This window comes from Bacillus sp. Bvel1 (assembly GCF_014872755.1).
Lineage (GTDB): Bacteria > Bacillota > Bacilli > Bacillales > Bacillaceae > Bacillus > Bacillus velezensis.
The window spans coordinates 339,262-394,308 of record NZ_JAAOBZ010000007.1 but is presented as its reverse complement, the minus strand read 5'-3'; the positions used below and the strand labels follow the sequence as shown (position 1 = coordinate 394,308).

The window sequence follows — 55,047 nt, the reverse complement described above, 5'->3', positions numbered from 1 at the left end:
CGGAATGGTAAAAGGAGCGCATCGGACGATGATGAGAAAATTGGCAAAGGCTAAGCCGCAGGACATTGAAGCGGATTTTCAGCAACGCGTGCTGCCTGGGATTCAATACTGTCAGCGCGTCGGTAACATCATGGGGGCCACCGTATTTTTATCTCTTGCCAGCACGATTGATAACGGCTCTTTTGAAACGCCGAAACGCGTCGGCTGTTTTTCATACGGTTCGGGCTGCTGCTCTGAATTTTACAGCGGTGTCGTTATGCCGCAAAGCCGTGCGCGGCAGAATCAATTTCAGATCAGCCGGCATTTGGATGAACGCGTCCGTTTATCGATGACTGATTATGACCGGCTGCTCCAAGACAGCGGCATCGTAAAATTCGGCACAAGAAATGCCGCGCCCGCAGCAGACATCCCGAATGCGCATCAAGGAAAAACGCGATTAGTGCTGACTGAAATAAAAGAGTTTCACAGAAAGTATGAATGGACGACCTAGTATAAGAGCCGGAAAGGCTTGAGTATTTTTAAAGAAACGGAGAATACACATGAATCCAATGATTGATGTACAGGAAACAGAACCGGGCATTGTGCAGGTCACAATGCAGGATACGGCCGGGAAAAACGGGCTGTCAGAAGAGTTTGTCAGAGAGCTGCACCGGGTATTCCAAGACATCAATGCCCATCCGTCCTATAAAACTGTCCTTCTGACGGGTTACGGAAATTATTTCTGCACGGGAGGAACGCAGGAGGGGCTTTTGACCATTCAGAGCGGAAAGCTTCAATTTACAGATTTAAAGCTTCACAGTCTTTTATTGGATTGCAGGATCCCTGTGATTTCCGTCATGCAGGGGCATGCGATCGGAGCCGGCTTTACGATCGGTCTGAGCTCGGATTTCGTCATTTTAAGCAGAGAGAGTTTTTATTCTTGTAATTATATGAAGTACGGATTTACACCGGGAATGGGCGCGACGTATATTGTGCCTGAAAAACTGGGAATTGTCCTCGGGGAAGAAATGCTGTTTACGGCCGCGAATTTCAGCGGCGCCGCTCTGGAAAAACGGGGTGTTCCGTTTGAAGTGCTGCCGAAAAAAGACGCCCTTCAAAGAGGCCGCGAATTGGCCCGGCTGCTGGCGGATAAACCGAGAGCCTCACTGGTTGCGCTGAAAACCAATGTGACCGCACGGATGAAAAGAGAGCTGACAAAAGCGGTTGAGGAAGAGGTAAACATGCATGAAGCCACATTCCATCTTCCTGAAGTAAAAGAGAGAATCAGCCGCTTATACGGCAGTTAAACAGAATGAAAAAAGCATGGGATGCCCCATGCTTTATGACTGGTCCGTCTTTTGCAGAACGGAGCCTGCGAATTGTTCTTTAATTTCGGCGCTCCGGGCTGCGGTTTCTGCGATGCAGTGCATGATGGCTTCTTCAAAGCGGCGCTCGTCTAATGCGCGAAGGCCTGCTTCAGTCGTGCCGCCCGGGCTTGTGATTTCCTTACGCAGGCGTTCAGGCCGTTTGCTGCTTGTTCTGAGCATTTCCGTCGCCCCGGCCATGGTTTGTAAAATCAGCTCTTTTGCCGTTTCTTCCGGCAGGCCGGCTTGAAGGGCGGCCTTTTCCATCGCTTCCACATACCGGTACACATAGGCGGGACCGCTTCCGGCAATGGCTGTGACGGCATCAAGGTGTTTTTCTTCAAAGAGCGTCGCTTCTCCGATTGTTTCCAGAAGCTCTTTTGCCGTCCGGATTTCAGCTTCACTCGCCTCGGAGCTTGCGGAAAAACCGGTCGCCGATTGCTGAATGGCCGCGGATGTATTCGGCATCGCCCGGATGATGGTGAGCTTTCTGCCGAAATATTGCTGAATCGTGTGAATCGTCAGCCCCGCGATGACAGAAATCACAAGCTGATCTTTCACGTATTCGCGAATGTTCTCAATGCTTTCTGCCGCATCTTTCGGTTTAAAGGCGAGAACAATAATGTCGGTATTGCTGAAAAACTCTTCTTTATCCCGGCACGGTTTCACTCCGTACGTTTTTTGGAGCTCTTCAAGCCGGCTGTCATTTGACCGGTTTGTCATATATATATGTCCGGGGGCTGTCATTCCGCTTTGCAGCAGTCCGTTCACCATTGCTTCCGCCATTGATCCGGCCCCGATAAAACCGATTTTCTTCATATAAATCCTCCTTCTTCTAAAACACAAAAAAACCTTCCCGTCAAAAAGGACGAAAAGGTTTCGCGGTACCACCTTACATTAGCACGAATCAGCCGTGCTCAGCTCAAATCCCGTAACGAGGGATACGTTTAGGTTTTCCTAACCGCTCTGAGGGCAGGTTCTGTAAACAAGAGGGCCGCAATGTCTTTCAGCCGGGGACATTGCTCTCTGCTGCCGTTGTTTATATACTAGTTCCTCGTCATCGCGTTCCGTGTTTTCTAGTTTGTTGTTCATTATGCTATGCGAAAGAGCGGGATGTCAATCTTTTTTTCCGATATGCGGCAATAATGACACAGTGAAAAGAAAACGCTAAAATATGATTATTCAGGAATGAAAAGAACGAAGGAGCGTAATCATGGCAGCGAGAAAGATCATTCCGATACGTGTGCCGACTCCGTTTGCAGTCGGCGACGTTATCGTTTATTTAATAAAAGATGAAGCCTTAACCCTTATTGACTGCGGCCCGAATACAAAGGAAGCGGCTGAATCGCTCTCATTTCAGCTTAAGGAACACGGCGTTTCTGCGGCGGATATAGAACAGGTGGTGCTCACTCATCATCACGCAGATCATTCAGGTCTGCTGCACCTTTTTTCCGAGGATACGGAAGTGATCGGGCATCCGCTGAATGACAGGTACATTACTCAGGATCAGTCGTATATCGCCCGGCAGGAGGACTTTTTTCTGTCGCTTATGACTGAAATGGGCGTTCCCCTGACGCCTGAAGACATACAGAAAACAGTTAAGCTGTCGTACTTATTTTCTGCAAACCGTCCGTTAACGAAAACAGTGGAAGAAGGCGGGAAAATCGACGGGCTTAACGGCTGGACGGTGCTCGAAATCCCGGGTCATGCCGCTTCTCACATTGCGCTCTACCATGAAAAAAGCGGTGAAATGTTCAGCGGCGATCTGCTTTTGTCCAACAGCTCCACCAATCCGATTCTGGAAGCTCCGGAAAAGGGGGGCGTGCGCGCGGCCCCGATGCTCGACTACTTGAACTCAATGAAGCGGCTGTATGACGTAAACCCGTCCCTTTTATATCCGGGACACGGCGATCTGCTGACGGACGTAAAGCCTGCTTTTGACAGGCGGCTTGAAAAACAGAGAAACCGGTCGGAATATGTGCTGCGCCTGTTGTCAGAGGAAACGCTGACGGCTTTCCAGGTATGCCGGCGGCTGTTTCCGGCTGTGTATGAAAATGAATTGTTTTTAACGATGTCAGAAACGATCGGCCATCTTGACGTACTGGCTGCAAAAGGGGAGGCTGAATCCTTTCAGTCGGGAAATACTCTGATGTTTAAAGCTGTGAAGGGGTGAAGGAAATGGGCAGATTAACGGATAAGCGGATTTGGATCACCGGAGCATCCGGCGGACTCGGAGAACGGCTTGCATATTCCTGCGCGGCAGAAGGGGCTCATGTTTTTTTATCCGCCAGGCGGGAGGACCGCTTGCAGGAAGTGAAAAAAACGATTACCGCGCGCGGCGGACAGTGTGATGTCATTCCGTTTGACGTCCGGCATGCAGAAGAGGCTGAAAACGTAAGGCGTTTGATCGGTCATGTTGACGTATTAATCAACAACGCCGGCTTCGGTATTTTTGAAACGGCCGCTGATTCATCTTTGGAGGATATGAAGGCGATGTTTGAAGTGAACGTCTTCGGATTAATCGCCTGTACGAAGGCCTGTCTTCCGGTGATGCTTCATGCGAAAAACGGCCATATTATCAATATCGCCTCACAGGCCGGCAAATTGGCGACGCCGAAATCAAGCCTTTATTCCGCTACGAAACACGCCGTTTTAGGGTATTCCAATGCGCTGCGGCTTGAGCTGGCCGGTACGGGTGTAGCCGTGACAACGGTTAATCCCGGTCCGATCAAAACAGACTTCTTTACAATTGCAGATAAAGAGGGCGGTTATGTGAAAAGCGTCGGCAGATGGATGCTTGATGCCGACCGTGTGGCAGAGCGTATTACATCCGTGATTCTGACGGATAAACGGGAAATGAATCTTCCGCGATGGATGAGCCTCGGGACGAAGCTGTATCAGCTTTTCCCTTCGTTTACAGAAAAACTGGCCGGCCGCGCATTAAAGAAAAAGTAACAAGGGGGAGAAAGGAATGTCCGACCGGGATATACACAAGGCATTGATGACAGAGCCTTTAGTCAGGCAAATGGCGGAGGCGCGTGAAGTACTTTGGATCAACCCGCATAAAACCGATGATCCAGTAAAGAATGGCGCTGAATGGAAAAAGGAGATTGCCGAAGCGGAAGAAAGGCTGCGCCGGTTTGCGCCTTATATCGCGTCGGCTTTTCCGGAGACGGAAGCGGCGGGAGGCCTCATTGAGTCTCCGCTTGTCTTCATCAATGAAATGAAAAAGCGTCTGGAACAAAGCGCCGCTCAGGCTTTCCCCGGGCGTCTGCTTTTGAAATGCGACAATGAACTTCCGATTTCCGGTTCTATTAAAGCGCGCGGCGGGATTTATGAAGTGCTGAAGCATGCTGAAGATCTCGCTTTAAAAGCGGGAATGCTCTCAACAGACGATGATTACAGCATATTGACTGAGGAACGGTTTACCGCTTTTTTCTCAAAATACTCTATAGCCGTCGGTTCTACGGGCAATTTAGGTCTGAGTATCGGCATAATCGGCGCGAAGCTCGGCTTTTGTGTGACCGTTCATATGTCCAGTGACGCAAAGCAGTGGAAAAAGGAGCTGCTCCGGGAAAAGGGGGTTCGCGTCATCGAATATGAAGCAGACTACAGTCTGGCTGTCAAAGAGGGGCGCATGCAGGCGAAGCAGGACCCTTATTGTTATTTTATTGATGATGAGCATTCCCGGGATCTGTTTCTGGGGTATGCCGTTGCGGGAAGCCGTGTGAAAAAGCAGCTCGATCAAATGAACATAAAGCCGGGTGCAGATGAACCGCTTTTCGTTTATTTGCCGTGCGGGGTCGGAGGAGGCCCGGGCGGCGTCGCGCTTGCGCTAAAGCTGATCTATGGCGGGCATGTCCATATTTTTTTCGGTGAGCCGACGCATTCACCGTGTATGCTGTTAGGACTGTTTTCCGGCTTGCATGACGGAATCGGCGTGCAGGATATCGGCCTTGATAATCAAACAGCCGCCGACGGACTTGCGGTAGGAAGGCCGTCCGGACTGGCCGGCCCTCTGATGGAGCCTGTACTCAGCGGCTGTTATACCGCTGATGACGGCACGCTTTTTTCGCTGCTTTATCAATTAAGAGCGGCCGAGAATAAGAGCCTTGAACCCTCTGCACTCGCCGGTATGGCCGGAGCCGTCAAGTTCGTTCAGACCGAAGCCGGTAACCGTTATATAAAAGAGCGGGGGCTTGAGATGAAAAATGCCGTGCACCTTGTGTGGAGCACCGGCGGAAGCATGGTTCCCAAGGAGGAAATGGAAGAGTACAGCCGGATCGGTTCCTCATTTGTGAAAAAAATGGGCAGACAGTGAGGCGGTTTTCCGTTACAATCTTTGTAAGCGTTTGTTTTTTAATCGGAAAGCCATACAGAGAGATTGGTGTGAATTGTGAAAAGTAAAGAATTGAACTTACATACATTGTATACGCAGCACAGCCGCGAGTCGTGGGCCGGATTCGGCGGCCATCTTTCCATTGCCGTTTCGGAGGAAGAAGCCAAGGCCGTAGAGGGGCTGAATGACTACCTGTCGGTGGAAGAAGTAGAAACGATTTATATTCCGCTTGTGCGACTGCTCCATCTTCATGTCACGTCTGCCGCAAGACGGAATCAGCATGTCAACGTGTTTCTGAAACATCCGCATTCAGCGAAAATCCCGTTTATCATCGGAATCGCGGGCAGCGTCGCCGTCGGCAAAAGCACGACGGCGAGAATTCTGCAAAAGCTTCTTTCCCGTCTGCCGGACAGGCCGAAGGTGAGCCTGGTGACAACCGACGGTTTCTTGTATCCGACGGCGGAATTAAAAAGGAAAAACCTTCTGTCCAGAAAGGGATTTCCGGAAAGCTACGACGTGAAAGCGCTGCTTGAGTTTCTGAACGATATAAAGTCAGGGAAAGAGAGAGTGGAGGCGCCCGTATACTCCCACCTTACCTATGACAGGGAAGAGGGCGCCGTCGAGGTTGTCGAAGGTGCGGATATCGTTATTATCGAAGGAATCAATGTCCTGCAGTCGCCGACCTTAGAGGACGACAGGGAAGATCCGCGGATTTTTGTATCGGATTTCTTTGATTTTTCGATCTATGTGGATGCCGAAGAAAGCCGGATTTTCACGTGGTATTTGGAACGTTTCCGTCTCTTAAGAGAAACCGCTTTTCAAGATCCGGCTTCTTATTTTCATAAATTTAAGGATTTGTCTGATGCAGAAGCGGATACCATGGCCGCCTCCATTTGGGAGAGCGTCAACCGTCCGAATCTGTATGAAAATATCCTGCCGACAAAATTCAGATCGGATTTGATTTTGAGGAAAGGTGACGGCCATAAAGTTGAAGAGGTGCTGGTAAGGCGGGTGTGATGTGAGGAGGAAGCGAATATTATGATGCATCATATTGAATTGTATGTATCTGACTTGAAAGCCTCCGCCCGGTTTTGGGGATGGTTTTTAGGTGAGCTCGGTTATAGGGAGTTTCAAAATTGGGACGCCGGCATCAGCTGGAAAAACGCAGGATTTTATGTTGTGCTTGTACAGACAGAGGAGCGTTTTTTAACACCGGAGTACCACAGATGCCGGGTCGGGCTGAACCATCTGGCTTTTCATGCTGCGTCAAGAGAGCAGGTTGACGGGATGACGGAAAAGCTGCTTGCCAGAGGATGCCCCGTGCTTTACAGGGACCGCCATCCATATGCAGGCGGAAGCACGCATTACGCCGTATACACGGAGGACCCGGATCGGATAAAGGTGGAGCTGGCTGCGCCTGCTTCTGAATGAACTATAACTTCTCGTTTTTTTCTTCGCGCAGCGCGTCGAGTTTCTTTTCGATTCTGTCCAATTGTATGCGGCGCTGCTTCAAGCTTCTGAATACGTATATCACGGCAAACAGGAAAAATGCGGCTGCAATAAATGAGATCAATTGAAAAATGACATCACCGATGTTCATCTTTTTTACCTCCGTGTGCGGCGGGCTTCTTCAGCCCGCCGTTTTTTCATTTTAACCGATGTGAAGACATGGGGGATGAATCATTTCTCTCCTAGCTTTGTTTTTTTCTGAGAATGAATAGTTTCTGTATGTGGCTTATGACCACTTTTGCGGCCGCATATCCCGGAATGGCCAGCAGCATCCCGGCAATTCCTGAGAATTTGCCGGCGGCAAGCAGAAGAAAAATAATGGTCAGCGGGTGAATGTCCAGCTTCCGTCCCATAATTTGCGGGGAAATCAGCTGGCTTTCAAGCTGCTGGACAATGACGACGACCGTAATCACCAGCACCGCCTCGGTCGGTGAATCGAACAATCCGACAATGACTCCGGGAAATGTGCCGATCCAAGGCCCGATAAACGGAATCAGATTTGTCACCATGGCGAACGCGCCCAGAACGAGCGGATAATCGAGCCCGATGATAAAATAGCCGATTGTGACGAGAACGCCGACACAGAAACTGACGAGCAGCTGTCCTTGTATGTATGAACTGAGAGCTTCATCCATGTCCCGAAGGATTTGTTTTCCTTCTTTTTGATGTTTTTCCGGAAGAAGCCGCAGCAGTCGCCGGGGGGCTTTATTTCCTTCTTTTAACATGTAATACAGCGCAAACGGAATAATGGCTGCGGTGATGGCGGCATTGGCAGCCGTACCGGCCAGACTGCTGAGAGAATCAGCGATTGAACCGGAATAATTTGCGGCTTTGTCCGCTAATTTTTTAAAGGAATCCCCATGCTGAAGCCTGGAAAACCATTTGCTGTCCTGAAGGTGTCCGATCCAATTTTCAGCTTTTGCGGAAAGCTCCGGAATATGATCTGTGAAGGCTGTAAACTGTTTTTGAACGGCAGGGCCCGCCGTATACAGGAAGAGGACAAAAAGGCCGGCTGTTCCCGCATAAATCGCTAAAATCGCGATTCCTTGGGGCAGCTTTAATTTCGCATGCAGCACTCTGACGAGCGGGCGGCACAAATAGTAAAGGACGCCCGATAATACAATGGGCGGAAACAAGGTTTTAACCGTAATCACAACAGGCTGGAACAAAAAGTCTATTAATGTTCCGAGATAAATGATGAGAAATAACAGAAGAACGGCATAGCCGATCTTGAAATAAGGCCCGACAGGCATATCCTGCACCACGCAATCTTTAAGGGTTTACTCTCGGACGTTTCCCTTTTCGCCCGGTGCATAAACGTCCGTGTCAGGAAAACTGCCCCTGATTGGTGACGTAATCGTAGATAATATCTTCTACATGGGCATGGAGATCCTCATCGGGTTCTTCATTCCTTCTTTCTTCTAAAGCTTTTTTTAAACTCTGTTTTTCATAGGGGCTCAGCGGATCTGTCGACACATTCCGTCCATACTGGCGGAGGGCTTGTCCCAGCATTTTTTCTATAAATTGATCCATCATATATTCTCCTATTCTTGTCATTCATCTTTATTCTACTAAATAGCATGTGATCCTCCCACTCTTCTATCATATTTTCTGTCAGGACGATTTAGGCTTTTATTCCAGTTCAGCCGAGAGAATAAGATGAAACGGCAGCGTTAACGCATCTTCATCGTTTATGATTTTTAAACGTTTTTCGTCATGCCTCACTTGTTTCACCCATCCCCAAAAGCGGCGGGGGCCGCGTGCTGAAGCATAGGTGACCGAGATGGCTCTGTCTTCTTCAATCGACGCCGCAATGATGCGGTTCATGTCGTTCAGTTGCTCTGCGCTCAGTTCCGGAGGCCGGAATTCCCGTTCTTTTCGTTTTTTTGCAAGCAGCTGCTCCCGATGTTCGGGCAGCATCATCCGGCTTGATTCCCACATGACATTATACCCGGGTGTTAATTTGTTCGGATTCATGTATATCACCTCAATTATTTGTAATGCCCGCCGATTTTTTCAGCCCGGTGAAAGGCTTGGCCGGCCTCTGTCAGCGAAGCGGCATGGAGGAGCGACGCAGGGCCGTACCGCTCATGAATGTCATCCAATACTTTGCCGAGACTGATCTTTTTTTCCTGAGCATCAAACAGGCTCAGCTGAACATAATCACAGGGCTCCAGCTGGGAAAGGGAGACGCCGGCGCTGCGGACGGGCTCACCGTTCCAATGCTCTTTGAAGAGCTTGACCGCCGCTTTAAAAATATCCATTCCGAAATTAGTCGGAGAGACCAGCTTTCTCTGTCTGTGAAAACCTGAAGGGAATTCAAAATCAGCGCCTCTGATGCTGACCGAAACCGTATGGCCGATGTATTGTTTGAAACGGGCGCGGCGGGCCACTTCTTCGCTTAACTCCAACAGCACGACTTTGATATCCTCAAAGCGGCTGTAGTCTCTCGGGAGGGTCATGTTATGGCCGATCGCTTTTTGCCGGCTGTGCGTGTTGACGGTGACCGGAGAGGGATCGATGCCGCGGGCTGTCCGCTGAAGCAATTCGCCGTTAATGCCCCAGCGTTTTTTCAGCAGTTCGGCGGGGTGCCCGGCAAGCCCGCCGATTGTGCTGATGCCCATCCGTCTTAAATGATGCTCCATCCGTTTTCCGATGCCGAATAATTTTCCGACCGGCAGCGGCCACAGATCCTCCCTGATATTTGACATATCCAATCTGTGGATGCCGGATGCGTTTTTTTTGGCAAAATGGTCGCAAGCCATTTTCGCGAGCGCCTTATTCGGCCCGATGCCGACACGGGCATAAATTCCGAATTCACGCATGATCGCTTGCTGAATGCTTTCGGCAATTGTAAAAGGATCACCGAACAGCCGCCTGCTTCCGGTCACGTCGAGAAACTGCTCATCGATGGAGTAGGGTTCTACAAGATCGGTATACCGTTCAAACAGTTCGGTAATCATGACGGATACATCAATATACCGCTGCATCCGCGGACGGACAATAACGGCGTCGGGACATTTGGCCTGCGCTTCCCACAGCCGTTCGGCATTTTTTACGCCGTATCGTTTGGCGAGCGGACAAGCCGCAAGCACGACGCCGCTGCGTCTTTCGGGATCTCCCGAGACAATCACGGGCCGGCTTTTGAGATGAGGCGCTTCCGCTTTTTCCACAGACGCATAAAACGATTGCATATCAACAAGAAGAATATCAGCCATAAAAAAACCTCCGGGAACGTTTGTTCTGTTTTTCATTGTACCCGAACAATGATCACGTTTATACTGGTAAATCATTCCCCGGCTGGAAGACGTGCTGATTCGTTTGCTTGAAAAGAAATCATTTACAATTGCAAACAACCCACATATAATTTTTTATATTCCAATGAGAAGAGCTGACATTCATTTTGCCGGACGAAAAGGAGAGTCAATCGATAATGGATATTCGAACAATTACCTCTGAAGACTATGAAATGGTTACGTCTGTTTTGAATGAATGGTGGGGCGGCAGGCAGATGAAAGACAAACTGCCGCGCTTGTTTTTTGAACATTTTCAGGACACGAGCTTTATCACGTACGGGCCGGAGGGAATGACCGGTTTTTTAATCGGTTTTCAGTCACAATCAGACCCTGAGACAGCCTACATTCATTTTTCCGGTGTGCATCCGGATTTCAGAAAAATGCAAATTGGAAAACAGCTCTACGATCGATTTATGGAGACGGTGAAAAAAAGGGGCTGCACAAAAGTCAATTGCGTGACGGCGCCCGTGAATAAAGTATCAATCGCTTATCATACAAAATTAGGCTTTGAAGTTGAAAAAGGAACCAAAACCGTAAACGGAATCCCTGTTTTTGCGAATTATGACGGTCCGGGAGAAGACAGAATTCTGTTTGTGAAATATATGTAGAGGGGGATGAATATGGGTTTTTTAGCTGACACGCCCAAACCGCCCTATTATGCGGTCATTTTTTCATCAATAAAGGGAAAATATGATGAGGAATATGAGCATACGGCAGAGCGCATGATGAATTTGGCAGGCGGACAGCCGGGCTTTTTAGGCGCGGAAAGCGTTCGGGAGGAAAACGGCTGCGGCATCACGGTTTCCTACTGGGACAGCCTGGAGGCGATTAAAAGGTGGAAAGACCATACTGACCACCGGGCGGCAAAACAAAAAGGAAAAAGCGCCTGGTATGAAGCGTACGCGGTCCGCATTACGAAGACGGAGTCACAGCGGATGTTTGCGTCAAAAGGGGCGGAAGATTGATTACATTTTTACGGCATACACAAGAACAGACGGCGCGGGAAATTGCGGCGGTTCAACGCTGCTCTTATCAAAAAGAAGCCGAGCTGATCGGCTTTTTCGGCATTCCAGCCCTGCATGAAACACCCGGTGACATACAGCGGTCACGGGAGACGTTTGCCGGTTTCAGAGAAAAAGATCGGCTTGCAGGCGTCATTTCGTATGAAAAAAAAGGATATGACCTTGTCATATGCAGGCTGACGGTGCACCCGTCCGGCTTTCGGAAAGGAATCGGACGGGCGCTTATTCAATTTGTGATCGACCAAAACCGGGACGCCCAAAAAATAGAGGCGGCTACCGCCAGTCAAAACGTTCCGGCAGTCTCTCTCTATTTAAAAACCGGCTTCACAGAAGCCGGACAGACAGAGACGCCGGAAGGGCTGACCCTCTCGTTTTTTCATCTTTATCCGAAGAGGAAAGCGGAAGTTGTTCCGTACAAGCCGGAATGGAAAGAGATGTTTGAAAGAGAGAAGGCGGACTTGATCCGAATCTTCGGCCCCGCACTTCATTCTGTCAGCCATATCGGCAGCACCTCCATCCCGGGAATGGCCGCAAAACCCGTTATCGATATACTGGCGGAGGTCAAAGATATTTCAGATGCTGACCGATTCAGCCCGCAGCTGGAAGCACTCGGCTATGAGGCGCAAGGGGAAAACGGGATAGAGGGCCGGCGTTTCTTTCAAAAAGGCGGCAGCAAGCGCACACACCACGTCCACATATACGAAACAGGCCATCCGGATGTGAAGCGCCATCTGCTGTTCCGGGATTACCTCACTGAAAAGCCTGAAAAAGCGGCTCAATACATGGAACTGAAACGGCGGCTCGCAAAGGCATACCCGTACGATACGGCAAAGTATAGTGAAGGGAAAAATGACTGGATCAAGGCGGCTGAACAAGAGGCAAAGGACTGGGAGAGCGGGCTGCTGTAAAGAAAGCAGAAACAATGCATACAGCGGCTCGGTATGCTACAATGGCGAAAATGAAAAACGGAGGATCATCTATGCAAATACATGTGACGGATGCGGCGAAACACACACTTCAGCAGGCGATGGACGCCAACCCGGGGAAAAAAGCGCAGCTCCGCTATGACGCAGAAGGCTGCGGGTGCGCGGTGAGCGGCGTGCCGACCATCTGGCTGGCGGACGAATTAACGGGACAATGCGAAGCCATTGAAACCAACGGACTTCCGCTTTACATCCAGACCTCACAAAAAGTGTTTTTTGACGAGGAAATGACAATCGATTACAATGAAAAGGCAAAAACGCTCGTCTTAAAAAGCCCGGCAGAGATGCTGAGCCCGAGAATGAGCATATTAGTAAAGCAGGGAGAAACGGAAAGTGAATCAAAAGCTGAAAGCCATTAAACAGACGGCACAGCATAAAACGTGGGTATCCTTTCTGAACAACAACCACCCGTACAGTCTGCTGCACTGGTCCATCGGAGGCGCTGAATCCGTTCAGAAGGATGTCTGGCTGCTTCAGGATGAGATGACCTTCAAAGCGCAGGAGTTTACGACAATCGACCTCGCCATTGACTGGATCGGAGAAAATATGGACGGGATTACCGACGTTTTATGACGGGAAAGCGAAAGAACCAGCATACGTTCTTTCGCTTTTTTACGTTTGCGTCATGGTATCTAAAAAGGTTTGAACGGCTTTGCGGTAGCTCTCCGGATTTTTGGTGTACGACATGGCATGCCCGCCCGATTCGGCCAGATAGAGCATCTTCGGGCCGCGTTTTCTGCGGTGCAGTAATTCGGAAGAAGCGGGAGGTATATAATCATCTTCCTTACTGTGAATAAACAGCACGGGCTGCCGGATTCGGCTGATAACCGATAGAGGCGATACATCACGGATACGGTATCCTTCTCTCATCCGCAAAAAGAAATCAGCCAAAGGCAGAAGCGGCCACGGAGGCAGCCGGAACTCCCGCTTCAGTCTGTAGGCGAGCTGATCGCGAAAGCTTGCGAACGGACAGTCCGCAATATAAAAATCAGCGCCTTTTTCATCCTGATGCCCGCCCGCGTATAATAAGGCCGTCACCGCTCCCATCGATTCCCCGTGGATGCCGATTTGACCGCCGTCTCCCGTTTTGTGTCTCACCCAATTCACGGCTTCTTCCAAATCATCTTTTTCAAAATAGCCGTAGCTCGTCGTTCTGCCGCCGCTTTTTCCGTGCCCGCGGTGGTCATATACGAGCACATTCCAGCCTGAATCTAAAAATAAATCCATGTATTTCAATGAATTGAACGAATTTACGGTAACGCCGTGACAAATAATCATGGTGTTTGCCGTATGATGCGGGGCGACGTAAAAGCCTTTGATCTCATACCCGTGGCGTGACAGGATGACGGCCTCTTCTTTTTCCATGGCCTGAAAGGAATCAAATCTATCATGCCCGTCCGCCGTTTCTTTTTTCATGATATCTTCATCCGTCTTTTTCTTCATAAACATAATGAGATTCGTAAAAGCGAATCCGGCAGCCAAAAAGACTGCGCAAGCCGAACCGAACACCGCCAGCCATTTTTTCACACAGGCGCCCTCCTTTCATATGAAAAATCCTTCCTCCGGCTTTTCAGGACCGTGAACGTTGCCGGCCGCCGGCGCTCCGTGGTACACTTGCTTCACCATATTCAGATACGGGGGGCGTAATGATGAAAAAGCAGCTGTCTAAAGAAAAACACAGCTTAAAAGACGATCTGGGGGAAGATCTGAAGGCCAGGCTTTTGCAAATGAAAAGTGAGCTGAAGGAAGAAGACGAGAAAAAACAGGCGCAGCAAAAAGCGGAACAAATCAGAAAGCGAAAAGAAAAAGAAAAACATAAAAGCTTTGAAGAGCTGCTGAATGAAAGCAGTCTCGATTGGCACAAATATAAATAAACCGGCATCTGACAAGGTGCCGGTTTTATTGTTTAAGAACGATGGGCTTCGTATACGTCCCGTTTTGTATGGTATTGCAGGGCTTTGATTTCCTGGCTGCTTAAACGCCGGGCCTCTGCAGCCGAACAGTTTTCTCTCAGCTGCTCAAGTGAGCTGGCTCCGGTGATGACAGAAGCGACGGCCGGCTGTGACAGTAAGTATTGAAGGGAAAGCTCCGTCATGCTCAAGTCAGGTGCGGCAGCGCCGATCGCTTTTTTGGTTTCTTCCACTTCTGCAAAAGAATATGTTAAATAGCCGTTCTCTTTTACGCTTGCGGCTGCTTGATCAAGCGGTTTTTCCGTAAGAAGCCCTTTAGCGACAGGCCCTCTGGCGACTACGCTGATCCCGTTCTCCTCTAAAAGGGGAAGCCACTCCTCAGGACGCCGGTCCAGCAGGCTGTATTGCATCATAACGCTTGAGATATTTGATTTTTTCACATATTCTTTAATGACATTCGGACGAATCGAGGAAATGCCGTAATACCGGATGACGCCTTCCTGTTTTAAGTCCTCAAACGCTTCGATCGTTTCGTCAATATGATCTTCCATCGTGCCGCCATGCAGCTGATAAAGGTCGATATAGTCCGTTTTCAGCCGGCGCAGACTGTTTTTGACCGCTTCTTTTATGTATCCTTTGGAGGCGTCCCAATGCCAGCCGTCTTTATCATCATTCCAGCGGTTTCCGGCTTTCGTGGCTAAAATGATGTCGTCCCTGCGGTTTTTGACGGCCTCCCCGACAATTTCCTCATTTCTGCCGAAATCATAAAGATCAGCGGTATCTAAATAATTGATTCCAAGCTCGATCGCTTCATCCAAAATAGACAGCGCTTCAGCTTTATCCGTGCCCAGCGACATACAGCCGAGCCCGATTTCGCTTATTTCTAAATCAGAATGTCCCAGTGTGCGTTTTCTCATCGTTTCGCTCCTTTTTATAGTCTTTTATTGACCGTAATATAAAGGCGCGAAGTTTTCAACTGTTAAGGCCCGGTGATCCAATCTCCGACATAGCGGAATGTCCGTCCGTATTCTTTCAGTTTAGCCCGCACTTCCCACGCCTTTCCGACCAATACGATACTTTTATCCTTCCGGTACACCTTCAATCGAAAAGCACCTCCCTCTCATGCATGTATGATAAAATATATGAGGCATAATAGAGAGACAGAACGGGAGATGACATGATGAAACATTTAGAAGAAAAAACACTTGCGAAAAAAAAGCTGTATGACGGGAAAGTCATAGATCTTTACTTAGAGGATGTAGAGCTCCCGAACGGAAAAACAAGCAAGCGGGAAATCGTCAAACATCCGGGAGCGGTGGCCGTACTTGCGGTGACAGAAGAAGGAAAAATCATTTTGGTGAACCAGTTCAGAAAGCCGCTGGAACGGACAATCGTTGAAATTCCGGCCGGGAAGCTTGAAAAGGGGGAAGAGCCGGAACATACGGCGTTAAGAGAGCTCGAGGAAGAAACGGGATATACGGCGGAAACCTTGACGAAAATCACCGCTTTTTATACATCACCCGGGTTTGCTGATGAAATCGTGCATCTCTTTCTTGCGGAAGGGCTTTCGCCGCTGGAAGAAAAGCGCGAACTGGATGAGGATGAATTTGTCGAAGTCATGCAGGTCACGCTTGAAGAGGCCGTGAAGCTGATTGAATCCCGCAGGGTGTATGACGCAAAAACGGCGTACGCGATTCAGTATCTCCAGCTGAAAGAAGCGCTGAAGGAAAAATGATGAAAACCATCTATGCGGATCTGCATATTCATATCGGCCGCACCTATACGGGAAAACCGGTCAAAATCACCGGGGCCAAAACGTTGACGCTGCATCGGATTTTAGAAGAGGCCAGTGAGGGGAAGGGAATTGAACTATTGGGCATCATCGACTGCCATTCCCCGGAAGTCATAGAAGAAATCGAGCGCGGAATTGATGAAGGCAGATACCGTGAGTTGAAAGAAGGCGGCATCCGGTATCGGAATACGACGCTTCTGTTGGGCAGTGAGCTTGAAATCTATGATCACACATGCCGCGGGCCGATTCACGTTCTCGTCTTTATGCCGTCTCTTGCCGAAATGAAGATGTTTTCTGAGTGGCTCGCAAAAAGGCTTAAAAATATCCATCTCAGTTCCCAGCGTATTTATGAAACCGGTTTGAATCTTCAAAGGAAAACAAAGGAATTGGGCGGGCTGTTTATTCCCGCCCATATGTTCACCCCGCATAAAAGCCTGTACGGAAAAGGGGTCATATCTTCTTTGACAGAAGTTTTCGACCCGGCGCTCATTGATGCGGCAGAACTCGGATTAAGCTGCGACACCGACATGGCTTCGCGGGTAACGGAACTTGATCCGTATACATTTTTAACAAATTCTGATGCGCATTCCTTAGGAAAAATCGGCAGAGAATATAATGAAATGCTTCTTAAAGAAGCGAATTTCACGGAATTTTCGCTGGCTTTAAAAGGGAAGGACGGAAGAAAAATCACGGCGAATTACGGGCTGAACCCGAAGCTCGGGAAGTATTACCGGACGGCTTGCGACCGCTGCGGCAGCCCGGTTGAAAAAGGAGCTTCCGCCTGTCCGGAGTGCGGGGGGAAAACTATGACAAAAGGGGTCAGTGAACGGCTGGAGGAACTGAGCGGCCCGAAAAAAAGCCGCGTGCCGCGGCCGCCGTATATTCATCAAATCCCGCTGCAGTTCATTCCGGGGGTCGGGCCGAAAACGTTAGACAAACTGAAGCGGGCTTTCGGGACGGAGATGGCGATTCTTCATCAGGCGCAAGAAGAGGAATTGGCGCATGTCGTCCAGCCTAAAATAGCGGCTGTCATTCATAAAGCGCGCACCGGGCAGCTCGTCCTTGAGGCCGGGGGCGGAGGGACGTACGGCAGAATCAAGCCGTAAAAGCCGGATTTTAGCGGAGCTCCTCCTGCACCTTCTTTTTCGTGCGGACAAACGCAATCAATTCGATGATTTCATCCTGATTCAGCGGCTGTCCGTCAACGGTCAGTGTGCCGCGGCCTTGTGCGGCGTTTGTTAATTCGATGGTCTGGGTAAACGGCTCCGCCTTTTTTTCAGTGCGCCCCAGTAAATCGTCGCACGTCGTGTCAAACAGATCGGCAAGCGTGCCCAGCGCCTCGAATGACGGACGCCGGTATCCTGATTCATACCCGGCGTACGTGCTTTTGGCGATGCCGAGACGGTCAGCCGTATATTGAAGAGACCAATTTTTCTTTTTTCTCAGTTCAGTTAAACGATCTAAATTCATATTCAAAACCGCTCCTTTTCACTTGAGCAAATTATATCATATCGATATGCAAAAGTGTACGCGAATTGAATAATAATCACTTGATTAATTTCAATCGTCTGTCTATAATTTGATTAAAAGTATGCGAAAAGCGAATGCTTAACACATCTTGAGAAATGGATGAAGAGGTGCAGGGTATGAAAAAATTATTGCTGTTAACAACCGGAGGAACAATCGCCTCAGTCGAAGGAGAAAACGGGCTTGCACCCGGGGTGAAAGCAGACGAATTGTTAACCTACGTATCAAAACTTGATAACGATTACACGATGGAAACCCATTCGTTAATGAACATCGACAGCACAAATATGCAGCCTGAATACTGGGCCGAAATCGCAAATGCTGTCAAAGAAAAATATGACGCATATGACGGGTTCGTCATTACGCACGGGACAGACACAATGGCGTATACATCAGCGGCACTGTCTTATATGCTTCAGCATGCTGATAAACCGATCGTCATTACGGGTTCGCAAATTCCGATTACATTTCAAAAAACCGATGCCAAAAAAAATATCACGGACGCGATCCGCTTCGCATGTGAAGGGGTGGGCGGCGTATACGTCGTATTTGACGGCAGAGTCATTCAAGGCACACGCGCCATTAAATTAAGAACGAAAAGCTATGATGCATTTGAGAGCATTAACTATCCGTATATCGCGTTTATTACCGAAAACGGAATTGAATACAACAAACAAGTGCACATGCCAAAAGACGATGCCTTTACGGTCAATACCTCACTTTGCACGGACGTGTGCCTGCTCAAGCTCCACCCGGGGCTGAAACCGGAAATGTTTGACGCATTAAAGGGCATGTACAAAGGGATCGTCATTGAAAGCTACGGCAGCGGCGGCGTGCCGTTTGAAGGAAGAGACATTCTCGCCAAAGTCAATGAAATGATTGAAAGCGGCATTGTCGTCGTCATTACGACACAATGTCTTGAAGAAGGAGAGGACATGAGCGTCTATGAAGTCGGCCGAAGAGTCAATCAAGATCTCATTATCCGCTCCAGAAATATGAACACGGAAGCCATCGTGCCGAAATTAATGTGGGCGCTCGGCCAGTCTCACAACTTGGCTGAAGTCAAAAACATTATGGAGACACCGATCGCAGACGACGTTGTACTGTAAAAACATGACTACCACAAAGAGAAAGTAGGGTTTTAGCATGACAAACGCGCAAAAAGAATATCGTCAGGAAAAAGATTTCCTCGGAGAAAAACAAATTGAAGCTGATGTGTATTACGGAATCCAAACGCTGCGCGCGAAAGAAAACTTTCCGATTACCGGCTACCGCATCCACGAAGAGATGATTAATGCGCTCGCCATCGTCAAAAAAGCGGCGGCGCTTGCCAACATGGATGTAAAACGGCTGTATGAAGGAATCGGAAATGCGATTGTCCAGGCCGCAGACGAGATTCTTGAGGGGAAATGGCATGACCAATTCATCGTCGATCCGATCCAAGGGGGAGCCGGAACGTCCATGAACATGAATGCCAACGAAGTAATCGGCAACAGAGCCCTTGAAATCATGGGCCATAAAAAAGGTGAATACATTCACCTCAGCCCGAACACACACGTCAACATGTCCCAATCGACGAACGACGTGTTCCCGACGGCAATCCATATTTCCACCTTAAAACTTTTGGATAAGCTCCTTGATACGATGGCGCATATGCTGAGTGTCTTTAAGGATAAAGCGAAACAATTTGATTCTGTCATTAAAATGGGGCGCACACACCTTCAGGACGCTGTGCCGATCCGTCTCGGACAGGAATTTGAAGCATACAGCCGCGTGCTCGAGCGTGACATAAAGCGAATTAAACAATCCCGCCAGCATCTGTATGAAGTCAACATGGGGGCAACGGCCGTAGGGACGGGGCTTAATGCCGATCCGCGCTACATAGAACAGGTTGTAAAGCACCTGGCTGACATCAGCGGACTGCCGCTTGTCGGCGCCGGCCATTTGGTTGACGCCACACAAAACACTGATGCGTATACGGAAGTTTCAGCCGCGTTGAAAGTATGCATGATGAACATGTCTAAAATCGCCAACGATCTGCGCTTAATGGCTTCAGGTCCGCGCGCGGGACTTGCGGAAATTTCACTGCCCGCCCGTCAGCCGGGATCATCCATTATGCCTGGGAAAGTCAACCCTGTAATGGCAGAGCTGATCAACCAAATCGCCTTCCAGGTCATCGGGAATGACAATACGATCTGCCTCGCTTCAGAAGCGGGCCAGCTGGAGCTTAACGTAATGGAGCCGGTACTCGTATTTAACCTGCTTCAATCCATCAGCATCATGAATAACGGGTTCCGTTCATTTACCGATCATTGTCTGGCGGGAATTGAAGCCAACGAAAAACGTCTGAAGCAATACGTGGAAAAAAGCGTCGGCGTCATTACAGCGGTCAATCCGCACCTCGGCTATGAAGCGGCTGCGCGAATTGCCCGTGAAGCCATCATGACGGGGCAATCTGTAAGAGATCTCTGCCTTCAAAATGATGTACTGACAGAAGAAGAATTGGATATCATTTTGAATCCGTATGAAATGACAAAACCGGGGATTGCCGGAAAAGATCTATTAGAAAAATAAATTTTAAAGCAACAACAGCCGCCTTTTCACGTTTTTCAGTGAATAGGCGGTTGCCATACAAAGGGATGAGGCAGTATAGTATAATTTGTTATATCATTTGATGAAAGCGTTTTAGCTTTTTTCTTCTAGGGGGATTTTCTTGTGAAAGAGGTCAGATTGCCAAATTTATTGGAAATTATTATCTTATTATTCGGGTTTTTAGCACTTGTCTTATCGTTCACAGTGTTTTTAGACCTGCCGATCCAGCTAGCTCTATTAATATCCTGGTTTTTCGCTATTATTCTCGGAGTCAGGCTGGGATATTCATATAAAGACTTGCAGGATTCGATTGTCACCGGGATATCAAACGGTCTTGAAGCGGTGTTGATTCTCGTTTCGGTCGGTGCGCTCATCGGGACATGGATTGCCGGCGGCGTTGTGCCGACGTTAATTTATTATGGTTTAGAGTTTATTAATCCTCATATTTTCCTTCTGGCTACACTGGTTATTTGTTCCGTTATGTCCGTTGCGACCGGAACATCGTGGGGAACCGTGGGAACCGCGGGAATCGCCATGATTGCCATCGGAGAGGGAATGGGTATACCGCTTCCGATCGTAGCGGGAGCCGTTTTGTCCGGCGCTTACTTCGGAGACAAGCTTTCACCGCTGTCTGACAGTACGGTGCTTGCCTCCACGCTTTCTAAGGTGGATGTGCTGTCACACGTCAGAGCGATGATGTATCTGTCAATTCCGTCCTATATTATTACGGCCATTCTATTTACCGTAACGGGATTTATATACGGCGGAAAAAATATTGATCTCGACAAAGTGGAATTTTTAAAATCTTCATTGCAGAAAACGTTTGATATTCATATATGGATGCTCATTCCGGCTGTTGTCGTCGTTGTCCTTCTGATTTTGAAAAAGCCGTCTATGCCCGTTATTATCATCGGTGCTTTGCTTGGCGCAATCTGGGCTTCCGTCTTTCAGGGAATGAATTTTGCCAGTGCCATCGCGACTGCTTATAATGGTTTTTCTATTAAAACGGACGTCGAATTTTTAAACGGCCTGTTAAACCGCGGAGGCATTACCGGTATGCTGGATACGTTAGTCGTTATCCTGTTCGGTCTCGGTTTTGGAGGTATTCTTGAGAAGCTCGGCGTATTAAAAGTGATTGTCTCAACTTTTGAGAAAAAGCTGACCACACCGGGAAATGTGACGCTTTCGACATTGATCGTCGCCCTTTTAGGAAACATTTTCGGCTGTGCGATGTACGTGTCATTGATCCTGACGCCGAAAATCATGGAGAACAGTTATGATAAACTGAAACTTGACAGAAGAGTTTTATCCCGGAACGCAGAGGTGGGCGGAACGCTTACTTCAGGGATGGTGCCGTGGTCTGATAACGGCATCTATATGGCCGGCATTCTCGGCGTATCCACATTTTCATATCTGCCGTTCATGTGGCTCAGTTTTGTATCTATCGGACTGGCAATATTGTACGGATACACGGGGAAATTCATTTGGTACACGAAAGAAAAATCCTTGCAATCTCAAAAATTGGGTTAGGAGGTTCATTTCATGATTACAAAGCATATGATTCGGACGTTAATGATTGAAACGCCGACTGTTCCCGGAAATCTCGGAAAAGTGGCAACCGCCATCGGAGTGATGGGCGGAGATATCGGGGAAGTTGAAACCGTTAAAGTCGGCCCGAACTACACAATGCGCAACATCACGGTGCAGGCCGAAAATGAGGAGCAGCTGCAGGAAATCATTCAAGCCATTGAAGCTCTCGGTGAAGGCATCCGGCTTCATACAGTCTCAGATGAAGTGCTCTCTGCTCATGAAGGCGGCAAAATTCAAATGAAAAGCAAAATGCCGATCCGGACATTGGCTGAGCTTGGCCGTGTTTATACACCGGGCGTCGCCGATGTGTGCCGACTGATTGAAAACGAGCCTGAAAAAGCGTCCATCTATACGACAATCAGCAATTCTGTCGCCATTGTCACCGACGGCACGGCGATTCTCGGCCTCGGCAATATCGGTTCTGTCGCCGGAATGCCTGTAATGGAAGGGAAAGCCGCGCTTTTTGACCAGCTGGCGGGTATCAGCGGAATTCCGATTTTGCTTGATACCTCTGATCCGGAAGAAATTATTCGCACGGTAAAACATATTTCTCCGGGGTTCAGCGGAATACTGCTTGAAGATATCGGTTCGCCTCACTGCTTTGACATTGAAGACCGCCTGAAAGAAGAACTGGATATTCCGGTTATGCACGATGATCAGCACGGCACGGCGGTCGTCACGCTCGCCGCCGCCATTTCCGCTTGTAAAAGCGCCGGTCTTGATTTAAAAGAAGCGAAGGTCGGACAGATCGGTCTCGGCGCGGCAGGCGTCGCCATCTGCCGGATGTTTATGGCATACGGAGTCAAAGCGGTCTGCGGAACGGACAAGTCAGAAGACGCAATGAACCGCCTCGCTCAGTACGGAGGTCAGCAGCTTGGAAGCATCAAAGATTTAATGGACACGTGTGACATTGTGATCAGCACCACCGGAGTTCCGGGTCTCATTAAAAAAGAGGATGTCAGAAAAGGACATGTCATTCTGGCCTTATCTAATCCGAAGCCGGAGATTGAACCGGAAGACGCATTACAAGCCGGAGCCGCTTATGCAGCCGACGGCCGCTCGGTCAATAATGTTCTCGGCTTCCCGGGGATTTTCCGCGGCGCGCTGAACGCCAAAAGCAAGAAAATCGACCATGAAATGCTTGTGGCGGCCGCAGAAGCCATCGCCTCTTGCACAAAACACGGCGATCTCGTGCCTCAGCCTTTGGATGCGGACGTGCATCAGGCTGTATCAGCAGCCGTAGAACGGGCCGCGGCAGGAAAATAAACAACTCTTACAGTACCGGACATGTGCCGGTGCTGTTTTTTTAGATGAATAGGAAACGGAATTCTTAGGCAGGCTAACAGATAGCAAAAGACGGAATAAAGAGGTGTCAATGTGGATTATTTTCCGCTGATCCATACAAATATTTGGGATGCTGTGATCGGCGTGCCGGTCGTCTTATGCGTTACACAGCTGATCAAAGTGTTCTGCCGGGTTCCGGGCATATTCGTTCCCACGATTGCCCTTGCTGCCGGAAATGTTGTGTCTATCGTTTTCGGTCACCATGAACACGTGTATGCGGGGATTTTCATGGGATTTTTTTACGGATACGCCGCTATGGGGAGCTATTCATCTGCCAAAACGTCTCTGCGCGCTTACCGGTCGAAACATGAGCCGTATTCATGAACACATCGGGATTTTTTTGTTATGATAAAGAAAAGGCAAAAAGGAGCGATTGGCACATGGCGAAGAGCAAAACGAAAAAAATGCGGGAGCATCTCAGAAGAAACGGGATGCGTGACGCAGTCTTGTCAAGGGGGACGGCGCCGCCTTTCAGCACCCATGAAAGAGTGACGAAAACTAAAAAAGACAGGCTTGAAAGAATAAAGCATAAAAAAAGGAACCCCTATGATCACCGGAGTGATGACGGGGGTTCTTTTTTTATGCCCGAATCTCGCGCCTTTCTATGATTTCTCTGTCATGTTTTCTCTTTTCTTTCATACAATCTACTAAATCAAGTCAATAGATTAGCGGGAGGAAAGCGGTATGAGAAAACAATCGTACAAAGAACTGTTTTTTCGCCATGTAAAGGATCATCTGTCACTTTATATATTTGTGTTCGTCTTGTTTTTGATGGGGGTCATTTTCGGGGCGATCATCGTCAACAGCATGACCATCACGCAGAAAGAAGATTTGTATTACTATTTAAGCAAGTTTTTCGGACAGCTGTCTGACGGAAAACATGCCGGCGCTTCAGAAATGTTTTGGCAGGCCGTCTTTCATGATGTAAAATATTTGGGGCTGATGTGGATTCTCGGTATTTCCGTAATCGGTCTTCCGGTTATTTTCATTATGGTGTTTTTAAAAGGAATCGTCGTCGGCTTCACGGTCGGTTTTTTAGTGAATCAAATGGGAATGAACGGGTTTTTCCTGTCATTTATTTCGGTTCTGCCGCAAAACATCGTTCTCATTCCGGCATATCTTATCATGGGGACATGCTCCATCGCTTTTTCACTGAAACTGATCCGGCAGCTGTTTGTCAAACGCAGCCTTCATGACGCGCCGATCCAATGGTTCGGACGCTACGCCTTCGTGCTGATTCTCATCGTTTTCTTCTCGGTCATCGCCTCGCTGCTCGAGGCGTACATGTCTCCGCTGTTTATGGAAAAGCTGTCATCACGCATATTTTAGAATTATTATCACAAAATAATACTTTTATTTATCAGTTTATAATAATTATAGTTGGAACTCTGCGCGTATTTTGTTATAATGAGTCATGGAATGCGGCGTAGGAGGGAAAGACATGGAAAACCGTATTGATCGAATTAAAAAGCAGCTGCACTCGTCAAGCTACAAGCTTACGCCACAGCGGGAAGCAACGGTAAGAGTGCTGCTTGAAAACGAAGAAGACCATTTAAGCGCAGAAGATGTATACCTCCTCGTAAAAGAGAAATCTCCTGAAATTGGTCTCGCTACAGTATACCGTACATTAGAATTATTAACAGAATTAAAAGTCGTTGATAAAATTAACTTCGGGGACGGCGTATCCCGCTACGACCTTCGCAAAGAAGGCGCGGCTCACTTTCATCACCATTTGGTGTGCATGGAGTGCGGAGCCGTCGATGAAATTGAAGAAGATCTGCTTGAAGACGTTGAAGAAGTGATTGAACGTGATTGGAAATTTAAAATTAAAGATCATAGATTGACTTTTCACGGAATCTGCCACCGCTGCCGCGGGGATGAAACAGAGTAAAAGCCTATGAACCTTTTCTGCCAGGAAAGGGTTTTTTGCTGTTTTTATGTATAAAAGCCTTTGAAATTGGCATAAGGTGTACTAACAGCCGCCAAAAGAAAGGGTCGATCGAAAGATGGGCAGATTCCTGAAAACAGCCGCGGATACGATCAAAGTGTTTATTCTGTTCACAGGTTTTACCGCGCTGTTCTATTATGCTATGATATGGGTGAATTCAGAGTATGAAAACTATCATCGGTACGATAAACCGGAAGGCTCCGCCGTCAAAGTGGCCAAAACGGAACATGAGGAGAAAGACGGCTGGTTCGGCCGATTGATCTTTTTTTACCAAAACGGGGAGTAGATCAAGAGTGAAGGATCAAATTAAGGATTTCATCCATTATGTGAGGGTTGAAAGAGGGCTGGCCCAAAATACGATGATGTCCTATGAGCGTGATCTGAAAAGTTATTCTCTCTTCTTAACTGAAACCCTTCAGATCACTTCATGGAATGATGTGACCCGTCTTCATATTATTCAATATTTAAAGCATATAAAGGACTCCGGGAAATCCGGCAAGACGTCTGCCAGGCATTTGGCGTCGATCCGGTCTTTTCATCAATTTCTGTTAAGGGAAAAAGCCGCGGATAAAGATCCTTCGGTACATATTGAAACACAAAAAACAGAGCGGACACTTCCGAAAGTATTGGCGCTTCACGAAGTTGAGCGGTTATTGGACACGCCTAAGCTTGACAGCCCGTTCGGTCTCAGGGATAAAGCCATGCTTGAACTGCTGTACGCAACCGGCATCCGGGTCAGCGAGATGATCGAGCTGAAATTATCCGACGTCCATTTGACGATGGGATTTGTCCGCTGCTTCGGAAAAGGGCGGAAAGAGCGGATTGTGCCGATTGGTGAAGCCGCTTCCCATGCGATAGAAGCATACATTGAAAAAGCCAGAGGGAAATTATTAAAGAAAAACGTAACCGAAGCGCTTTTTCTGAATCATCACGGCAGGCAGATCAGCCGTCAGGGATTCTGGAAAAACCTGAAAAAAATCGCCCTTGAAGCGGGGATTAAAAAAGAGCTGACACCGCACACGCTCCGGCACTCTTTTGCAACGCACCTGCTCGAAAACGGCGCGGATCTGCGCGCCGTGCAGGAGATGCTCGGACATGCCGATATTTCCACGACACAAATTTATACGCATGTGACGAAAACAAGGCTGAAGGACGTGTACAAACAGTATCATCCGCGCGCTTAGGAGCCGCTGCCAGAGGGGCCGCGGTTTTTTTTGCCGGATTGGCGGAATACAGAGAAGGTTGTAATTATTTGAATCGGCATTGTCAACAAGAATGTAAACGGTTTATACTTGAGTTGTCTGACCTCTGTAAGCTACAATGGACAGATGGAAGAAAAGGAGGCTTTTATGATGTCTGAATACAAATATAACCGGGTATTTTTAATTGTAATGGATTCTGTCGGAATCGGTGAAGCGCCGGACGCCGCCGATTTTAATGATACAGGCGCAAATACGCTCGGACATATCGCAGAGCACATGAACGGCTTACATATGCCCCATATGGCGCAGCTCGGTCTCGGACTGATCGGAGACATTAAGGGCGTGGAAAAAACGGAGCACCCTCTTGCGTACTACGGAAAAATGCAGGAGGCGTCAAACGGGAAAGATACGATGACGGGGCACTGGGAGATTATGGGCCTCTACATTGAAAAACCGTTTAAAGTGTTCCCGGAAGGATTCCCGGATGAACTTCTTCAGGAACTTGAGCGGCGTTCAGGACGGAAAATCATCGGAAATAAGCCGGCTTCAGGCACGGCGATTCTGGACGAGCTCGGAAAAGAACATATGGAAACGGGTGCGCTGATCGTTTACACATCAGCAGATTCCGTGCTGCAGATTGCGGCTCACGAAGATGTCGTTCCGCTGGAAGAGCTGTACAGCATCTGTGAAACGGCCAGAGAACTGACGCTTGATCCGAAGTACATGGTCGGCCGGATTATCGCAAGACCGTTCGTCGGAGAACCGGGCAGCTTCAAACGCACGCCGAACCGTCATGATTATGCGCTCAAACCGTTCGGCCGCACGGTAATGAACGGAATGAAAGACAGCGGATTAGACGTCATTTCCATCGGCAAAATTTCTGATATTTATGACGGAGAAGGCATTACATCTTCCCGCCGCACGGTATCTAATATGGATGGCATGGACAAAGTGATTGAAACGCTCGGTGAAGAGTTTACGGGCCTGAGCTTTGCCAACCTCGTTGATTTCGACGCGCTGTACGGACACCGCCGCGATCCGGAAGGGTACGGAAAAGCGCTTGAGGAATTCGACGCGAGGCTTCCGGAAGTGTTTGAAAAAATGAAAGAAGACGATCTGCTTATTATCACTGCGGATCACGGCAATGATCCTGTCCATCACGGCACGGATCACACGCGGGAGTATGTGCCGCTTCTTGTTTACAGCAAAAAGCACAAACATACAGAACAACTGCCGCTTGCGGATACATTTGCCGATATCGGCGCAACCATTGCCGATAATTTTAAAACGGAAAAGCCGGAATACGGAAAAAGCTTTTTATCAAGATTACAGTAGGGGGACTTTTTTTGAAACAAAAGATCGAACGTGCTGCTGCATTTATTAAAGAACACGTGAAAGAAACACCAAAGATCGGTCTGATTTTAGGGTCAGGGCTCGGCGTATTGGCCGATGAAATTGAAGGAGCCGTCAAGCTTACATATGAAACGATCCCTGATTTTCCGGTCTCAACGGTAGAAGGCCATGCCGGCCAGCTTGTGATGGGAACGCTTGAAGGCGTGCAGGTCATCGCGATGCAGGGCCGCTTTCATTACTATGAAGGCTACTCAATGGATCAGGTCACATTTCCAGTCCGCGTGATGAAAGCGCTCGGCGTTGAATCTCTCGTCGTGACGAATGCAGCCGGCGGTATCAACACTGAATTCCGCGCCGGCGATCTGATGATTATTACAGACCATATCAACTTTACAGGCACCAACCCGTTAATCGGGCCGAACGAAGCTGAATTCGGAGCGAGATTCCCGGACATGTCAGAAGCCTATGACAAAGAGCTGTCAAGCTTGGCTGAAAAAACGGCCGATGAGCTGGGCATTCCTGTTCAAAAAGGTGTGTATACAGCTGTTACGGGGCCGTCTTACGAAACGCCTGCTGAGGTTCGGTTTTTAAGAACGATGGGGTCTGACGCTGTCGGCATGTCGACCGTGCCGGAAGTCATCGTCGCCAACCACGCGGGGATGCGCGTGCTCGGCATCTCATGCATTTCCAACGCGGCGGCGGGTATTCTTGACCAGCCGTTATCCCATGAAGAAGTAATGGAAATGACGGAAAAAGTAAAAGGCGGCTTTTTGAAGCTTGTAAAATCCGTAGTCGCACGATCTCAAAAATAAGTCAGCATAAGTCAGCTGTTTCTTCGGAAGCAGCTGTTTTTTTGTGTCCTCAACACGAAACATTTTCCAGATGAGGCGTATAAAACCACCGGATTTGGAAAAAATAAAAAGGATTATGAAATGGAGGGCTTTGGAGATGAAACGTCTTATATCCACTTTGTTGATTGGCATTTTATTAACGGCATCAGCACCGTCCGCTTTTGCAAAGCCGGACGGAAAACATACATCGGAGCTCGCTCATGAAGCCAAAAGCGCCGTGCTGATTGAACGCGATACGGGAAGCATTCTTTATAACAAGAACAGCCGGGAGCGTCTGGCGCCGGCAAGCATGACAAAAATCATGACCATGCTTTTAATCATGGAAGCGCTTGACAAAGGGAAAATAAAGATGAGCGATAAAGTCAGGACGAGTGAACACGCCGCGTCCATGGGCGGATCACAGATTTTCCTTGAACCCGGAGAAGAAATGACGGTAAAAGAAATGCTCAAAGGAATTGCGATAGCTTCCGGAAATGACGCATCTGTCGCAATGGCGGAGTATATCGCCGGTTCAGAAGAGGATTTCGTCAGCCGGATGAACAAAAAAGCAAAAGAATTGGGATTGAAAGATACCTCCTTCAAAAACCCGACAGGACTGCCTGAAAAAGACCATTACAGCTCTGCTTATGACATGGCGAAAATGGCGAAGGAATTATTAAAGTACGATAAAATCACTCAATTTACGGGAACGTATGAGGATTATTTAAGAGAAAATACAGACAAAAAGTTCTGGCTCGTCAATACAAACCGGCTGATCAAATTTTACCCGGGTGTAGACGGCGTGAAGACGGGCTTTACAGGCGAAGCGAAGTATTGTTTAACCGCCACCGCTAAAAAAGGGAATATGAGGGTCATTGCTGTCGTTTTCGGAGCCAGCACCCCGAAAGAAAGAAACGCCCAAGTGACCAAAATGCTTGATTACGCCTTCAGCCAGTTCAAAACACACCCGCTGTACAAACGGAATCAAATCGTCGGAACGGTAAAAGTGAAAAAAGGAAAACAGAAACTGATCAAGCTGACCACATCTGAGCCGATTTCTCTTCTGGCCAAAAAGGGAGAGAACATGGACAAAGTAAAAAAAGAAGTGAAAATCAACGGCAATGTAACGGCTCCGGTTAAAAAAGGAGAGGTGCTCGGCAGCCTCGTTCTGAAAAAAGACGGAAAGGTGCTCGTTGAAAGCCCGGTCACGGCAAAAGACGACATGGAAAAAGCGGGTTTTCTCACTTTTCTGAAGCGGACGATGGGAGATTGGACAAAATTTAAATAATCATGGCGAACGGGCACTAGTTTTGTCATAGTGAAGGAATTGCTTTCCCGAAAATCGAAACACTCATTATCCGATCATACAAGGAGGAATGAGCATGAGCCTTGGAATTGACTTTCATGTCAAAGAATCCGTGCTTTGTATTCGATTAACAGGTGAACTCGACCATCATACGGCAGAATCATTAAAACAAAAGGTTACTGAATCGCTGGAGGCTGACAGCATCCGTCACATTGTGCTGAACCTTGAAGATCTTACCTTCATGGACAGCTCCGGCCTCGGCGTGATTTTAGGGCGTTATAAACAAATTAAACAGCTCGGCGGAGAAATGGTCGTGTGCGCGATTTCGCCAGCGGTGAGACGTCTGTTTGACATGTCCGGCCTGTTTAAAATCATCAGGTTCGAACAATCGGAACAAAAAGCGCTTTTAACGTTGGGGGTGGCTTCATGAAAAACGAGATGCATCTTGAATTTTCAGCCCTCAGTCAGAACGAATCGTTTGCGCGCGTAACGGTTGCTTCTTTTATCGCGCAGCTTGACCCGACGATGGATGAGCTGACGGAAATCAAGACCGTCGTATCAGAAGCGGTAACAAACGCAATCATCCACGGCTATGAAGAAAACTGCGACGGAAAGGTGTACATCTCCGTTACGCTGGAGGATCATGTCGTCTATCTGACCATACGTGATGAAGGCCTCGGGATCACGGATCTTGAGGAAGCGCGCCAGCCGCTCTTTACGACAAAACCCGAGCTTGAGCGCTCCGGAATGGGCTTTACCATTATGGAAAACTTTATGGATGATGTCACGATTGATTCCTCGCCGGAGATGGGAACGACGATACGCTTAACAAAACACCTATCAAAAAGCAAAGCGCTTTGTAATTAAGGAGATTTGTTATGGATGTGGAGGTTAAGAAAAACAGCAAAAACGCGCAGCTCAAGGACCATGAAGTCAAAGAATTAATCAAAAAGAGCCAAGAGGGCGACCAGCAGGCAAGAGACCTCCTCATAGAAAAAAACATGCGTCTTGTGTGGTCCGTCGTTCAAAGGTTTTTAAACAGAGGCTATGAGCCGGACGATCTGTTTCAGATCGGCTGTATCGGATTATTAAAATCCGTTGATAAATTCGATTTGTCCTATGATGTCCGTTTTTCAACTTATGCCGTGCCGATGATTATCGGAGAAATCCAGCGCTTCATCCGTGATGACGGAACCGTCAAAGTATCAAGATCTTTAAAAGAGCTCGGCAATAAAATACGCCGGGCGAAAGATGAACTGTCAAAAACATACGGAAGAGTGCCGACCGTCCAGGAAATCGCGGATCATTTAGAAATTGATGCGGAGGATGTGGTGCTTGCGCAGGAAGCGGTGCGGGCGCCTTCATCCATTCATGAGACCGTGTATGAAAATGACGGAGACCCGATCACCCTGCTTGATCAGATCGCCGATCATTCAGAAGAGAAGTGGTTTGACAAAATCGCCCTCAAGGAAGCGATCAGTGATTTGGAAGAACGGGAAAAACTCATTGTCTATCTGAGATATTATAAAGATCAGACACAGTCGGAAGTAGCCGAACGGCTCGGGATTTCCCAAGTCCAGGTATCGAGGCTGGAGAAAAAAATATTAAAGCAGATTAAAGTGCAGATGGATCATACGGAAAGCTGACCTTTTACGGGCCGGCTTTTTTTATTTGTGCATCGGTGGTAATTTATGGTCTTTTGCCGCTGATGAATGAGAACAAAAGTGAACCACATACTACATATATAACCACCCGAAAGATGGTGATGCAAGATGGAAAGACGAATATTTCTCAGACTTCGCCACCGCGTGAAGGCTCATACCGGAGATATCATCACAGTCGGCGACGCCGCGCAGATTGCGGGACAGCAAAAGCTGAAAAAAAAACTGTCGGCACTGCCGCTGTATAAGGTCACGAAAAAAGACAAAAATATCGTCGTGCTGGACATCATAAAAGTGCTGAAAACCATTCATACTGCTTTTCCCGCGCTTGATGTACAGACCGTCGGCGGCGCTGAAACGATAGTGGAAATCCATTACCAGAAAAAGCAGCTGTCAGCCGTTTTATTCGTCGGTGTCTGGCTCCTGCTTTTTATCGGTTCATGTCTTGCCATTATGAATTTTCATGAAGATGTCAGTATGAGAGAAGTTCATATCGCCTTATATGAAATCATAACGGGCGAACGGAATGAATACCCGTATCTGCTTCAGATTCCATACAGCATCGGCCTCGGTCTCGGTATGATCGTCTTTTTTAATCACATCTTCAAAAAACGCCTGAATGAAGAGCCAAGCCCGTTGGAAGTCGAGATGTTTAATTATCAGCTTGATCTCGATCATTATGTCGCAATGCACGAAAATGAAGAGACGATGAAAGATCTGCATGATCGTTAGCATTCTTTTCGTTATATTTGTCGGGCTTGGCGGAGGGCTGACCGTGGGCGCGGGCTTTGTGGCTTTTTTAACCGTTATGGGAATCGTCCCCCGCCTTATGCAGCTGACAAAAACAATGCGCTTTGTACAGGCCTACGAAGGAGCTGTTATTTCAGGAGCTGTGTTCGGCGGCTGGGAAACCTTAAATATGAATCATTTTTTTTTATCTGAATGGCTGGCCGTTCCGGTCGGGCTTTTGGCCGGCATGTTTATCGGCATGCTGGCCGCCGCGCTTACAGAAGTGCTGAATGTGCTTCCCATTCTTGCCAAACGGATCGGCTTCGGCAGCAAAATCATTATATTGCTGATGGCCATTGTGTTCGGCAAAATAGCCGGCTCTTTATTTCATTGGCTGTATTTTATCCATCATTCATAAGGAGGAACCGACGTGACAAACTTAAAAGAAAATTACAAAACAAAAGTGAAAGACTATCAGCCGAAACCGCCATATGTTTGGAATTGCGTCAAAGCCTTTCTGATCGGCGGTTTGATCTGTCTGATCGGACAGGCTCTTCAAGATTTTTACATCCACTTTTTTAATTTTAATGAAAAAACAGCTGGCAACCCGACGGCCGCCACTCTTATTTTAATTTCCGCCCTTTTGACCGGATTCGGCATTTATGACAGACTCGGGCAGTTTGCCGGAGCGGGTTCAGCCGTGCCGGTGACGGGTTTTGCAAACAGTATGACAAGCGCGGCTCTGGAACACAGAAGTGAAGGACTCGTGCTCGGAGTAGCGACAAACATGTTTAAATTGGCGGGAAACGTCATTGTATTCGGCGTCGTGGCAGCCTATATCGTAGGCTTGATACGGTTTGCTTGTGAAAAACTGTTTTCGTAGGAGGAGAAAAAATGAAATTAACCGGAAAGCAAACCTGGGTGTTTGAAAACCCGTTATTTGTAAATGCGGCGGGGACGGCAGCCGGACCGAAAGAAAAAGACGGCCCGCTCGGTTCGCTGTTTGATAAGACATACGATGAAATGCATTGCAATCAGAAAAACTGGGAAATGGCGGAGCGTCAGTTAATGGAAGATGCCATCAACTCAGCTTTGCAAAAACAGAATTTGAAAAAGAGCGATATTGATTTGTTACTCGCGGGGGATCTTTTAAATCAAAATGTGACCGCCAACTACGTCGCCAGACATCTGAAAATTCCGTTCCTCTGTCTGTTCGGCGCCTGTTCGACATCAATGGAAACGATTGCCGTCGCATCCGCGCTCATTGACGGCGGTTTTGCGAACCGGGCGATCGCAGCCACGAGCAGCCATAACGCGACGGCAGAACGGCAATTCCGCAATCCGACGGAGTATGGCGGGCAAAAACCGGATACCGCCACTTCAACGGTCACGGGGGGCGGGGCGGTCATCATCAGCCAAAACCCTTCTGATATCAAGATTACAAGCGCAACAGTGGGAAAAGTAAGCGACCTCGGGATTACGGACCCGTTCGATATGGGATCCGCCATGGCGCCCGCTGCCGCCGACACAATCAAACAGCACCTGCAGGACTTAAACCGCACGGCGGATGATTATGATCTGATTTTAACGGGAGACCTTTCAGGCGTCGGCTCGCCGATCGTGAAAGATTTGCTCAAAGAAGAAGGCTATCCCGCCGGAACGAAACACGATGACTGCGGTCTTCTCATCTATACGCCGGACCAGCAGGTGTTTGCGGGCGGAAGCGGCTGCGCCTGCTCCGCGCTTGTTACGTACACACATATTTTTAATCAATTAAAATCAGGGGCTCTGAACAGGGTGCTCGTTGTCGCGACAGGAGCGCTTTTAAGTCCGACAATGATCCAGCAGAAAGAAACCATTCCGACCATCGCGCACGGTGTGGTATTTGAGCGGGCGGGAGGTGCATCATAAATGGAATATCTGTTGGCTTTTGTTTGCGGGGGAATCATATGCATTATCGGTCAGCTGCTGCTTGACATTTTTAAACTGACACCCGCCCATGTGATGACAACTTTTGTCGTCATCGGCGCCTTGTTGGATGGGTTCGGAATATATGACAAATTTATCGAATTTGCAGGTGCGGGCGCGACGGTTCCCATTGTCAGCTTCGGTCACAGCTTATTGCACGGCGCCATGCATCAAGCTCACGAGCATGGATTTATCGGGATCGCCATGGGGATTTTTGAACTTACTTCCGCCGGTATATCTTCAGCGATTTTATTCGCATTTCTTGTAGCCATTATTTTTAAACCGAAAGGATAATGCCTGATGACGAAACGGAAGGTCATTCTTGTGACAGACGGGGACGTATACGCCGCCAAAACAATTGAATATGCCGCGGAAAAAGCAGGCGGGCGGTGTATTTCCCAATCAAAGGGCAATCCGTCAACCAGAAGCGGCCCCGAACTTGTTCAGCTGATTAAAGCCGCGCCGAATGACCCGGTGTTTGTCATGTTTGACGATTCAGGCCTGCAAGGGGAAGGGCCGGGCGAAACGGCGCTGAAATATGTCGCCTCACATCAGGACATTGAAGTGCTGGGGGTGATTGCGGTCGCTTCTAAGACCCATCAGGCTGAATGGACGAAAGTCGATGTCTCCATTGACCGTGATGGAGAAGTGACGGAGTATGGCGTCGATAAAACCGGAATGAGAGAAATGGACGAGCACAGAATGAACGGAGATACGGTGTATTGTCTGGATAAATTGGACGTTCCTCTCATTGTGGGCATCGGCGACATAGGAAAGATGGGGAGAAAAGATGACATATCCAAAGGCTCGCCGATTACGATGAAGGCGGTCGAATTCATTTTAGAAAGGAGCGAAAGTCATGCCGGAAAAACCGGAAAACATGATCAAGGTATACCGGGATCCTAGAAAAAATGAACAATTTTTTAAAGACCGCGTCGGTATGGGAACGAGCTATGATGTCGGCGTCCGCAAAGTTCGAGTATTAGACCGGGAAGTCCAGATTTACTTTGTCAACGGATTAACCGATACTTTGTTTATCATTCATTTAATGGAACAGCTCGTCGACGTCAATAATTATGATGAGAATGCGGATGAAGCGATTGACGTTGTTGAAAACAGGCTTGTCAATCAGCAGGTCCAAAAAGTCAAAACGCTCGACGAAGCAACAGACCAAGTGCTTTCCGGACTTGTGGCCGTTATCGTTGAAGACGCGGGCTTCGCCTTTATCGTTGACGTCAGAAGTTACCCCGGACGCACACCGGAAGAACCGGATACGGAAAAGGTCGTCCGCGGGGCAAGAGACGGTTTTATCGAAAATATCGTCATTAATACAGCATTGATCAGAAGACGAATCAGGGACGAAAGGCTCCGCGTCAAAATTACGAAAGTCGGCGAGCGCTCTAAGACCGATCTTGCCATTGTGTATATAGAAGACATCGCGGACCCGGACCTTGTCAGCATCGTCGAAAACGAAGTGAATGCGATTGACATTGACGGATTGACGATGTCTGATAAAACAGTGGAAGAATTCATCGTCAAACAGGGCTACAACCCGTTTCCGATGGTCAGATACACGGAGCGGCCGGATGTGGCCGCCAATCACATTTTGGAAGGGCACGTCATCATCGTCGTTGATACGTCACCGAGCGTGATCATAACGCCGACAACGATTTTTCACCATGTTCAGCATGCGGAAGAATACAGGCAGGCGCCTTCAGTGGGAACATTTTTAAGATGGATCAGGTTCTTCGGTATTATCGCTTCAACGGTTCTGCTTCCGATCTGGTTTCTCTTTGTTCTCGAACCGTCTCTTCTGCCTGAAAGATTGGATTTTATCGGTTTAAATAAAAATACGCACATCCCGATCATTCTGCAAATCTTTTTAGCCGATTTGGGGATTGAGTTTCTCAGGATGGCCGCGATCCATACGCCGACCGCTTTATCCACCGCCATGGGTCTGATTGCGGCGGTGCTGATCGGTCAAATCGCCATAGCGGTGGGGCTGTTTTCAGCAGAAGTGATTCTGTACGTATCGATCGCCGCCATCGGATCATTTACCACGCCGAGCTATGAGCTCAGCCTCGCCAATAAAATGATACGCCTCATCTTAATGGTGCTCGTGGCCATTTTCCAAGTGAAAGGCTTTGTGATAGGCTTTACATTGCTGCTGATCATAATGGCGAATATCCGTTCGTTTCATACGCCGTATTTATGGCCGTTTTTACCGTTTAACGGCAAGGCGCTGTGGCAGGTGCTCGTCCGGACGACAGTGCCGGGAGCGAAAGTCAGACCGAGCATTGTTCACCCGAAAGACCGTCAAAGACAGCCAAGCGGTTCATAATCGCATTGAAACCGACAGAAGATTATGATATTGTATGTCTTAACTTATACGGGACTTGTATAAGGACAGCTCAAAAGAAGCTGTCCTTTTCACCCATAGGCGGATCAGAAAGAGGGAATGAGCATTGTTCTTACATGGCACAAGCAGACAAAACAAACTAGGTCATTTGGAAATCGGAGGTGTGGACGCGCTGTATTTAGCGGAGCATTACGGCACGCCTCTTTATGTTTACGATGTGGCTTTAATACGTGAGCGCGCTAAAAGCTTTAAACAGGCATTCATTGACGCGGATTTAAAGGCGCAGGTCGCGTACGCGAGCAAGGCGTTTTCTTCCGTTGCGATGATACAGCTCGCTGAGCAGGAGGGGCTCTCATTGGACGTTGTATCCGGCGGAGAGCTGTTTACGGCGGTTGCGGCTGGTTTTCCGGCTGACAGGATTCATTTTCACGGCAACAACAAAAGCAAAGAAGAGTTGAAAATGGCGCTCGATCATCAAATCGGCTGCATCGTCGTTGATAATTTTTATGAAATATCCTTACTCGCGGAACTGTGCCGCAAATCAGGGCGCACAATGGATGTGCTTCTCCGGATCACTCCGGGGGTAGAGGCCCATACGCATGATTATATTACAACGGGGCAGGAAGATTCCAAATTCGGTTTTGATCTGCATAACGGGCAAATAGAAAAGGCGATTGAACAAGTATTGCAGTCAGACCATATCCGCCTTCTCGGCGTTCACTGCCACATCGGATCGCAAATTTTTGATACGGCGGGCTTTGTGCTGGCCGCAGAAAAAATCTTTGCAAAACTGAATGAATGGAGAGAATCATTCGGCTTTGTCTCTGAAGTGCTGAATTTAGGGGGCGGCTTCGGCATCCGCTACACGGAAGAGGATGAACCCCTTCATCCCGCCGTTTATGTGGAAAAAATTATCGAAGCGGTAAAAGAAAACGCAGCGCTGCACGCTTTTGACATTCCGGAGATCTGGATTGAACCGGGACGCTCGCTCGTCGGAGATGCCGGAACGACGCTTTATACCATCGGTTCGCAAAAAGAAGTGCCCGGCACCCGTAAATATGCAGCGGTTGACGGGGGCATGAGCGATAATATCCGTCCTGCGTTGTATCAGGCGAAATATGAAGCCGTATCGGCAAACAGAATCGGAGAACACCACGACAAAACGGTATCCATCGCGGGTAAGTGCTGTGAAAGCGGGGATATGCTCATTTGGGATATAGACCTTCCGGAAGTGAAAGAAGGCGATCTTCTCGCCGTTTTCTGCACGGGAGCGTACGGATACAGCATGGCTAACAACTACAACCGTATTCCGCGTCCCGCCGTCGTTTTTGTGGAAGACGGCGAAGCACATCTTGTCATTAGAAGAGAAACTTATGAAGACATTGTAAAACTGGATCTGCCGTTTAAGACGGGGGTCAAACAATAAATAAAAAAGAGACCGGAACAATGGCGTCCGGTCTCTTTTTGCGTTCAGCTGTCAGAACTTGATCCGCTGTCTCCTGTAAATACAGACACGATTGCATTCCAAATCGAAGCGAAGAAATCAATAACTTTTTGAACAAAGCTTTTGCCTTCATCGGATTGAATGAACTTCGTGATTTTGTCTTTTGCCTTATCGAGCTGGCTGCCGACTTGGCCCCAATCAATCTTTGCATTTTTCATTTTATTAAACAATGAAACGAGCTGGTCTTTTTGAGCGTCAGTCAGTGTAATGTTAAGGTTTGAAGCCGCATCATCGACCTTTTTCTCGATTCCTTCTTTTGTATCGGGCACACCGTTTTTCGCGAAATCATCTTTAATGTTTGCGATAAGCGCGGAGGCGTTTTTATCCCCGATTTTATCCCCGAGATTTGAAGTGGTGACAAGCTCTTGGTTGGCGACCTGTTTTACATCTTCTGAAATCGCTTTGTCTGATGAGACTTCATATGCCTTGATGATTCCCGTTAATGCTGCGGTGCCTGATACCTCAAACGGCGCCGTCACGTATACTTTCGCATCTTTCACTCCTGCTGTCATCAGGGCGTTTAAGTACATTTCATCCGTAATGGAATCGATATTATGGGTCTTAACGTCAAGCCCGGACCCTTTCTTTGCCACCGTAATGGATGACGAAGAGATGGCTCTTGTGCCGATTTGGGCATTCGATATATATTTTCCCAGATATTCATGTTCTTCTTTATTAGTGACCGTCACTTTTGTCGCGTTATCAGGGACATTTAATTCGTCAAGCACTTTCTGACGGTTTTCGTTTGACAGATCCGCCCCCAGTGTGACGATGACATCTCCGACTGCGGCATCGGCCAGGCTGATTTTCGGTATTGTGCACAATACAACGGCCGCCGCCAGCAATCCAATCCACATTTTTTTCAAAGCGGTTAACCTCCTTCTTTTCACAAATGCCGTTTTGAAGCGGTTTGTGAGGACCTGCGTGAAGCAGTTCCGATACATAGACGGCTGTGAAGCTGTTCTGGTTTCATTTTCTTTCTGCGGAAGCGGGGAGATTCGTTTTCCGGCTGAAGGTGTGGTATAATAGCCGCGAAAAGAAGAGCAGAAGCCTCTTCCTTCAAAAGAATATCAAAAAGAAAGCCGGCTTACAATTGAAATTCATATTAAAGAAGGCTTTGACAAAAAAAATACGGAAGTAGGAATGAGAATGAAAACTGGTTACATCGAAATGGAAAACGGCAGCAGAATCGAATTTGAACTTTATCCGAATGAAGCGCCTAATACAGTCGCTAACTTTGAAAATCTGGCGAATACGGGCTTTTATGACGGCGTTATTTTCCACCGCGTGATTCCGGGCTTTGTCAGCCAAGGCGGAGATCCGACTGGGACAGGCATGGGCGGAAGCGGAAAAACGATCAAATGTGAAACAGAAGGCAATCCGCATAAACACGAAGCCGGTTCTTTATCAATGGCGCATGCCGGTAAAGACACGGGTTCAAGCCAATTCTTCATCGTACATGAGCCGCAGCCGCATTTAAACGGCGTTCATACTGTATTCGGAAAAGTGACAAGCGGTTTAGAGCATGCGAAAAACATGTCTAACGGAGACAAAATGAAAGAAATCCGTGTAGAAGGATAATGACGGAAAACCCGCCTTTTTCAGGCGGGTTTTTTTTATGTATATGAAAATTCTCATGTGTAAATCATGAAAAAATACATATATGAACATCGGTGATCATTCTGGTATAGTGAAAAAGACCGATTACAACAATGAAAAGAGGTAGAAACGTTGGTTCAATTGGCAACCGTTTTATTTGTCATTATCATTCTCGCACTTATGATTTGGTTCAGGGTAAAAAAGGGAAACAGGCCGATTAAAGGCGGCGGCTTAGGCATCATTCTCCCGCTTTTGATTATCGCCGTCATTTTCACATTCAGTATCAGCCAGCTCATGAATATCCCGGGAAAGCCGTTTCATTTTCCCGCTCTTTGGGAGCTCGCCATCGCCGGACTGTTAGGCGCGGTATTCGGTATCATCATGCTGTCGCAAACCGCCTATGAAATCCGGGAAGACGGCTTTGTCTACTCCAAGCGGAATAAAAACTTTAAATATGTCATTATCGCGATTATTGCGATCCGTATCGCGCTCAGCCAATATTTCAAAAGCATTGACGCGGCGGAATTCGCCGTTTTAACGATGGAGCTTGCTTTTGTGTATTTGTGCATTTGGCGGATCGGAAGCTTCGTGAAATACCGTAAAATCAGCAGATCCGGCTTATAAAATGAAAAAAATGGATGGGGTGCGGGGCTTATTTGCCCTCTGTGCAGGGATTCATGGTAAAATAAAAATGACCATGGCTAATGGGAGGAAATCACTTGAAATCAGAAAAAGAAAAAACTTCTAAAAAAAGCGCCGTACTTGATTGGGCGAAAGCCATTATCATCGCTGTCGTTCTGGCACTGCTCATCCGAAACTTTTTATTTGCCCCTTATCTCGTTGATGGAAGATCAATGGATCCGACGCTGCATGACCGCGAGAGAATCTTTGTCAATATGACGGTCAAATACATAAGCGACTTCAAACGCGGCCAGATCGTCGTGCTGAACGGAGAAAATGAGCACTATGTCAAACGGATTATCGGACTTCCCGGCGACACGGTGCAAATGAAAAACGATCAGCTGTATATCAACGGCAAAAAAGTGTCCGAACCGTATTTAGCGGCAAACAAGAACAAGGCGAAGCAAGGCGGCTTTGACCGGCTGACGGAAGACTTCGGCCCGGTGAAAGTGCCGGACGACAAATATTTCGTCATGGGTGATAACCGCAGAGAATCTATGGACAGCCGCAACGGCCTCGGTCTTTTTACGAAAAAACAAATAGCGGGCACATCAAAATTCGTCTTCTTCCCGTTTAACGAAATTCGCAAGACGAAATAAACCGTACAGGCAGTTTTCTTCATGAGAAAACTGCTTTTTTTATATAAATTTATCACTCCACCCTCAAAAACAGAACATAAATTCGTATATCTATTTAATAGATAGAAAGTTTTACAGATACATGAAACATCTTCCCTTTATGAAACGTTATATGAATAACTCACGCAGGGAAGAACGGTTTTCTATTCATGAAAAAAAGGAATATGACATAGTAATGAATAGATTGATACGGGCTGGAGGTAGAAAAATGGGAAGAATTAAAACAAAAGCAGCCATTTTACTTGTACTGCTGCTGTTATTAGCGGGCGGTTATATGGTCATAAACGATATTGAACTGAAAGACGTGCCGACTGCAATCGGACAAACCCTGTCCCAGGAAAAAGAAGAATATACAGTCAAAACATATAAAATTACGAAAATCGAAGGAACTGAGTACCACGGTACGGCAGCGAACGGCACAAAAATTATTTTTAACGGCGACAAGCTGAAGCAGGATCTCTCCGATGTAAAAAAAGGTGATAAGATTAAAGCGTATTTCAGCAAATCAAACCGGATTGACGGCTTATTGAAGGTCGTCAAAGTGAACGAATAAATAAAGACGCCTTTTATGGGAAAAGGGCGCTTTTTATTTTTCTGAATAATGAGGTGCAAATTCATTGCGCCTGCCGCAAAGGATGTTATAATAGCGGATAAGGACAAAAAAATATTGATTGTATCCTTCGGGGCTGGGTGAAAATCCCGACCGGCGGTAATAAGGCGCTTTGCGCTTTACAGCCCGTGACCCGTATGCATCTGTATACGGTGGATTCAGTGAAAAGCTGAAGCCGACAGTGAAAGTCTGGATGGGAGAAGGATGAGAGAAGCTATGCAAAAAATAAACTTACTGTATAGTCTTATTTCCTATGGATTAAAACTGGCAAAGCCCCGAACTGTGTAAACATTCGGGGCTTTTTTGACGCCAAATTGCGTGGAAGAAGGGAGGGATAACGATGGATGAATATTATATGAATACGGCAATAGAACTTGCCAGACGCGGTGAAGGACAGACACAGTCCAATCCTCTTGTCGGCGCTGTCGTCGTCAAAAACGGACAGATCGTCGGAATGGGCGCCCATTTGCAATACGGAGAAGCGCATGCCGAGGTTCACGCGATTAATATGGCCGGCAGACACGCAAAAGGCGCCGATTTGTATGTGACGCTGGAGCCTTGCAGCCATTACGGAAAAACACCGCCATGCGCCGAACTGATAATAAAGTCGGGGATAAAAAGGGTGTTCATTGCTGTGAAAGATCCGAATCCGCTTGTAGCCGGAAAAGGCATCGGAATGCTGGAAGCAGCGGGCATCGAAGTGAAAACCGGCCTTCTCAGGCAGCAGGCAGAAGAGCTGAATAAAATGTTTCTTCACTTCATGCGGACCGGACTTCCGTATGTCACCTTGAAAGCGGCCGCGAGCCTTGACGGGAAAACAGCGACCGAAACCGGTGACAGCAAGTGGATTACATCAGAGGCGGCAAGGCTTGATGCCCAGCAATACAGGAAATCGCATCAAAGCATTCTTGTCGGAGCAGGCACAGTCAAAGCCGATAATCCGAGCCTGACCTGCAGGCTTCCTGATGCGGTGAAGCAGCCGGTCAGAGTGATTCTCGATACAAAGCTGACCATTCCTGAAACGGCAAATGTGCTCACTGACGGCGCTGCGCCGACATGGATATTTACGGCCAAAGGTGCAGACGTGCAAAAGCAAGACCGGCTGACCGCACTCGGAATAAAAGTTTTTCCGCTGGAAACAGACCGCATTCACATCCCTGAGGTGCTCAGTATTCTCGCTGAAAACGGAATAATGTCCGTTTATGTGGAAGGCGGAGCATCCGTACACGGAAGTTTTGTCAAGGAAGGCTGTTTCCAAGAGCTTCATTTCTATTTCGCCCCTAAATTAATCGGAGGAACGCTTGCTCCCAGCTTGATCTCCGGTGAAGGTTTTCAATCAATGAAAGATGTCCCCCATTTGCAATTCACACAAATCACCCAAATCGGGCCGGATATAAAACTGACGGCCATACCTAAAGATGGAAAGGATGGTGACGATGTTTACAGGAATCGTTGAAGAAACAGGCACGATCCAAGCAATCAAAAAGACAGGCCTTTCCATGGCATTAACCATCGCCGCTTCAAAAGTGACTAGCGATGTGAAACTTGGCGACAGCATTGCGGTAAACGGCATCTGCCTGACCGTAACCGGATTTTCTGACAATCAATTTACGGTTGATGTCATGCCGGAAACAGTGAAATCCACTTCGCTGAACGGCTTGTCAAAAGGCAGTAAAGTAAACCTGGAAAGAGCGATGTCCGCCAACGGACGGTTCGGCGGCCACTTTGTATCAGGGCATGTGGACGGAACGGCGGAAATTACGCGGATTGAGAAAAAAAGCAACGCGGTCTATTACGATTTAAAACTTTCGCCGGAATTGACAAAAACGCTCGTATTGAAAGGTTCAATTACGGTAGACGGCGTGAGCCTGACGATTTTCGGTCTATCAGATGAAAGCGTGACGGTATCCATCATTCCGCATACCATCTCAGAAACGATTTTTCAGACGAAAACAGTCGGATCGACCGTAAATATTGAGTGTGACATGATCGGCAAATACTTATACCGCTTTTTGCACAAAACAGAACAAACGAAAAGCAATCAAACTATCACGGAAGCCTTTTTAAGCGAGAACGGCTTTTAGAAAGGAAGATCGATATGTTTCATCCGATAGAAGAGGCGTTAGAGGCGCTGAAAAAAGGTGAAGTCATCATTGTTGTCGATGATGAAGACAGAGAAAACGAAGGAGATTTCGTAGCGCTGGCTGAGCATGCCACGCCTGAAGTGGTGAATTTTATGGCGACCCATGGGAGAGGCCTGATCTGCACGCCGCTGTCTGAAGACATCGCCGGCCGGCTGGATCTTCACCCGATGGTCGATCATAATACGGACTCACATGAGACCGCCTTTACGGTCAGTATTGACCACAGGCTGACAAAAACGGGCATCAGCGCTCAAGAACGTTCTTTTACCATTCAGGCGCTGTTGAACGAGGAATCTGGGTCTGACGATTTTCAGCGTCCGGGCCACATTTTCCCCTTAATCGCAAAAAAAGGAGGCGTCCTGAAGCGGGCGGGCCATACGGAAGCAGCCGTTGACCTTGCAAAAGCCTGCGGATCTCAGGGAGCGGGCGTCATTTGTGAAATTATGAATGAAGACGGCACAATGGCCAGAGTGCCGGAGTTAGCCGAAATCGCCGAACGCCACCAGCTGAAAATGATTACGATAAAAGACTTAATAGAGTACCGTTACAACATTACGACACTTGTGAACAGAGAAGTTGATATTACGCTGCCGACTGACTTCGGCACGTTTAGAGTTTACGGATATACAAACGAGGTTGACGGAAAAGAACATCTCGCCTTTGTCATGGGGGATGTCCCGTTTAACAGCGAACCCGTTCTTGTCAGAGTGCACTCAGAATGCCTGACGGGCGATGTGTTTGCATCCCATCGCTGTGATTGCGGACCTCAGCTTCATGCCGCGCTTGCGCAAATTGCTGAAGAAGGCCGCGGCGTTCTATTGTATTTGCGCCAGGAAGGCAGAGGAATCGGTTTAATCAATAAGCTGAAGGCGTACCGATTGCAGGAACAAGGGTACGACACGGTTGAAGCGAACGAAGCGCTCGGCTTTCTGCCTGATCTGCGCAACTACGGCATCGGCGCCCAGATTCTCCGCGACTTAGGGGTTCAGCATATGAAACTTTTAACCAATAACCCCCGGAAAATCGCCGGCCTCGAAGGATACGGTCTCAGCATTTCGGAACGGGTGCCGCTTCAAATGGAAGCGAGTGAGCATAACAAGCAGTATTTACAGACCAAAATGAAAAAACTTGGACATCTGCTTCATTTCTAAAAACAAATCTCACAAAAAAGGATGGATAACATATGAATATCATACAAGGAAACCTAGTAGGAACAGGACTTAAAATCGGAATCGTCGTCGGCAGATTTAATGAATTTATAACGAGCAAGCTGTTAAGCGGAGCGGAAGACACGCTGCTTCGCCACGGTGTAGAATCAAACGACATTGACGTCGCTTGGGTGCCGGGAGCGTTTGAAATCCCGTTTGCGGCAAAGAAAATGGCGGAAACGAAAAAATACGATGCCGTCATTACGCTCGGCACGGTTATCAGAGGAGCGACAACGCATTATGACTATGTCTGCAATGAAGCGGCAAAAGGCATCGCCCAGGCGGGAACGGCGACGGGCGTCCCGGTTATCTTCGGCATCGTGACGACTGAAACCATTGAGCAGGCCATCGAACGAGCCGGAACAAAAGCCGGAAATAAGGGAGCGGATTGCGCAGTATCTGCCATTGAAATGGCAAATTTAAACCGTTCATTTGAATAATTTGTTGAAAAGCGTTTAAAACCGCGGCGAAAATGATATAATGTGAGAAAACGGATCGCCTTTATGTATCCGTTTGATAGGACATGAATGGACATTTTGGATATAGAGGGGTTTTTATGTTAATTCGTTATAAAAAATCGTTTGAAAAGATTGCGATGGGTCTTCTGTCATTTATGCCGAATGAAAAAGATCTCAAGCAGCTTCAGCAGACAATAAAGGACTATGAAACGGATACTGGCCGCCAGCTCTTTCTTTGGAAAGAGGATGAAGATATCGTCGGAGCGATCGGAGTCGAAAAAAAGGACTCAGAGGTTGAAATCCGTCATATCAGCGTGAATCCTTCTCACCGCCATCAAGGAATCGGAAAGCAAATGATGGACGCCTTAAAACGTCTGTTCAAAACGGAGGCACTCGTTCCGAATGAATTAACGCAAAGCTTTTTTGAACGCTGTCAACATCAAAAAGATCAGGATATCTCATATAATAACTGACAAATGCTCCCGGAATCTTCACGGTTTCGGGAGCTGTTTTGATATAGAAAAAGCAGGGCTGACCGTCAGCCTCTGCTTTTTTTTCTTCTCTCAATTTCCCGTTCGCGTTCCTTAATGACATCCGTCCTGTCCCGCAGGCGGTGTTTATGAATAAGAAAGGTATCTGATACGCCGTCTTGCCCCCATGTATAGCCCTTTCGGCGGCATTCGGCAAGACATGCTTCTTTCAGGGCTTCATCTGTAATCGGAAGCATAACACTTCTGTAAGGCAGGCCCGCTTCTATATCGTCTGACAGCGTTTCTATCAGCTCAATCAGCTTCGGATGGCTGAGACCGAGAGAACAGACCGCCTGCTTTTCAGACCGGAGAATACGTAAGCTGTTGGCAATCAGCCGTTTCGCCCCGGCTTCATTTCCCCTGCGCTGGTGATACAGAGCGACGGCAAGCTGAATCAGGCCGACCCAATGAATGCTCCGCTTTTCAGCCGGGCTTTCTTTCCAATATTCCTCTAACAGTTCATGACACTCAAAATAATCTCTTGATGCGTGAAATTCGGCCAAAAAGCCGATATAAGCTTTAGGATACAAGCCGCTTCCTCCTTTTATGCTAAAACCAGTGTACCACAGCGCTTTGAAAAGGAAAAAAGAGCGGCTTGGTGTCTGAAGCCTGAGGAACTAGCAGATGTAAGATGCTCCTACGACAACGAGCAAAATAAACAGAACGACAATTAATGCAAAACCTCCGCCGAAACAAGCTCCGCTCATGTGAAATCAGCCTCCCTTTGTTTCAAGTTTACACGGCTATCCTATGTGCATCCGCCTTTAAAGGTATAGGCGTATATCTTCTTTTTCAGTATTTTCTAAATAACGGAGGACGTGTATAAAAGTATTGGACGAGAGCATTTCGGTGGATTATACTAAAGGGTAGCCAGTTTTTCCGGCAATGAGAGTGATATTGAAAATGGTGAGATAATGGTAGAATATCAAGTGAAAATTGATACGTTTGAAGGCCCATTGGACCTGCTGCTTCATCTGATTAACCGTCTTGAAATCGACATATATGACATACCCGTGGCAACCATTACTGAACAATATTTATTATATGTACATACAATGCAAGAGCTTGAACTTGATGTCGCCAGTGAATATCTGGTCATGGCGGCGACGCTTCTCAGCATTAAAAGCAGAATGCTGCTTCCGAAACAAGAGGAAGAGCTGTTTGAAGACGAAATGCTTGAAGAAGAAGACCCTCGGGACGAGCTGATTGAAAAGCTGATTGAGTATAGAAAGTATAAAACCGCTGCGAAGGATTTAAAAGAGCGGGAAGAAGAAAGACAAAAGTCATTTACAAAGCCGCCGAGTGATTTAAGTGAGTATGCAAAAGAAATCAAACAGACCGAGCAGAAACTGTCGGTGACCGTTTATGACATGATCGGCGCGTTTCAAAAGGTGCTTCAGCGTAAAAAAATCACGCGGCCGAAAGAAACGACCATTACAAGACAGGAAATACCGATTGAAGACAGAATGAAAGAAATCGTAAAAAGCTTAAAAACGGCGGGGAGAAGAATAAACTTCACGGAGCTTTTTCCTTCTCGGCAAAGGGACCATCTCGTCGTGACGTTTTTAGCAGTCCTGGAACTGATGAAAAATCAGCAGATTATCATTGAACAGGAAGAAAACTTTTCAGATATATACATTACGGGGAGTGAATCCATTCATGGCGTTTGATATCGTGAATTGGAAAGCGATTGTGGAAGCCCTGCTGTATGCGGCGGGTGATGAAGGACTGACCAAAAAGCAATTGGTGACGGTGCTTGAAATAGAAGAAGCGGAACTGGCCGGAATCATGGAAGAAGTGGCCGCTCAGTACAAGGAAGACGACAGAGGCATCGAGCTTACCGAATATGCGGATACGTATATGCTTGGAACGAAAAAAGAATTCGTGCCTTATTTGAAAAAACTAATCGAAGTGCCGTCAAAAGGGCTGTCGCAGGCTTCTTTGGAAGTGCTGGCGATCGTTTCGTACAAGCAGCCGATCACACGGGCGGAAATTGAAGATATCCGGGGCGTGAAGTCTGAGCGGATTCTGCACAGCCTCGTGTCAAAAGCGCTGCTGTGTGAGGTGGGCCGCGCCGACGGTCCCGGCCGGGCGATTTTATACGGCACGACACCGGTATTTCTTGAACAATTCGGCTTAAAAACATTGGAGGAGCTCCCGCCGCTTCCTGAAAATGCGGAGGAAGACGTTCTCCAGGAGGAAGCCGATTTATTCTTTGAAAACTTCAACCAAACTTTTGAGGATATTAAATAATAATCGTTTTTCATCATACGATAGTAGGGAAAGGCCATTGATGAATGACGCAAATGACGACGTACAAGAGAGGAAGGAAACGGACGGAAATGGGAAATTCGATTGTGAGGGCCCATACTGAAGAAACTGGTGAATTTTTAGCCGAGGTTGTCACGATGGTCAGCAGCTATTTAAATCATACAACATTGCCGGAGATGCGGGCTCAAGGAGAGGCGGATGAGGCATACTGCCGCGACGTGCTCAGTGTGCTGAGGAGGATGACCGTCTTTTGCGAAGGCGCCCAGGAAGCCTGCCGGCGGCTCTTAATGCAGGAGCCGTTTCATGAGGTGAGAGCGGAAAAAACGCTGTATAAAGTGTATCATCAGTGCGTGGAAGAGTTTTTCATGCCGAAAAAGGATACATGGTACGAAAACAGCCGCGCCGCTTATACAGGCCAAAGCGCGATTGAGTTCTACCAGCAAGTGCCGGACTCGCTGCGGAGCCTTCTGCTTTCGCTCAGCAGTGAATTTCTGCGGATGCGGGAAGAATTGGCGCAATATGAAGCATCAGGCTCAAATATGGCATCAGTCAGATAAAAACTCTTCCTTTTGGGAGAGTTTTTTTATGTGAAAGTGATGCAATTGGTATTCATAAGTCATGGACAGGCGCATAAACTTGTACAAACCCACAACAAGGACGTGAGCATTCATGCGCTTTCTCAAAAAAGCTGCCGTATTTCTTTTGACTTTTGTTATTCTTTTTTCCATTACAGATGGCAATACGGCACATGCCCAAATACATGTCAGCGCAAAAAGCGCGATTATTATCGACGGAGCATCTGGCAGGGTGTTATTCGCCAAGGATGAACATCATAAGCGGCGGATTGCAAGCATTACGAAAATCATGACGGCGGTGCTGGCGATTGAATCAGGAAAGATGGAAGAGACCGTGACGGTTTCCCCGAATGCTGTAAAAACGGAAGGCTCAGCCATTTATCTTCAGCCGGGACAAAAAGTAAAGCTGAAAGATCTTGTATACGGGCTTATGCTGAGATCAGGAAATGACGCCGCTGCGGCAATAGCTGAATATGTCGGCGGAAGCCTTGACGGTTTTGTATTTATGATGAACAAAAAAGCCGAGCAAATCGGGATGGAAAATACAAAATTTCAAAATCCGCACGGGCTGGACGACCATGAGAATTTATATTCAACGGCGTATGACATGGCGCTTTTGACTAAATACGCAATGAAAATCAAGGAATACCGGACCGTTTCAGGCACAAAAGTGTATAAGGCGGAAACGATGGACCGGGTATGGAAAAATAAAAACAAGCTTCTGACTGGGCTCTACCGTTACAGCACAGGCGGAAAAACGGGTTACACAAAAATCGCGAAACGGACGCTCGTTTCGACGGCTTCAAAAGACGGAACGGATCTCATCGCGGTCACCATAAATGATCCGGATGACTGGGATGACCATATGAATATGTTTAATTATGTCTTTGAGCACTATAAAACCTATGTCGTCGCTAAAAAAGGCGGCATCCCGAAGCTGAAAAAGACGTTTTACGGAAAACACGCTTTTATTGCCCGGGATGTCAAATATTTATTAAAAGAGGATGAAATCGACGATGTAAAAATCCGCACAACCTTAATAAAACCGAAAAAAGCCTGGAAAAAGGACGCCTCTCTCATTCCTGATGTCGTCGGCCGGATGACTGTTATGCATGATGGGAAAGTGATCGCCAAGATTCCCGTCTATTATGAAAACGAGCGCCATAAAAAACCGAAAAAGCATTTCATTGAGACGTTTACGAGCCTGTTTATGAGCGCGGCGGGCGGTTCGTCATGGTCAATTTAATCTGGGTATGTCTGACGGTAATCGGACTTGTTTTTGCGATGTTTAACGGTACCTTGCAGGATGTGAATGAAGCTGTTTTTAAAGGAGCAAAAGAAGCAGTTACGATCTCGTTCGGATTAATGAGCGTGCTCGTCTTCTGGCTCGGCCTGATGAAAATAGCCGAGCAGTCCGGCCTTTTGGATATATTCAGCAGAATGTGCCGCCCGTTTATCTCTAAGCTGTTTCCCGATATTCCCCCTGATCATCCGGCGATGGGATACATCTTATCAAATCTCATGGCAAACTTTTTCGGACTGGGAAATGCGGCGACACCGCTCGGCATTAAAGCCATGGAGCAGATGAAAAAGCTGAATGGAGGTAAGTCTGAGGCCAGCCGTTCCATGATTACCTTTTTGGCGGTAAATACTTCGAGTATTACATTGATACCGACAACCGTCATTGCCGTGCGCATGGCTTATTCGGCGAAATCACCGACCGATATCGTCGGGCCGACCATCTTAGCGACTTTAATTTCGGGAATCGGCGCGATTTTCATTGACCGCTACTTCTGGTACCGCCGCAAAAGAAAAGGGAGGTAAGCGAATGGAAATGGTGAATTGGCTGTCTTTAGCCATGATTCCGATTATTATCGCCGGTATATTGATATACGGCACGATCAAAAAAGTGCCGACGTATGAATCATTCGTTGAAGGCGGAAAAGAAGGAATTGAGATTGCGTTTTCCATCATTCCGTATTTGGTCGGGATGCTGGTGGCGATTACCGTATTCCGGGCCTCAGGCGCGCTGGATTTTGTCATGGGGCTGTGCAAGCCTTTCTTTACAGCGCTCGGCATTCCCGCAGAAGTCGTGCCGCTTGCTCTGATCCGCCCGATTTCGGGGACGGCGGCGCTCGGCATGACGACAGATCTGATCGCCGTGTACGGGCCTGATTCATTTATCGGCAGACTGGCCTCGGTCATGCAGGGATCGACTGACACGACGCTGTATGTCCTGACGGTGTATTTCGGGGCGGTCGGCATCAAAAAAATGGGGGATGCTTTAAAGGTTGGTCTTCTTGCTGATCTGATCGGGGTGGTTGCATCAATCATCATAGTTACGTTATTATTTGGAAGCGCCTGAAATCAGGCGCTTTTTATATATCAGAATAACTCTCCTTGAAAAAGCTTGTTTGTTCAAGGGGAAAAAAGTAAGATTATACTTGAGGTGAACGACATGGAAAGACTGCAAAAAGTTATTGCTCATGCCGGCGTGGCATCACGCAGAAAGGCGGAAGAGCTGATAAAAGAAGGAAAAGTAAAGGTGAATGGAAAAGTAATAACAGAGCTCGGCGTAAAAGTGACCGGTTCTGATCAGATTGAAGTAAACGGATTAAAGGTGGAGCGGGAAGAACCCGTGTACTTTCTGCTTTATAAACCGAGAGGAGTGATCTCAGCAGCTGATGACGACAAAGGGCGGAAAGTGGTGACCGACTTTTTCAAAGAAGTGCCGCAGCGCATTTATCCGATCGGCAGGCTTGATTATGATACGAGCGGACTTTTATTGCTGACAAATGACGGCGAGTTTGCCAACAAACTCATGCATCCGAAATACGAAATTGATAAGACGTACGTCGCCAAAGTGAAGGGGATTCCTTCCAAGGAACTTCTGAGAAAGCTTGAGCGCGGCATTCAGCTTGAAGAAGGCAAGACGGCGCCGGCCAGAGCGAAGATGCTTTCCCTGGACAAAAGAAAGCAGACGAGCATTATTCAGCTGACGATTCATGAAGGCCGAAACAGACAGGTCCGCCGCATGTTTGAGGCGATCGGTCATGACGTGCTGAAACTCAAACGTGAAGAATACGCATTTTTAGATTTAAGAGGCCTGCGCACAGGAGACGCAAGAGAATTGTCGCCGCATGAGGTGAAAAGGCTGCGGGCTTTAGCTGAACACGGTAAAAACGCTTTCTAATTTTCACATAACCTTCAAAAATTACAAAACGTGTTGATGATATAATTGAATGGATTTGCAGGCAGGGGAGGGGAGCAGTGTACAATGAACAAAAAACGGCGGCGTTTATTCATTCGGACCGGCATCCTTCTCATCTTACTCTGCGCGCTCGGATATACCATCTATAATGCCGTTTACACAAACGGAGAGCGTATATCTGAGGGGTCCAAAGCCCCGAATTTCGCGCTGAAAGATACAGAGGGCAGACTCATAGAACTGAGTCAGTTAAAAGGGAAAGGTGTTTTTCTGAATTTCTGGGGAACGTGGTGTGAGCCGTGCAAGCAGGAATTTCCCTACATGGAGAATCAATACAAGCATTTTAAAGACCTCGGTGTCGAGGTGGTTGCGGTAAATGTCGGCGAATCAAAAATTGCAGTACATAATTTTATGAAAACATACGGCGTCAATTTCCCGGTTGCGCTCGATACTGACCGGCAAGTGCTGGACGCGTACGGCGTATCACCTATTCCGACGACATTTTTGATCAATCCCGACGGAAAGGTCGTGAAAGTGGTGACCGGCACGATGACAGAACGCATGGTTCATGACTATATGAATTTAATTAAGCCGGAGGCGTCTTCATGAAAAAGGTCAAATGTGAGTGCGGGCACGTGAATCCAGCCGGGACGGTTTTGTGCGAGTCGTGCGGGAAGCCGCTTGATGATCAAAAATCGCCGCTTGCCGATATGCGGTACGACGGCAGCGCAAGGCGTTCGCAAACATATAACAAAACAATCGTAGATAAGGTATGGAACTTCTTTTCTTCCGTAAAAGTCGGAATATGGCTGATCGTCATTACTCTGGCGGCGTCTGCTTTCGGCACGGTTTTTCCGCAGGAAGCTTATCTGCCGCCGGGCGCCCAGCCGGATACATATTATGAACAGCAGTACGGCATAATCGGCCAACTGTATTATTTGCTGGGGTTTCATCACCTGTACGGCTCATGGTGGTATATGCTCCTGATCGCATCCATTGGCATATCACTGGTCATCTGCAGCCTGGATCGGGTGATTCCTTTGTACAGGGCGCTTAAAAATCAAGGAGTTCGGCGGAATCCGGTCTTTTTGAAGAGGCAGCGTCTATACAGCCGGACAGAAACCGAGCTGAGCGGGGATGCGGCTGATAGCCTCAGAACACGATTGAAAAAAAAGCATTATAGAGTGCGAGAACAAGAGGGAAGCATCCTGGCGGAAAAAGGCCGTTTTTCAAGGTGGGGACCCTATGTCAATCATATCGGCCTGATCATTTTTCTGATCGGAGCCATGCTGAGATTTGTACCCGGTATGTATGTCGATGAAACGCTCTGGGTCCGTGAAGGCGAAACCGCCCAGATCCCCGGTACAGACGGCAAATATTACTTAAAAAACAACCGGTTCACGATGCAGACATATAACAAAGACACTGAGAAAAAAGTATTCGCCGACGCCATTGACAGAGCCGGAAACGGCAAAGTCGCCAAATCCTTCACAACGGACGCGGTTCTGTACAAGAGGGAAGGCGACATTGTATTCGGTGAAAAGCCGAAGCTTAAAAGAGTCAAAGAAAACAATATCCGCGTCAATGAACCGCTGCGCTTTGACTCCTATTCTGTGTATCAGGTGGACTATAAAGAAAACCAGCTCGATCAGATGGTATTTCAGCTGATCGACCAAAAAACAAAACAGTCATTCGGCAAACTGAAGATCAATCTTCTTGATCCCGACACGGACTACGATCTTGGTAACGGTTACAAAGTGCAGATCGCCAGTTATCTTCCTGATTTTTATTTTAACAAAGACGGAGAACCGAGCACGAAAACGAAGGTTCCTAACAATCCGGCTTTTGTCTTTAAAATCACGGCTCCCGACAAGCCGAAAGGGGAGAAAAGTTTTGTTGCGATTCAGCAGACTGTTGAAGGTTCCGAAAGTAACAAGTACAAATTAAAATTCGACCATGTGGAAACGAAAAACATTACAGGACTCACCGTCAGAAAAGACTTAACCTTATGGGTGCTTGCCGTCGGCGGCGCGATCTTTATGATCGGCGTCATTCAAGGGATGTATTGGCAGCACAGAAGGATCTGGATCAAAACAGGTGATCATGAAGTGCTTGTGGCGGGACATACGAACAAAAACTGGTTCGGTCTGAAAAAGGATATCGAATTTGTTCTTAGCGGGACCGGGATTCAAGAGCCGGCCGATCAAAAAGAATTGGCCAAAAATCAGGCCTAGTGAAAAAGGAGTGGTGTCATGGCGGAGCTGAGCGCAAATTTTCTTTATGCTGCCTTTTTGATTTATTTAATTGCCGTCCCGGTTTTCGGCGGCGCCATCCGGGGAACAAAAGGTGCGAAGGACGGTAAGGGCCGCTGGTCGGCTATCGGAATCACGTTAACCACTTTCGGATTTCTTTGTCACCTCGGCTACTTTATTGCGAGATGGTCGGCAAGCGGACATGCGCCTGTCAGCAATATGTTTGAATTTACGACGTCATTCGGCATGATGCTTGTTCTCGCTTTTATTATTATTTACTTTATTTACAGACTGCCTTCATTAGGCATGTTCACATTGTCTATCGCGCTTTTGCTTATCGCATATGCAAGCATGTTTCCGACAGACATCACGCCGCTTATTCCGTCACTGCAGAGCAATTGGCTGTACATTCACGTCACGACTGCGGCGCTCGGGCAGGCGATTCTTGCGATCAGTTTTGTAGCCGGCGTCATTTTCCTGTTAAAGCATGTCGACCAATCCAGACCGGGCAAAAAAACGTTCTGGCTTGAAGTCATCATGTTTATACTCGTGACGACCGTGGCATTTATCGCCGTCACGTCGGCATTCCGGCTGGCGGACTACAAAGCAGAATTTAATTGGGTGGATAAAAAAGAGGCTAAAAGCGTGATGATATATGATATGCCTGCGCTTGTCGGCCCGCATGACGGAGAACTGCTTACGGAAGGCGCAATGAAGCCGCTTATTGAGCTTCCGGCCATTTTTTCAGGCAGAAAGGTCAATACGG

General features: G+C 47.7%; 71 protein-coding genes and 1 riboswitch (2 of these 72 cut by a window edge). Of the genes, 58 read left to right on the top strand and 13 right to left on the bottom strand.

The window, feature by feature from the left end:
- Positions 1-490 carry the final stretch of a hydroxymethylglutaryl-CoA synthase family protein gene (locus tag HAP68_RS11365; protein WP_024085561.1) on the top strand. It extends 758 nt beyond the left edge of the window, so 490 of the gene's 1,248 nt are visible here — the last part of the coding sequence; the start codon falls outside the window, past its left edge; it ends in the stop codon at positions 488-490.
- 49 nt (positions 491-539) lie between these two features.
- Positions 540-1,286, top strand: coding sequence for a polyketide synthase (locus HAP68_RS11360; RefSeq protein WP_024085560.1), 747 nt, complete (start codon positions 540-542; stop codon positions 1,284-1,286).
- A gap of 33 nt (positions 1,287-1,319) precedes the next feature.
- Here the strand turns inward: HAP68_RS11360 and proC are convergent, their stop codons facing one another.
- Positions 1,320-2,162 (bottom strand): pyrroline-5-carboxylate reductase, encoded by an 843-nt coding sequence (gene proC, locus HAP68_RS11355; RefSeq protein WP_003153282.1) that lies wholly within the window; start codon positions 2,160-2,162, stop codon positions 1,320-1,322.
- A gap of 394 nt (positions 2,163-2,556) precedes the next feature.
- Here proC and HAP68_RS11350 point away from each other — a divergent pair, with 394 nt between their 5' ends.
- From HAP68_RS11350 to HAP68_RS11330, 5 genes are all read left to right on the top strand, one after another.
- Complete coding sequence (locus HAP68_RS11350; RefSeq protein WP_014305354.1) at positions 2,557-3,516, top strand: MBL fold metallo-hydrolase; 960 nt, start codon at positions 2,557-2,559, stop codon at positions 3,514-3,516.
- A gap of 5 nt (positions 3,517-3,521) precedes the next feature.
- A complete protein-coding gene (locus HAP68_RS11345; protein ID WP_024085559.1) occupies positions 3,522-4,298 on the top strand; it encodes an SDR family NAD(P)-dependent oxidoreductase in 777 nt (258 codons plus the stop codon).
- A gap of 16 nt (positions 4,299-4,314) precedes the next feature.
- The gene (gene dsdA / locus HAP68_RS11340) at positions 4,315-5,664 is read left to right on the top strand and encodes a D-serine ammonia-lyase (protein WP_024085558.1); all 1,350 of its coding nucleotides are present in this window, start codon (positions 4,315-4,317) and stop codon (positions 5,662-5,664) included.
- A 75-nt stretch (positions 5,665-5,739) separates the two neighbouring features.
- A complete protein-coding gene (coaA, locus tag HAP68_RS11335; RefSeq protein ID WP_003153290.1) occupies positions 5,740-6,699 on the top strand; it encodes a type I pantothenate kinase in 960 nt (319 codons plus the stop codon).
- Positions 6,700-6,720: 21 nt separating this feature from the next.
- A complete protein-coding gene (locus tag HAP68_RS11330; protein WP_024085557.1) occupies positions 6,721-7,113 on the top strand; it encodes a VOC family protein in 393 nt (130 codons plus the stop codon).
- Position 7,114: 1 nt separating this feature from the next.
- Here the strand turns inward: HAP68_RS11330 and HAP68_RS11325 are convergent, their stop codons facing one another.
- From HAP68_RS11325 to HAP68_RS11305, 5 genes are all read right to left on the bottom strand, one after another.
- On the bottom strand, positions 7,115-7,282 hold the full coding sequence (locus HAP68_RS11325) for a DUF4083 family protein (protein WP_024085556.1): 168 nt from the start codon (positions 7,280-7,282) through the stop codon (positions 7,115-7,117).
- Between the two features lie 91 nt (positions 7,283-7,373).
- Complete coding sequence (locus HAP68_RS11320) at positions 7,374-8,444, bottom strand: AI-2E family transporter (RefSeq protein ID WP_024085555.1); 1,071 nt, start codon at positions 8,442-8,444, stop codon at positions 7,374-7,376.
- A gap of 73 nt (positions 8,445-8,517) precedes the next feature.
- Positions 8,518-8,724 carry a YqzH family protein gene (locus HAP68_RS11315; RefSeq protein ID WP_003153294.1) on the bottom strand — a complete coding sequence of 69 codons (207 nt, stop codon included), beginning with the start codon at positions 8,722-8,724 and terminating at the stop codon, positions 8,518-8,520.
- A 99-nt stretch (positions 8,725-8,823) separates the two neighbouring features.
- A complete protein-coding gene (locus HAP68_RS11310) occupies positions 8,824-9,168 on the bottom strand; it encodes a YolD-like family protein (RefSeq protein WP_003153295.1) in 345 nt (114 codons plus the stop codon).
- A 14-nt stretch (positions 9,169-9,182) separates the two neighbouring features.
- Positions 9,183-10,409: a DNA polymerase IV gene (locus tag HAP68_RS11305; RefSeq protein ID WP_003153296.1), complete on the bottom strand. Its 1,227-nt coding sequence runs from the start codon at positions 10,407-10,409 to the stop codon at positions 9,183-9,185.
- Between the two features lie 215 nt (positions 10,410-10,624).
- On the opposite strand from HAP68_RS11305, the gene HAP68_RS11300 reads away from it, so the two are divergent.
- The 5 genes from HAP68_RS11300 (at position 10,625) to HAP68_RS11280 (ending at position 13,065) form a co-directional block, all read left to right on the top strand.
- A complete protein-coding gene (locus HAP68_RS11300; protein ID WP_003153297.1) occupies positions 10,625-11,095 on the top strand; it encodes a GNAT family N-acetyltransferase in 471 nt (156 codons plus the stop codon).
- Between the two features lie 12 nt (positions 11,096-11,107).
- Positions 11,108-11,452, top strand: a complete 345-nt coding sequence (locus HAP68_RS11295; RefSeq protein ID WP_003153298.1) for an antibiotic biosynthesis monooxygenase family protein — start codon at positions 11,108-11,110, stop codon at positions 11,450-11,452.
- Positions 11,449-12,417, top strand: a complete 969-nt coding sequence (locus HAP68_RS11290; RefSeq protein ID WP_024085554.1) for a GNAT family N-acetyltransferase — start codon at positions 11,449-11,451, stop codon at positions 12,415-12,417. Before HAP68_RS11295 ends, HAP68_RS11290 begins: the two co-directional genes overlap by 4 nt.
- A 71-nt stretch (positions 12,418-12,488) precedes the next feature.
- Positions 12,489-12,851, top strand: coding sequence for an iron-sulfur cluster biosynthesis family protein (locus tag HAP68_RS11285; protein ID WP_014305346.1), 363 nt, complete (start codon positions 12,489-12,491; stop codon positions 12,849-12,851).
- Entirely contained in the window at positions 12,826-13,065 is a 240-nt protein-coding gene (locus HAP68_RS11280; RefSeq protein WP_003153307.1) for a DUF2552 family protein, read from the top strand. The genes HAP68_RS11285 and HAP68_RS11280 overlap by 26 nt, the downstream gene beginning before the upstream one ends.
- Positions 13,066-13,104: 39 nt before the next feature.
- Here HAP68_RS11280 and HAP68_RS11275 read toward each other — a convergent pair whose 3' ends face one another.
- A complete protein-coding gene (locus HAP68_RS11275) occupies positions 13,105-14,019 on the bottom strand; it encodes an alpha/beta hydrolase (RefSeq protein WP_003153309.1) in 915 nt (304 codons plus the stop codon).
- A gap of 122 nt (positions 14,020-14,141) precedes the next feature.
- Here HAP68_RS11275 and HAP68_RS11270 point away from each other — a divergent pair, with 122 nt between their 5' ends.
- On the top strand, positions 14,142-14,366 hold the full coding sequence (locus HAP68_RS11270; protein WP_003153311.1) for a YqkE family protein: 225 nt from the start codon (positions 14,142-14,144) through the stop codon (positions 14,364-14,366).
- A 32-nt stretch (positions 14,367-14,398) separates the two neighbouring features.
- On the opposite strand, the gene HAP68_RS11265 is transcribed toward HAP68_RS11270, so the two are convergent.
- Positions 14,399-15,319, bottom strand: coding sequence for an aldo/keto reductase (locus HAP68_RS11265; RefSeq protein WP_024085553.1), 921 nt, complete (start codon positions 15,317-15,319; stop codon positions 14,399-14,401).
- Positions 15,320-15,381: 62 nt separating this feature from the next.
- Positions 15,382-15,504, bottom strand: a complete 123-nt coding sequence (gene mciZ, locus HAP68_RS11260) for a Z-ring formation inhibitor MciZ (protein ID WP_003153315.1) — start codon at positions 15,502-15,504, stop codon at positions 15,382-15,384.
- A gap of 78 nt (positions 15,505-15,582) precedes the next feature.
- Here mciZ and HAP68_RS11255 point away from each other — a divergent pair, with 78 nt between their 5' ends.
- Positions 15,583-16,137: an NUDIX hydrolase gene (locus HAP68_RS11255; protein WP_003153317.1), complete on the top strand. Its 555-nt coding sequence runs from the start codon at positions 15,583-15,585 to the stop codon at positions 16,135-16,137.
- Positions 16,137-17,300 (top strand): TIGR00375 family protein, encoded by a 1,164-nt coding sequence (locus tag HAP68_RS11250; protein ID WP_015388049.1) that lies wholly within the window; start codon positions 16,137-16,139, stop codon positions 17,298-17,300. The genes HAP68_RS11255 and HAP68_RS11250 overlap by 1 nt, the downstream gene beginning before the upstream one ends.
- Positions 17,301-17,310: 10 nt before the next feature.
- Here HAP68_RS11250 and HAP68_RS11245 read toward each other — a convergent pair whose 3' ends face one another.
- Positions 17,311-17,664 (bottom strand): helix-turn-helix domain-containing protein, encoded by a 354-nt coding sequence (locus HAP68_RS11245; RefSeq protein ID WP_003153320.1) that lies wholly within the window; start codon positions 17,662-17,664, stop codon positions 17,311-17,313.
- 176 nt (positions 17,665-17,840) lie between these two features.
- Between HAP68_RS11245 and HAP68_RS11240 the strand changes: the two genes are divergently transcribed.
- From HAP68_RS11240 to lysA, 24 genes are all read left to right on the top strand, one after another.
- Positions 17,841-18,830 carry a type I asparaginase gene (locus tag HAP68_RS11240; protein ID WP_003153321.1) on the top strand — a complete coding sequence of 330 codons (990 nt, stop codon included), beginning with the start codon at positions 17,841-17,843 and terminating at the stop codon, positions 18,828-18,830.
- Positions 18,831-18,867: 37 nt separating this feature from the next.
- Positions 18,868-20,295 carry an aspartate ammonia-lyase gene (gene aspA, locus HAP68_RS11235; protein WP_003153322.1) on the top strand — a complete coding sequence of 476 codons (1,428 nt, stop codon included), beginning with the start codon at positions 18,868-18,870 and terminating at the stop codon, positions 20,293-20,295.
- Positions 20,296-20,436: 141 nt separating this feature from the next.
- Complete coding sequence (gene nhaC, locus HAP68_RS11230; RefSeq protein ID WP_003153323.1) at positions 20,437-21,843, top strand: Na+/H+ antiporter NhaC; 1,407 nt, start codon at positions 20,437-20,439, stop codon at positions 21,841-21,843.
- Between the two features lie 12 nt (positions 21,844-21,855).
- Positions 21,856-23,169 carry an NAD-dependent malic enzyme gene (locus tag HAP68_RS11225; RefSeq protein WP_024085552.1) on the top strand — a complete coding sequence of 438 codons (1,314 nt, stop codon included), beginning with the start codon at positions 21,856-21,858 and terminating at the stop codon, positions 23,167-23,169.
- A gap of 111 nt (positions 23,170-23,280) precedes the next feature.
- Positions 23,281-23,571: a hypothetical protein gene (locus tag HAP68_RS11220; protein ID WP_003153325.1), complete on the top strand. Its 291-nt coding sequence runs from the start codon at positions 23,281-23,283 to the stop codon at positions 23,569-23,571.
- 56 nt (positions 23,572-23,627) lie between these two features.
- Positions 23,628-23,855 (top strand): hypothetical protein, encoded by a 228-nt coding sequence (locus HAP68_RS11215; protein ID WP_024085551.1) that lies wholly within the window; start codon positions 23,628-23,630, stop codon positions 23,853-23,855.
- Positions 23,856-23,931: 76 nt separating this feature from the next.
- Positions 23,932-24,576: a stage II sporulation protein M gene (spoIIM, locus tag HAP68_RS11210; RefSeq protein WP_024085550.1), complete on the top strand. Its 645-nt coding sequence runs from the start codon at positions 23,932-23,934 to the stop codon at positions 24,574-24,576.
- Positions 24,577-24,688: 112 nt separating this feature from the next.
- On the top strand, positions 24,689-25,138 hold the full coding sequence (gene fur / locus HAP68_RS11205) for a ferric iron uptake transcriptional regulator (RefSeq protein ID WP_003153330.1): 450 nt from the start codon (positions 24,689-24,691) through the stop codon (positions 25,136-25,138).
- Positions 25,139-25,253: 115 nt separating this feature from the next.
- Positions 25,254-25,481, top strand: a complete 228-nt coding sequence (locus HAP68_RS11200) for a YqzK family protein (protein WP_003153331.1) — start codon at positions 25,254-25,256, stop codon at positions 25,479-25,481.
- Positions 25,482-25,488: 7 nt separating this feature from the next.
- Positions 25,489-26,379 carry a site-specific tyrosine recombinase XerD gene (gene xerD, locus HAP68_RS11195; RefSeq protein ID WP_003153334.1) on the top strand — a complete coding sequence of 297 codons (891 nt, stop codon included), beginning with the start codon at positions 25,489-25,491 and terminating at the stop codon, positions 26,377-26,379.
- 168 nt (positions 26,380-26,547) lie between these two features.
- Complete coding sequence (deoB, locus tag HAP68_RS11190) at positions 26,548-27,732, top strand: phosphopentomutase (RefSeq protein ID WP_024085549.1); 1,185 nt, start codon at positions 26,548-26,550, stop codon at positions 27,730-27,732.
- An 11-nt stretch (positions 27,733-27,743) separates the two neighbouring features.
- Positions 27,744-28,562 (top strand): purine-nucleoside phosphorylase, encoded by an 819-nt coding sequence (locus HAP68_RS11185; protein WP_024085548.1) that lies wholly within the window; start codon positions 27,744-27,746, stop codon positions 28,560-28,562.
- Positions 28,563-28,698: 136 nt separating this feature from the next.
- Positions 28,699-29,868 (top strand): D-alanyl-D-alanine carboxypeptidase family protein, encoded by a 1,170-nt coding sequence (locus HAP68_RS11180; protein WP_003153342.1) that lies wholly within the window; start codon positions 28,699-28,701, stop codon positions 29,866-29,868.
- A gap of 94 nt (positions 29,869-29,962) precedes the next feature.
- Entirely contained in the window at positions 29,963-30,316 is a 354-nt protein-coding gene (spoIIAA, locus tag HAP68_RS11175) for an anti-sigma F factor antagonist (protein WP_003153343.1), read from the top strand.
- A complete protein-coding gene (gene spoIIAB / locus HAP68_RS11170) occupies positions 30,313-30,753 on the top strand; it encodes an anti-sigma F factor (protein WP_003153347.1) in 441 nt (146 codons plus the stop codon). Before spoIIAA ends, spoIIAB begins: the two co-directional genes overlap by 4 nt.
- 11 nt (positions 30,754-30,764) lie before the next feature.
- The gene (gene sigF, locus HAP68_RS11165; RefSeq protein ID WP_003153348.1) at positions 30,765-31,532 is read left to right on the top strand and encodes an RNA polymerase sporulation sigma factor SigF; all 768 of its coding nucleotides are present in this window, start codon (positions 30,765-30,767) and stop codon (positions 31,530-31,532) included.
- Between the two features lie 126 nt (positions 31,533-31,658).
- On the top strand, positions 31,659-32,279 hold the full coding sequence (locus HAP68_RS11160) for a stage V sporulation protein AA (RefSeq protein ID WP_003153349.1): 621 nt from the start codon (positions 31,659-31,661) through the stop codon (positions 32,277-32,279).
- Complete coding sequence (locus HAP68_RS11155) at positions 32,269-32,694, top strand: stage V sporulation protein AB (RefSeq protein ID WP_003153350.1); 426 nt, start codon at positions 32,269-32,271, stop codon at positions 32,692-32,694. Before HAP68_RS11160 ends, HAP68_RS11155 begins: the two co-directional genes overlap by 11 nt.
- 12 nt (positions 32,695-32,706) lie before the next feature.
- Positions 32,707-33,159 carry a stage V sporulation protein AC gene (gene spoVAC, locus HAP68_RS11150; RefSeq protein ID WP_003153353.1) on the top strand — a complete coding sequence of 151 codons (453 nt, stop codon included), beginning with the start codon at positions 32,707-32,709 and terminating at the stop codon, positions 33,157-33,159.
- A gap of 11 nt (positions 33,160-33,170) precedes the next feature.
- On the top strand, positions 33,171-34,187 hold the full coding sequence (spoVAD, locus tag HAP68_RS11145; protein WP_003153355.1) for a stage V sporulation protein AD: 1,017 nt from the start codon (positions 33,171-33,173) through the stop codon (positions 34,185-34,187).
- Positions 34,188-34,538, top strand: coding sequence for a stage V sporulation protein AE (gene spoVAE, locus HAP68_RS11140; RefSeq protein WP_003153356.1), 351 nt, complete (start codon positions 34,188-34,190; stop codon positions 34,536-34,538).
- Positions 34,539-34,541: 3 nt separating this feature from the next.
- On the top strand, positions 34,542-35,150 hold the full coding sequence (spoVAEA, locus tag HAP68_RS11135) for a stage V sporulation protein SpoVABEA (protein WP_024085547.1): 609 nt from the start codon (positions 34,542-34,544) through the stop codon (positions 35,148-35,150).
- The gene (locus tag HAP68_RS11130) at positions 35,104-36,585 is read left to right on the top strand and encodes a spore germination protein (RefSeq protein WP_003153360.1); all 1,482 of its coding nucleotides are present in this window, start codon (positions 35,104-35,106) and stop codon (positions 36,583-36,585) included. The genes spoVAEA and HAP68_RS11130 overlap by 47 nt, the downstream gene beginning before the upstream one ends.
- 124 nt (positions 36,586-36,709) lie before the next feature.
- Positions 36,710-38,029, top strand: coding sequence for a diaminopimelate decarboxylase (gene lysA, locus HAP68_RS11125; protein WP_014305333.1), 1,320 nt, complete (start codon positions 36,710-36,712; stop codon positions 38,027-38,029).
- A gap of 44 nt (positions 38,030-38,073) precedes the next feature.
- Here the strand turns inward: lysA and HAP68_RS11120 are convergent, their stop codons facing one another.
- Positions 38,074-38,973, bottom strand: coding sequence for a DUF1002 domain-containing protein (locus HAP68_RS11120; protein ID WP_003153362.1), 900 nt, complete (start codon positions 38,971-38,973; stop codon positions 38,074-38,076).
- A 283-nt stretch (positions 38,974-39,256) separates the two neighbouring features.
- On the opposite strand from HAP68_RS11120, the gene HAP68_RS11115 reads away from it, so the two are divergent.
- The 9 genes from HAP68_RS11115 to ribT all read left to right on the top strand — a co-directional run bounded on the left by HAP68_RS11115 (position 39,257) and on the right by ribT (position 45,918).
- Complete coding sequence (locus HAP68_RS11115; RefSeq protein ID WP_003153363.1) at positions 39,257-39,688, top strand: peptidylprolyl isomerase; 432 nt, start codon at positions 39,257-39,259, stop codon at positions 39,686-39,688.
- A gap of 150 nt (positions 39,689-39,838) precedes the next feature.
- A complete protein-coding gene (locus HAP68_RS11110) occupies positions 39,839-40,330 on the top strand; it encodes a CcdC protein domain-containing protein (RefSeq protein ID WP_014305331.1) in 492 nt (163 codons plus the stop codon).
- An 80-nt stretch (positions 40,331-40,410) separates the two neighbouring features.
- A complete protein-coding gene (gene lepB, locus HAP68_RS11105) occupies positions 40,411-40,986 on the top strand; it encodes a signal peptidase I (RefSeq protein ID WP_024085545.1) in 576 nt (191 codons plus the stop codon).
- A gap of 247 nt (positions 40,987-41,233) precedes the next feature.
- The gene (locus tag HAP68_RS11100) at positions 41,234-41,578 is read left to right on the top strand and encodes a hypothetical protein (protein WP_003153366.1); all 345 of its coding nucleotides are present in this window, start codon (positions 41,234-41,236) and stop codon (positions 41,576-41,578) included.
- Between the two features lie 119 nt (positions 41,579-41,697).
- Positions 41,698-41,844, top strand: a riboswitch (FMN riboswitch).
- 131 nt (positions 41,845-41,975) lie between these two features.
- Entirely contained in the window at positions 41,976-43,091 is a 1,116-nt protein-coding gene (gene ribD, locus HAP68_RS11095; RefSeq protein ID WP_024085544.1) for a bifunctional diaminohydroxyphosphoribosylaminopyrimidine deaminase/5-amino-6-(5-phosphoribosylamino)uracil reductase RibD, read from the top strand.
- Positions 43,072-43,719: a riboflavin synthase gene (gene ribE / locus HAP68_RS11090; RefSeq protein WP_003153370.1), complete on the top strand. Its 648-nt coding sequence runs from the start codon at positions 43,072-43,074 to the stop codon at positions 43,717-43,719. The genes ribD and ribE overlap by 20 nt, the downstream gene beginning before the upstream one ends.
- A gap of 14 nt (positions 43,720-43,733) precedes the next feature.
- Positions 43,734-44,930 (top strand): bifunctional 3,4-dihydroxy-2-butanone-4-phosphate synthase/GTP cyclohydrolase II, encoded by a 1,197-nt coding sequence (locus HAP68_RS11085; RefSeq protein WP_024085543.1) that lies wholly within the window; start codon positions 43,734-43,736, stop codon positions 44,928-44,930.
- 32 nt (positions 44,931-44,962) lie between these two features.
- Positions 44,963-45,427, top strand: coding sequence for a 6,7-dimethyl-8-ribityllumazine synthase (gene ribH, locus HAP68_RS11080; protein WP_003153372.1), 465 nt, complete (start codon positions 44,963-44,965; stop codon positions 45,425-45,427).
- A gap of 116 nt (positions 45,428-45,543) precedes the next feature.
- Entirely contained in the window at positions 45,544-45,918 is a 375-nt protein-coding gene (ribT, locus tag HAP68_RS11075; protein WP_003153373.1) for a GNAT family N-acetyltransferase RibT, read from the top strand.
- Positions 45,919-45,983: 65 nt separating this feature from the next.
- On the opposite strand, the gene HAP68_RS11070 is transcribed toward ribT, so the two are convergent.
- Together HAP68_RS11070 and HAP68_RS11065 are read right to left on the bottom strand one after the other, a co-directional pair.
- A complete protein-coding gene (locus HAP68_RS11070; RefSeq protein ID WP_003153375.1) occupies positions 45,984-46,505 on the bottom strand; it encodes a DUF309 domain-containing protein in 522 nt (173 codons plus the stop codon).
- A gap of 87 nt (positions 46,506-46,592) precedes the next feature.
- Positions 46,593-46,682, bottom strand: coding sequence for a YjcZ family sporulation protein (locus tag HAP68_RS11065; protein ID WP_003153376.1), 90 nt, complete (start codon positions 46,680-46,682; stop codon positions 46,593-46,595).
- Positions 46,683-46,889: 207 nt separating this feature from the next.
- Here HAP68_RS11065 and HAP68_RS11060 point away from each other — a divergent pair, with 207 nt between their 5' ends.
- The 10 genes from HAP68_RS11060 to ccsB form a co-directional block, all read left to right on the top strand.
- Complete coding sequence (locus HAP68_RS11060) at positions 46,890-47,645, top strand: segregation/condensation protein A (protein ID WP_003153377.1); 756 nt, start codon at positions 46,890-46,892, stop codon at positions 47,643-47,645.
- Complete coding sequence (gene scpB / locus HAP68_RS11055; protein ID WP_003153378.1) at positions 47,635-48,228, top strand: SMC-Scp complex subunit ScpB; 594 nt, start codon at positions 47,635-47,637, stop codon at positions 48,226-48,228. Before HAP68_RS11060 ends, scpB begins: the two co-directional genes overlap by 11 nt.
- Before the next feature lie 89 nt (positions 48,229-48,317).
- Complete coding sequence (locus HAP68_RS11050) at positions 48,318-48,803, top strand: DUF3907 family protein (protein ID WP_003153380.1); 486 nt, start codon at positions 48,318-48,320, stop codon at positions 48,801-48,803.
- A 112-nt stretch (positions 48,804-48,915) separates the two neighbouring features.
- Positions 48,916-50,067 carry a D-alanyl-D-alanine carboxypeptidase family protein gene (locus HAP68_RS11045; RefSeq protein ID WP_003153383.1) on the top strand — a complete coding sequence of 384 codons (1,152 nt, stop codon included), beginning with the start codon at positions 48,916-48,918 and terminating at the stop codon, positions 50,065-50,067.
- Positions 50,055-50,645 (top strand): nucleoside recognition domain-containing protein, encoded by a 591-nt coding sequence (locus HAP68_RS11040; RefSeq protein ID WP_003153385.1) that lies wholly within the window; start codon positions 50,055-50,057, stop codon positions 50,643-50,645. Before HAP68_RS11045 ends, HAP68_RS11040 begins: the two co-directional genes overlap by 13 nt.
- Positions 50,646-50,649: 4 nt before the next feature.
- A complete protein-coding gene (gene spmB, locus HAP68_RS11035; RefSeq protein ID WP_003153387.1) occupies positions 50,650-51,186 on the top strand; it encodes a spore maturation protein SpmB in 537 nt (178 codons plus the stop codon).
- 93 nt (positions 51,187-51,279) lie between these two features.
- Positions 51,280-52,014 (top strand): 23S rRNA pseudouridine(2605) synthase RluB, encoded by a 735-nt coding sequence (gene rluB / locus HAP68_RS11030; RefSeq protein WP_007612296.1) that lies wholly within the window; start codon positions 51,280-51,282, stop codon positions 52,012-52,014.
- Between the two features lie 84 nt (positions 52,015-52,098).
- Positions 52,099-52,638, top strand: coding sequence for a thiol-disulfide oxidoreductase ResA (resA, locus tag HAP68_RS11025; protein ID WP_003153391.1), 540 nt, complete (start codon positions 52,099-52,101; stop codon positions 52,636-52,638).
- Positions 52,635-54,263 (top strand): cytochrome c biogenesis protein ResB, encoded by a 1,629-nt coding sequence (resB, locus tag HAP68_RS11020; protein WP_003153393.1) that lies wholly within the window; start codon positions 52,635-52,637, stop codon positions 54,261-54,263. The genes resA and resB overlap by 4 nt, the downstream gene beginning before the upstream one ends.
- An 18-nt stretch (positions 54,264-54,281) precedes the next feature.
- Positions 54,282-55,047: the 5' portion of a c-type cytochrome biogenesis protein CcsB gene (gene ccsB, locus HAP68_RS11015; protein WP_024085542.1), read on the top strand. Its footprint extends 410 nt past the window's final position; only the first 766 of its 1,176 coding nucleotides appear in the window; its start codon is at positions 54,282-54,284; the stop codon falls past the right edge of the window.

Excerpts from the sequence above, each read along its gene's own strand:
- HAP68_RS11325 (WP_024085556.1), bottom strand. The coding sequence starts at position 7,282 with ATGAACATCGGTGATGTCATTTTTCAATTGATCTCATTTATTGCAGCC.
- HAP68_RS11200 (WP_003153331.1), top strand. The coding sequence starts at position 25,254 with ATGGGCAGATTCCTGAAAACAGCCGCGGATACGATCAAAGTGTTTATT.
- HAP68_RS11245 (WP_003153320.1), bottom strand. The coding sequence starts at position 17,664 with ATGAATTTAGATCGTTTAACTGAACTGAGAAAAAAGAAAAATTGGTCT.
- HAP68_RS11270 (WP_003153311.1), top strand. The coding sequence starts at position 14,142 with ATGAAAAAGCAGCTGTCTAAAGAAAAACACAGCTTAAAAGACGATCTG.
- HAP68_RS11215 (WP_024085551.1), top strand. The coding sequence starts at position 23,628 with ATGGCGAAGAGCAAAACGAAAAAAATGCGGGAGCATCTCAGAAGAAAC.
- HAP68_RS11225 (WP_024085552.1), top strand. The coding sequence starts at position 21,856 with ATGATTACAAAGCATATGATTCGGACGTTAATGATTGAAACGCCGACT.
- HAP68_RS11250 (WP_015388049.1), top strand. The coding sequence starts at position 16,137 with ATGAAAACCATCTATGCGGATCTGCATATTCATATCGGCCGCACCTAT.
- HAP68_RS11060 (WP_003153377.1), top strand. The coding sequence starts at position 46,890 with ATGGTAGAATATCAAGTGAAAATTGATACGTTTGAAGGCCCATTGGAC.
- resB (WP_003153393.1), top strand. The coding sequence starts at position 52,635 with ATGAAAAAGGTCAAATGTGAGTGCGGGCACGTGAATCCAGCCGGGACG.
- rluB (WP_007612296.1), top strand. The coding sequence starts at position 51,280 with ATGGAAAGACTGCAAAAAGTTATTGCTCATGCCGGCGTGGCATCACGC.
- HAP68_RS11130 (WP_003153360.1), top strand. The coding sequence starts at position 35,104 with ATGCCGGAAAAACCGGAAAACATGATCAAGGTATACCGGGATCCTAGA.
- HAP68_RS11310 (WP_003153295.1), bottom strand. The coding sequence starts at position 9,168 with ATGAATCCGAACAAATTAACACCCGGGTATAATGTCATGTGGGAATCA.
- HAP68_RS11045 (WP_003153383.1), top strand. The coding sequence starts at position 48,916 with ATGCGCTTTCTCAAAAAAGCTGCCGTATTTCTTTTGACTTTTGTTATT.
- ribD (WP_024085544.1), top strand. The coding sequence starts at position 41,976 with ATGGATGAATATTATATGAATACGGCAATAGAACTTGCCAGACGCGGT.
- HAP68_RS11115 (WP_003153363.1), top strand. The coding sequence starts at position 39,257 with ATGAAAACTGGTTACATCGAAATGGAAAACGGCAGCAGAATCGAATTT.
- ribH (WP_003153372.1), top strand. The coding sequence starts at position 44,963 with ATGAATATCATACAAGGAAACCTAGTAGGAACAGGACTTAAAATCGGA.
- lepB (WP_024085545.1), top strand. The coding sequence starts at position 40,411 with ATGGGAGGAAATCACTTGAAATCAGAAAAAGAAAAAACTTCTAAAAAA.
- proC (WP_003153282.1), bottom strand. The coding sequence starts at position 2,162 with ATGAAGAAAATCGGTTTTATCGGGGCCGGATCAATGGCGGAAGCAATG.
- HAP68_RS11065 (WP_003153376.1), bottom strand. The coding sequence starts at position 46,682 with ATGAGCGGAGCTTGTTTCGGCGGAGGTTTTGCATTAATTGTCGTTCTG.
- HAP68_RS11265 (WP_024085553.1), bottom strand. The coding sequence starts at position 15,319 with ATGAGAAAACGCACACTGGGACATTCTGATTTAGAAATAAGCGAAATC.
- spoIIAB (WP_003153347.1), top strand. The coding sequence starts at position 30,313 with ATGAAAAACGAGATGCATCTTGAATTTTCAGCCCTCAGTCAGAACGAA.
- spoIIM (WP_024085550.1), top strand. The coding sequence starts at position 23,932 with ATGAGAAAACAATCGTACAAAGAACTGTTTTTTCGCCATGTAAAGGAT.
- HAP68_RS11100 (WP_003153366.1), top strand. The coding sequence starts at position 41,234 with ATGGGAAGAATTAAAACAAAAGCAGCCATTTTACTTGTACTGCTGCTG.
- sigF (WP_003153348.1), top strand. The coding sequence starts at position 30,765 with ATGGATGTGGAGGTTAAGAAAAACAGCAAAAACGCGCAGCTCAAGGAC.
- HAP68_RS11330 (WP_024085557.1), top strand. The coding sequence starts at position 6,721 with ATGATGCATCATATTGAATTGTATGTATCTGACTTGAAAGCCTCCGCC.
- HAP68_RS11295 (WP_003153298.1), top strand. The coding sequence starts at position 11,108 with ATGGGTTTTTTAGCTGACACGCCCAAACCGCCCTATTATGCGGTCATT.
- scpB (WP_003153378.1), top strand. The coding sequence starts at position 47,635 with ATGGCGTTTGATATCGTGAATTGGAAAGCGATTGTGGAAGCCCTGCTG.
- ribT (WP_003153373.1), top strand. The coding sequence starts at position 45,544 with ATGTTAATTCGTTATAAAAAATCGTTTGAAAAGATTGCGATGGGTCTT.
- deoB (WP_024085549.1), top strand. The coding sequence starts at position 26,548 with ATGTCTGAATACAAATATAACCGGGTATTTTTAATTGTAATGGATTCT.
- fur (WP_003153330.1), top strand. The coding sequence starts at position 24,689 with ATGGAAAACCGTATTGATCGAATTAAAAAGCAGCTGCACTCGTCAAGC.
- spoVAD (WP_003153355.1), top strand. The coding sequence starts at position 33,171 with ATGAAATTAACCGGAAAGCAAACCTGGGTGTTTGAAAACCCGTTATTT.
- HAP68_RS11345 (WP_024085559.1), top strand. The coding sequence starts at position 3,522 with ATGGGCAGATTAACGGATAAGCGGATTTGGATCACCGGAGCATCCGGC.
- HAP68_RS11255 (WP_003153317.1), top strand. The coding sequence starts at position 15,583 with ATGAAACATTTAGAAGAAAAAACACTTGCGAAAAAAAAGCTGTATGAC.
- HAP68_RS11040 (WP_003153385.1), top strand. The coding sequence starts at position 50,055 with ATGGTCAATTTAATCTGGGTATGTCTGACGGTAATCGGACTTGTTTTT.
- HAP68_RS11155 (WP_003153350.1), top strand. The coding sequence starts at position 32,269 with ATGATCGTTAGCATTCTTTTCGTTATATTTGTCGGGCTTGGCGGAGGG.
- HAP68_RS11050 (WP_003153380.1), top strand. The coding sequence starts at position 48,318 with ATGGGAAATTCGATTGTGAGGGCCCATACTGAAGAAACTGGTGAATTT.
- HAP68_RS11285 (WP_014305346.1), top strand. The coding sequence starts at position 12,489 with ATGCAAATACATGTGACGGATGCGGCGAAACACACACTTCAGCAGGCG.
- HAP68_RS11360 (WP_024085560.1), top strand. The coding sequence starts at position 540 with ATGAATCCAATGATTGATGTACAGGAAACAGAACCGGGCATTGTGCAG.
- spmB (WP_003153387.1), top strand. The coding sequence starts at position 50,650 with ATGGAAATGGTGAATTGGCTGTCTTTAGCCATGATTCCGATTATTATC.
- HAP68_RS11315 (WP_003153294.1), bottom strand. The coding sequence starts at position 8,724 with ATGGATCAATTTATAGAAAAAATGCTGGGACAAGCCCTCCGCCAGTAT.
- HAP68_RS11160 (WP_003153349.1), top strand. The coding sequence starts at position 31,659 with ATGGAAAGACGAATATTTCTCAGACTTCGCCACCGCGTGAAGGCTCAT.
- ribE (WP_003153370.1), top strand. The coding sequence starts at position 43,072 with ATGTTTACAGGAATCGTTGAAGAAACAGGCACGATCCAAGCAATCAAA.
- spoIIAA (WP_003153343.1), top strand. The coding sequence starts at position 29,963 with ATGAGCCTTGGAATTGACTTTCATGTCAAAGAATCCGTGCTTTGTATT.
- HAP68_RS11350 (WP_014305354.1), top strand. The coding sequence starts at position 2,557 with ATGGCAGCGAGAAAGATCATTCCGATACGTGTGCCGACTCCGTTTGCA.
- dsdA (WP_024085558.1), top strand. The coding sequence starts at position 4,315 with ATGTCCGACCGGGATATACACAAGGCATTGATGACAGAGCCTTTAGTC.
- HAP68_RS11240 (WP_003153321.1), top strand. The coding sequence starts at position 17,841 with ATGAAAAAATTATTGCTGTTAACAACCGGAGGAACAATCGCCTCAGTC.
- HAP68_RS11085 (WP_024085543.1), top strand. The coding sequence starts at position 43,734 with ATGTTTCATCCGATAGAAGAGGCGTTAGAGGCGCTGAAAAAAGGTGAA.
- HAP68_RS11180 (WP_003153342.1), top strand. The coding sequence starts at position 28,699 with ATGAAACGTCTTATATCCACTTTGTTGATTGGCATTTTATTAACGGCA.
- aspA (WP_003153322.1), top strand. The coding sequence starts at position 18,868 with ATGACAAACGCGCAAAAAGAATATCGTCAGGAAAAAGATTTCCTCGGA.
- HAP68_RS11300 (WP_003153297.1), top strand. The coding sequence starts at position 10,625 with ATGGATATTCGAACAATTACCTCTGAAGACTATGAAATGGTTACGTCT.
- HAP68_RS11320 (WP_024085555.1), bottom strand. The coding sequence starts at position 8,444 with ATGCCTGTCGGGCCTTATTTCAAGATCGGCTATGCCGTTCTTCTGTTA.
- HAP68_RS11305 (WP_003153296.1), bottom strand. The coding sequence starts at position 10,409 with ATGGCTGATATTCTTCTTGTTGATATGCAATCGTTTTATGCGTCTGTG.
- spoVAE (WP_003153356.1), top strand. The coding sequence starts at position 34,188 with ATGGAATATCTGTTGGCTTTTGTTTGCGGGGGAATCATATGCATTATC.
- resA (WP_003153391.1), top strand. The coding sequence starts at position 52,099 with ATGAACAAAAAACGGCGGCGTTTATTCATTCGGACCGGCATCCTTCTC.